This is a genomic window from Pseudomonas sp. SIMBA_067, assembly GCF_046534675.1.
GTDB lineage: Bacteria > Pseudomonadota > Gammaproteobacteria > Pseudomonadales > Pseudomonadaceae > Aquipseudomonas > Aquipseudomonas putida.
Genome location: NZ_JAWRYH010000001.1, coordinates 227,902 through 283,895 on the forward strand (window position 1 = coordinate 227,902; position 55,994 = coordinate 283,895).

Below are 55,994 nucleotides of genomic sequence, written 5' to 3' on the forward strand. Positions count from 1 at the left end.
GCCCGGTGTCTTTGCCTTATGATGCTCAAGATCACGACCAGTGCAGGTGAGGCTCCCCAGCGCGAGCGCGATCCACGGGCGCCGCCGCAGGTCCGGCCTGTTCTGGCTAGGGTTGATCCTCCGCAGGCAGGGTGGCGGCCGGTGCGGGATCGACTGGCGGCTCAATCGAAAACAATTGGCTCGCGCGACTTCCCAGCAGCGAACCGGCCTGAAAGTAGCCCATCACCGTGCTGACACTGCGGTGCTCGGTCATCGCCATACCTCGCCAAGCGGCACGCCCTGGCGTCCGGCCTCTGTGACGAAGCCCAAGCGAAGGCTGTGCGCCGCCCAGTCGCCGTCGAGGCCGGCCAGTGCCGCGCGACGTTTGACGATACGCGCGACCTGGTCAACGGACAGCCCAGCAGCCGCGACGCGGCCCCCTTTGTACCAGCGGCGAAACAGCGGGCCCTCGCAGGTCGGTGCTACAGCGAGCCAGGCGTTCGACGCCTGGGCCGCCGGTCCTTCCAGCGGCTTTCCCGCCGCACGCCGCTGCTGCCGGTTTTGCATACAGCCAGGTGTCGGCGTCCAGACGTCGCAGGTCTCCGATCTGCAAAGCCACGATTTCCGAGCGGCGCCGGCCACCGCCGCCCCAGGCCAGCAACAGCAGGGCGCGATCGCGCGTGCCACGGACGCCGTCAGTGCAGGTGGCGAGCATCGCCTGCAGCGGCTCCAACACCACCGCGGTTTTCTTCCGCACGGATACGCCTTGGCGCGCCTGGGCCTTACGTGCCTCGCGAAGAGGCGTCTTCACCGCAGGAACCTCACTTGGGTTATCCCAGCGTCGCAGTCGATGCCATTTAGCCAAAACTGCCAAGCGATGGCTAACTGTGCTAAACGACAGTGGCCCTTGGTTGCCCTTGATATTAGCCGCCACCAGCGCGGCGTCGACGGCCGGCGGCAGCAGATGTGTCCAGCCGCCACTGTTATCGGGCCTGGCCAGGTGGTCGACAATAAACTGCACGGCAACCTCGGGTGGCAGCGCGCCGTCGCCGAGCGATCGACGATAACGCAACCGCAGCCACGCGGACCAAGAGGTGAGGGCGCTCTGGTAACTGCGCGCGGTATTGGCTGCGGTGCCGGTCGTAATGAACGCCTCGGCCGCGGCGCGGGTGCTGTCGTCCAACTCCGCCAGCACCAACGGCTTGGCGGAGGGCAGCTGCACCGGCTCTGTCAATTTCGTCTCGCTCAACGCTGCAATAGGTTCGGATAACCTGTGGCTTATCAGACCTAATATAGCGAAGAGGTAGGCATGACGATATCCATGATCGTGAAGAGCAGCAATCGCCCCTTTGCGACCGCTGAGCGCTAACGGCTTTACCAAGTGCGACGGGCACTCTGTGGGGAGCGGGTTTTCCCGCTAAGCAGACGACGCGGTGGATGTCACCGGCTTTGCCGGTGTTGGCGGGTTAACTCGCTCCCACAAAGTCCGCTATCAGAGGCAAGGGCCGGCAAAGGCTCGCGCCCCACAGCGGGCCTCGGTCATTGATGATCGCGGTCGTAGCGGGTGCTTCAGGGCGATACAACGCGTTAACCCGGTCGCCTATGGCGTAGCCGAAGATCAACCCATTTTCGGAGTTCCTGATCATTCTGCCCGTGACGTCCCTAAATTCGATTTGTGGATGATCGCCGCGCGTTCACAGCGCCGACATTACCTTGGGAGCGTTGGGCGTGAGAGGCGCCGATGCAACGGACGCAGCGGACGCCGACGAAGACATTCAGGACGACGGTCAAGTCATTTACGCATGAGGAGAAAGGCAATGGACAACTACCACCTGAGCCTAACCGCTGATGGCTGGGAGCTGAAGAAAACCGGTGCGGAACGAGCCGCCAAGCGCGCCGCTACGAAGCAGGGGTTGGTTGGTTCGCTGTCTGACTTCTTTGATGGCAAAACAGCTTCGGTGAAAATTCATAAAGCTGACGGCACTATCGAAGAAGAGCGTACCTACCCACGTTCGGCTGACCCGAGGCGTTCGAAGGGGTGATACCAGTTACCGCTGCAGGCCTGGGTATCAGTGTCAGCGATTCGACCGGGCATGGGCTGTACAAGTGGCTGCTCGCGAGCTTCCTGATCGGGAAGAGGATTCGTTCCTCCTTCGCCGTGGAGGAGTACCGGAACTTGGTTGATCGGCATGGCCTGGATACGCCGGAGAAGTTGGCCCGCTGTTCCCATCGGGATCTCGTAAGACTCCTAGGCCAGGCAGGTTACGCGCGATACGACGAGTCCACGGCGAAGCGGCTTCATGCTTTGAGTGTTCGGGCCGCTAGCGAACTCGATGTTCAGTTGATCTCGCTGAAAAAGAACGAGTTGGACACCTCTGCCTTCCAGGCCTGGCTTTTGAGCTTCGAAGGGGTTGGCCCTAAAACTCTCGAGATTTTTATGCGTGAAGCAGCAGCCCTCCTTGAGCACCGCTCTACAGCGGGATCGTCACGCTGAAGCAGGTGCCGCTCTCTTCAGAGGATGACACGTCGATTTTCCCTCCATGACTGGCGACGATTTCAGCTGCGATGAAAAGGCCTAACCCCAGGCCTTGGGAAGCTTTGCTACCCGTCTCGGTATAACCAGAGTATCGACGACCAGGATCAAACAAGGATGGCATAGCGGCTGGAGAGATGGGCTCTCCGGCGTTTCTGACTTCGAAGGTCATTGTGTTGTGGCTGCCTTTGAGGGCGACCTGGATTGGCTGCTGCAGGTCACCATGCCTGACTGCATTACCAATCAGGTTGGTAAATACCTGAGCCATTCGCTCTGGATCAAAACCACCCACGACCGGATCGGTATCATTGAATATAATCGTCGCGTTTGGCTCCCCAGAACTCAGTTCCTTGATTGTCGTGCGGCAGATCAAATTCAGCTCGGTGGGACTTTTGACAACCGGAATACCGGTGCCAAGGTTGCATCGTGCGAGGTCGACCAAATCGTTGACCATACGATTGGCTCGGCGGGCGCTGACCCCAACCTGAGCAGCAATGTCTTTTTCTCGATCCGAGAGCGTTTGGCTTTTTCTCAGTAAGTCAGCGCCCATCAGTATCGCTGTCAGGGGGGCTCGCAAATCATGTCCCAGCACGCCTAAAACCATTTTTCGGGTCGTTTCGACAGCTTGACCGTAGGCGCTGATTGACTCCACCAGCGCCTGGTCAATGGCCTCGTTAAAACGCACCATGTCCTCGATTTGCGAAGGTGAGCTGAACGCTTCCTCTGCCAGCCACAGTCGTAACACGCTGGATCTCAAGGCGCGAAATTCCGACACCATTTGATCCATGGAGAACCCGTCTATAAGCCTGAGAATGGCGTGCGTTTGTGCTGCAGTTTCTTGGTCAATCTGCGGCGCCAGGCCTTGGGATTTTCTTATTTGCTGTCGTTGTGTTTGCGGAGTTCGCATGTCCAGGGCGGCAGCCTTGAGTAGCTGTTCTGCATGGTTTCTTAGCGCACTGGCCGCCAGATCCTGTCTAGGGACATCAATGTCTCTGGCAAAGCGCTCCCACGCTTGGAGGATCAGTTCAAGATTCGCTTCGATGAAGTCGGGGAGTCGCATCGTCTACCTCTTCTTTGGCTACTGCCACCCCAGGTCAGCCGTGAACTATAGCCGGTAAGCCAGCACTCCGCCCCGTGCGACAACGGCCAGAACGGAACCTCAAGCCTACTCTTTTGACCGTAGGAGTGGGCCACGTCTGTCGCCAAAAATGTTGTACATATTCTTGTTTTTGTACAAGCTTTAGTCGTGAAACTTTTTGAATTTAATGCAGTTACGTCGGCTCCATATCTTATCGACAGGAGCCTGAATCATATGTCTTCACTGAAACTTTACGTCATTGACTATCAGCTTCGCGGAGCGTCCAAGCAATTTGTCATCCGCTTGGAAAATATGTCCAATGCGGAGGCCTGGCATTGGGCGAGCTGTGACGCCGGGATTGGAGTGATCCCAAGGTTCGCACAGCAAAACATTCGCAAGGTGGGCCGTCTCATGGCGGAGCGTTACGGTCTTTCTGACGTTCGTTGGAGACTTTCAAGCAGCGTCTCGGCATGATTGTCGAAACGGCCAACGGCCTTGAGCGAACCGCTCCGCTGATCGCGGCACGCTCAGTCTTCTCATGGCGGTGGTTCAAATGAGGTTAGAAGCTGACGGACTATCGTTAAGCGGGCACCATGTGCTGATCGTGGAAGACGACGAAACCCTCAATATGGTGCTGGTCCAGATTCTCACTGAGCTGGGCGCTTGTGTAGCGAGTTTTGGCAACGCCGAGGATGCGCTGATTGGTCTTCTTGAAAATCACGGCGCTTGTTCATTGGTGATTGCCGATCACGGCGTTCCTGGAGCCCTCAAGGGCTTGGAATTTTTGCAGATGGTCGCTGAAAAATGGCCTCATATTCCCGCCATTCTCACTTCTGGGTATCAGTTGCAGCCCACCGGTGCACCTCCTGTGACATTCCTGTTCAAGCCGTGGTCGGTTGAGGAGTTACTATCCGCGATTGGCCAAGCAATGGCAGGGGACTCGATCATGGGTGTTCTGGATCAGTAAAACCATCAGAAAGGTGATGATCGTTGTGGAGGTGTTGATGATGAGCTGCCAGGTATCGTTGGAGTGAAACCATGGCCCCGAGGCTGCCCACATTCCAATCAGTACGATGGCGATGAGGAAAGTAGTTGGCCTGCCAGCATGGTTGGAAAGCCATTGGCAGAACTGCGCGAATTTCATGATGCTTTTCCTTTTGAACACGTTGCACATGTTCCATTGACCCTCAAACTGTTCAGAAATCTTTTTTTACATTTGCTCGGCCTGACTAACAGCCGCATGTTTGGGCTTCGAGCTTTGGAGTCAGTCATGTTGGGGGTGGAAGCCGGTGTGTTGTGTCCTGCGGGTACGACTCGACTGCCTCGTGCCTGGCCCACGGAACATAGTCAGTCCTCGAGCGCCACGGTTAATGCGGGTCTGCAGCGGCAAGCAGTTCGCTGATGGTGTCTCCGAGCGCATCAAGGGTGCACGGCTTGGTGATGTACCTGGCATTAACAGGGAGGCAGCCTGGAAGTAAAACCGTGCGCCCAGAAATGATGATGACGGGAAGGTCGCGGTTGGTTGACCAGAGCGTTTTGGCGAGCCCGAGCCCATCAGTGGTGCCTGGCATGTTCACGTCCGTAATGACGAGAGCAAACGGCTCGGCGTTTAACCTACGAAGGGCGTCGTCGGCGTTGCTGCACTCGACGACCTGGTAGCCGAAGTGTGTCACGGCGTCGGCCATCAGGCAGCGCAGGATGTCATCGTCTTCAACCAACAAAACCTTCTGTGCCATAGAGCTCGATCCTTGTTGTTGTACTCGTTAGTGGATCCTCCGAGCACAGCGTTGCTTGCTCCTGACCAATGGTGACCAACCCGCTAACAGATCTCGATTGAGTCGAAGTTCCGACGCCGCTGTCTTCGCTTTAGGTCATTCGTAGCCACAAGGCTGCCAAGGAGCGAGTGTGAGGATCGGTTGCTTGGGATGGGGATCACTGATTTGGATACCTGGGGAGCTTCGTCTGGCGGGAGACTGGCGAGCGGACGGCCCAGCACTCCCTATCGAATTTTCAAGGGTCGCTGATGGGGGGGAACTGGCGACAGCAATATGCCTTGGCGCCGCTACGGTCGATGTACTGTGGGCTCCCCTCATAACGAACTCACGCCAGGGATTACCTGAACAAGGTGCCCGCACAGATCCGTACCGCATACCGGCAGTTTTTTGCCGAGCGCCTCGGATGGTGATTCAGCCCGGCTGTGCTTTCGTTGAAGCACGGCCTAGCACTTCCTGTGAATGGTTTCTTCATCCTCGAGCAGGGGAATACAATGCGTAGATCTGGTTGGTTTCTTATGGTGCTTGGCAGTGCAGGGCTCGTCGGTACGCTGGTACTGCTGACTATCACGTTGATGGATTTTAGTAATGCCCCTCGCGCCTCGATGGTGGGGAGCCTGTTCATGATGGCAGCGTCAGCGCTTCTTCTCGTCATCGGCAGACGGCTTCGGGCAAGAGGAAGGCCGCTGCTGCCTATTTTGCTTTGATGCTGCGGTCGTCAGTAGGCCTACAGTCTGTTTCAAAGATGCCAGGGTGACGCTCACCCTGGCAAAGCTCATCAAGGCTTAGCGGCTTTCGCTGTTGCGGCCACCGCCATGGCTGTTCTGTCCACCTTTGGGGCCAGCCTCAGAGGCTCGCTCACGGTCATTGGCGAAGTTGCCGCTCGAGGATTGTCCGCCCTCGCGCCCGGCTTCGGACGCTTTCTCGCGGTCGTTGGCAAAATTGCCTGGGTTGTTCTGTGCGGTGCCGCCTTGATTGCCGCGATCACCTTGATTGTTAGCCATGATCTTTCACCTCATGTGTCACACAGGAAAGTCTGTGTTCAATTCGGAGGGGTAAAAGCCACTGTTTCGCACACCTGAATTTCGCTTTGCCCGACGGGTTGCGTTAAGAAAGCTGCTTCACGGACTGTGGCGAGCCAACTCTTAGCATCCCAGTAGAACAGCTCGAGACCTTGCCCATTCGGCTCTCACGCTGAACTGAAGTTCTTTTTGCCTCCTCGAATTTGGACATGGTCTCAGAGAGGATTCGGTGAATGGACGACACGGCCCTGGCATTCATGATCTTCGCGACGGAACACCCGGACGCGCTTGCCCAAGTCCAAGGCTTGAGTGAAGCGGAAGCGCTGGAGGCTGGCGAGCCGCTGTCGGCCCTGCGTGACACCATGGTTGTCCAGACCCTCACGGCTGAAGCCAGCAAGCAAGGCGTTTCCCTCGATGAGCTGGTTCAGACGCTTATCGGAAGGGACGACGTGGAGGAGGGCGATGCGACCATCCCAGGCTTGGAAAAATACAACCGGATGCGTGATTTCAACGCCTCACCGGAACCATCGGGAGCAGGGAAATCCGCTCGGCGTTCGAAGCGCGCAGCTGCTCATGCCTTGCAGTTTTGCGTTCAAAAGCACGATGCCACACGACTGCACTACGACTTCCGCCTGGAGCTCGACGGCACGCTCAAAAGCTGGGCGATACCCAAAGGCCCATGCCTGGATCCCAAGGTAAAGCGCCTCTCGGTGCATGTCGAAGATCACCCTCTCGATTACGCTTCATTTGAAGGCACGATACCGGAGGGTCACTACGGTGCCGGGGATGTGATCGTTTGGGATCGTGGAATATGGCTTCACCAGGGCGATCCGGCTGAGGCCTACAAGAAAGGTCGTATGAAGTTTGAGCTGCAGGGTGAAAAGCTCTCGGGCCTGTGGAACCTTGTCCGGACGAACATCGAGGGTAAGCAGGAGCAATGGTTTCTGATCAAGCATCAGGACGAGGCCGCTAAGCCGCTCGCTGATTTCGACGTTGTGGTCGAGATGCCTAACAGCGTGCTCAGCGACCGCACCATCATCCCCAAGAAACCCGGTCGGGCCAAGGCGGGGTCATCCAAGCCGAACCCTCCCGCCAGCGCCACCGGGCCGAGCACAGAGGGCGCCGTGGCTGCAGCGCTGCCAGAGAAGCTCTCTCCACAGCTAGCGACGCTGGTCGAATCCAGCCCTCGAAGCGAGGAGTGGCGCTACGAAATCAAGTTCGATGGCTATCGCATGCTGTGTCGCGTCGATGGGGATGACGTCCGGCTGTTTACCCGCAATGGTCATGATTGGACTGCGAAGTTGCCCAAGCAGGCGGCTGCAATCGCCTCGCTCGGGCTCGAAACGGCTTGGCTGGATGGCGAGATTGTCATCCCGGATGAAAACGGCGTGCCCGACTTCCAGCTGCTACAGAATGCATTCGACGCCGGCAAGAGCCACGGCATCGTCTACTACCTGTTCGACCTGCCGTATCTCAACGGCGCCGATCTTCGACAGGTGCCGGTTGAGAGCCGCCGTGGACTGCTAAAGCAGATTCTCTCTGACTCGACCGACCCGCTGCTGAGGTTCTCCGAAGACTTCACCGAAGACGTCGACGCATTGATGAACAGTGCCTGCCAGATGCGCATGGAAGGACTGATTGGCAAGCGATTGGGCAGTCCTTACGTATCCCGGCGCAGTGACACGTGGATCAAGCTCAAGTGCAAGCATCGCCAGGAGTTCGTCATCGTCGGCTACACCGACCCGAAAGGAGCGAGAACCGGTTTTGGCGCACTTGTCCTTGCGCTAACCGACCAGGATAGCGGCGATCTGAAGTACGCCGGCAAGGTCGGGACGGGCTTCACGGAATCGACACTCGCCACGATCCTGCAGACACTGCTGCCGTTGGAGCAGAAAAAGGTGCCGGTAGTGAATCCACCGAAAGGTGTTGATGGTAGAGGCATCCACTGGCTGCAGCCGACACTGCTGGCTGAGGTCAGCTTCGCGGAGATCACCTCGGACGGTGTAGTCAGGCACGCGGTGTTCCAAGGTATCCGGACGGACAAGCCTGTCCAGGACATAACGGAGGAGAAGCCGGCGCCTGCGCCGAAAGAGCGAAGGTCAGCCAAAGCGAAATCGGACGACAAGGCCGCCACGACCAAGGTACGGATTACCCACCCTGAACGTGTGATTGATCCCAGCAGTGGTCTTACCAAACGAGACCTGGCCGAATATTACGCGCAGGTCTCACCCTGGCTTCTGCCTCACCTGAAAGATCGACCCATCGCGCTGGTCAGGGCGCCCGAGGGGATTTCCGGTGAGCTGTTTTTCCAGAAGAACGCTGACCGCCTCGCCATCCCGAACATCACGATGGTGCCGAAAGCAGAAGCAGGCAAAGCGGGCATGGTCATCAACAGCGTCGAGGCTCTGGTCGGTGCCGTGCAGATGAGCACCATCGAGCTGCATTCCTGGAATGGCACGACCGAGCACATCGAGCAGCCAGACCGCTTCGTGTTGGATCTCGATCCTGATCCCGCGCTGCCCTGGAAGGCCATGGTCGAAGCCACTCAGCTGACCTTGGTGGTGCTCGATGAATTGGGGCTGCAGTCGTTTCTCAAAACCAGTGGGGGCAAGGGCATCCACATCATGGTACCGCTCACGCCTAAAGCTTCGTGGGAAGAAGTGAAGCACTTCAGTCAGTCCATCGTGAAGTACATCGCCAAGCTGATCCCGGATCGATTCTCTGCCGTGTTAGGCCCAAAGAATCGTATCGGTAAGATCTTCATCGACTACCTGCGCAACGGCAAAGGGGCCACCACTGCCAACGTCTTCTCGGCGCGGGCGAGGGAGGGACTGCCGGTATCGGTGCCGATTTTCAAGGAGGAGCTCGTCGAGCTACAATCGGCGGCCAAATGGAACATCAAGAATGTTCAGGAGCGTCTGGATGAACTGGGTGGCGATGACCCGTGGGATGCTATGCCGACCATTGAGCAATTGATCACCCTGGAAATGAAAACGCGGATCGGAATGAAGTAGCCGCTGATGCGATGCAGAGAAGGGGAAGGCGCTTGGCACATTTCGTCATGCCTGGATTCGCGGCGTCGAGCTTCACCAAGCCCTAATGCTGCAATCGCTGGCTTCACTCATTCCTTTGGAATTATCGAGATTTTTCCGTTCCGCTCCACAATCGCAAATTTGATTTGCTCCACCGATTCTATTCCCTGGCTATCTCGTGCTGATTCGAGAATGTCATCCTCGGTTAGACGAGATCGGCGCATTCGCTGATGCAAGAACTGTCCGTGCTCAACCACCAGGGTTGAGTGGCCATCGAGAAAGCGGGCCAGCGGTCGGGAGTTCAGCTTGGCAAGAGACAAGCCCACATCGACCACGATCAAGGTGGCGATCACCAGCACGGCGTTGGTAAACGAGAAATCCTCGCCCAGAAGAGCCTGCTGCGTGGCTTCCCCGATGATCAGCAGCAAGACGAAATCGAAGGTGGTCAGATCGGCCAGGGAACGCCGCCCGGCTACGCGGAACAGCAGCATAAGGGCGACATACATCCCAGCAGCTCGCAGGATCGAATCCATGACGCCCTCCTAGGGGTAGAGAAATGTGGAAAAGTGGACTTCGGTGTTCGAGCCCGACCTCACAACCCCTTCCAAGCTACCCACGTGCCCACTTCGCAGTGTCAGGTACAAGGTGGCCATACCACCCTTGCTGGTACCCAATTGCAGCCGCAGGGCTGGGCCATGGGAGATCGACACCAGGGGTTCGGGCTGCATAGTCTCGATACTGGCCTCGCGCAGTAGCGGCCCCTCAAGTTCAACCATCACTGGCTGACCAGGGCTCCCCTGAATTGTGATGAAAAGATTGTCGGTGGTGCCACTGCGACTGAGGCGTTGATATTCAACTTTTAATCGACCATCCTGGCTCACCACCTCGGCATCGCTTAGTGGGCCGTCGCCGAACAGCCCTGCCAAGGCTAGCAATACGATGATCACCAGCACATACCACCCCACACGTTCGAAGCGCCAAACGCGCTTCTGCATGGGCATGTTCTCCTGGATCGGGTGACTTCTGGATATCATCTCATCGTTCGGCATTTCATGTGCCCTCAGGCGCGTTCGCCGCGAAGCCAGCGTTGATGGTAATGAGCAAGGCGCGTCAGACCGAACAGCGCGCCTTGTTGCATCACCTCCGCTCTCTCGCCGAAGAAACGCTGAGTACATGTAAAAACCGCAGCAGGCTCGCCAGCAAAGGCCCAAGCAAAGCACATCGTCCCTGGAGGTACCCCAGATTCGTCGGTAGGCCCCGCTACTCCTGTTGTTGCGATTACCACATTGGCATCGCTGTCTCGCAATGCACCCAACGCCATTTCCCACGCCACAGGCTCGCTAGTGAGCCCGTAGCGCTCGATGGTCTCGGAACTGACCCCCAGCAAACGCTTTTTCGCACTCGGTGAATAGACGACATAACCACTCTCCAGTACCTCCCCAGTGCCAGGTACCGTCGCCAACAGCGCCACCATGCAGCCTGCAGTACAAGATTCGGCGGTGGAAAGAATCAACTGATTGTCCTTGAGGTAGCCGAGCGCGGCCAGTACAGGTTCGGTTGCCATGAGGGTATCGACTCGCTTGTTCTTTAGCGGTGGACGCAACCCTCGGGCAATTGGTTCAGCGCTTATTTAGCCGCCTGTCCCATGCCGAAAAAATCGTCTGAACTTTGTCCAGATTTCCACCTTCCCTTATGTATAGGGGCAGCAGACCTACCGTGTTATCGCTGCGGCTATCCAATTGGACATCGGGAGAAACGGAAATGGGTGATCTCGCAACGTACTTCTGGATTGCCGTGGCGGCCATCATTCTGCTGGTTGATCTCTGGGTAATGGTCAGCGTTTTTCGAAGCGACAAGTCAGATGCAGTCAAGGTGCTGTGGGCTTTGATACTGCTCGTGTTGCCGGTGGTTGGCTTGGCTATATGGGGCGTCGCAGGGCCACGGGGGATCAAGCGCGGCACTGGGCCGACATCTCCTGAACACAGCAAAGGGTAGGAGCGGCAGCATGACCAGAGAAGGGCATTATAAGGAACTAGACCTACGGAAATCGCACGGCGAGGAAGAGCGAGATAACGATGCTCATCGCCCGGATGGTGCTGTGGGCTCATCGCACGATTCTACCGCTCAGAAAGCGGCACCTAATCAGGGGCGTCACCAGCGGTGAAACTATCCTCGAAGGCTTGGGGATGAGGCTCGCCGTGAGGCGAGCTTTTTTTTGACTGGACTATGCTCGCACATTGGCTGAATAATGAAGACCCGACAATGTATTCAACGGTGCTGTATGCGGCAGGCGCTTAATCAGGGCGAATTGAGATGAGTGGTCGGGGACGAGCGCGTTTAGGATAGCGAGGGGCGCCTTATTTTCTAATCAAGGGCTGCTAGAGTTCGGCTCGTTTCGGCGTAAAAAGTTAGGCCATTCCGATTCTGGGCGGCTTTCACCGCAGGCGACGCATACGTAGTCTTCGCCAGGCAAACCAAGATAATAAGCCTTTCTTATATACTTGTGAGGGCACGGGTTCGCAATGTGTGGCTTGCCGCTTTTGATTTTCATTATTCTGCTCCAAGCGCTGCCACAGCAATGCTTTATCTATCTGCTAGCACTGGGCCAGTCCTGGCTTGTTTCACTCCATTTTTCTATTCCTTTTCGAAGTAACGTATCGATGCGTTATGTCCCTAGGCAGTGGTTGAGTGACGTCAAGAACTCAGGAAGTGTCGTTTAACTATCATGAATTCAATTATTCTCAAGTAAGTTCTCTTAGAAGAGCGAAAAATCCTGTAGCAATGCTGTCAGTTTTTTTCGATTCGCCGCCATATTCGTTCGTGAAAATAAAAAGCGATGGTGTTACAAGTGGGCTCAATAACCGCGATTAGCCCGCCTGTGAGAGCCGAGCCTGTAAGTAGATAGGCGACCGCAAAGGCAATACTGAAGTGGAGTATGCTAAAACTTAGGGTTTTGGGTAGGGGGCCTTTAGTTTTTGAGTGGCAGCAGTGTACGTCAGATGCGCTTTTCATTGTTGTCCCTTAGCTCGGATTGTTGTGAGCCGCACGTTGTGACATACGGCTCACAGAACTGATCACCGTTTTGCTTCTTCACCGGGAGCAGCCGACCGGCTCAAGAAAGCTCGAGTTATCTCGGGAAGGTGATCTTTCAGCCAATCGGCCATGGCGACCTCCTCTTTCAATATCGACCGGCAGGCCTCGGCAGTGAGTTCATCCCCTGCGAACGTCGCTGCTTCAATAAGTACCGTGTAGGAAGCAATTTCAAAATTTTCAAATACGTATCCAGACATCGCACCTTTAACCACTTCATCGCTCATCGCCATGCCACCCACTGCTTGGCCGAAGGCCATGAGCTTGCCTGCTAAGTCTTTCAAGGTCGAGGTGCTCCTTCCTAGGCGCTCTATGCATTCAACCAATTTCCGTTGTTGTCCTTCCGTTTCGGTGATGTGCTGCGTAATTCGCTCACGAAGATCGGGATAATGCTCCAACCGTTCCGCTTGCGCTTTAAGCATTTTTTCGGCTTGCTGCTCCATCGCGTGAGCATCGCGCAGCCAATCCAATAAATTTTCTGCAGGCTTAGTCATGAGTGCTCTCCATGTAGTGAATTTATTCAGAGCTGAATTCAATTCACTGCGTTCGGCTAGGTTGATGAACGGTTGAGTGCGCAACCTATTTGTCTGCAGTTATTTGGAAAATGATTTTGAACTTTCACATTGTGTCCATTCGTCTTGAGAGCTCTTTGGCGATTTGCACCATTGATCCCTCCGTTAACTCCCACAAAGGACACAGGACGTATTTGCGTGCTGGTTCAACCGTTGGGAGATTTAATATGTTTATCCATAACAAGCGTCTTCAATATACCGTGCGCGTCGCGCAGCCCAATCCCGGCCTTGCCAACTTGCTTTTGGAGCAGTTCGGCGGCGCTCAGGGTGAGCTGGCCGCTGCCAGTCGATACTTCACCCAGGCCCTGGCCGAGGATGACCCAGGCCGCAAAGACCTGCTGATGGACATCGCCACTGAAGAGCTGAGCCACCTGGAGATTGTAGGCTCGATCATCGTGATGCTTAACAAGGGCGCCAAGGGCCGACTTGCTGAGGGGGTCGAAGAGGAGGGAGAGCTGTACCGAGCAATCAATGGCGCCGGTAACGATTCCCACATTACCAGCATCCTCTACGGCGCCGGCGCTCCGCTTACCAACTCGGCAGGGGTGCCCTGGAGTGCGGCCTATGTGGACACCATCGGTGAACCGACAGCTGATTTTCGCTCCAACATCGCTGCCGAAGCGCGGGCGAAGATCGTGTACGAGCGCCTGATGAACGTGACGGACGACCCAGGCGTGAAAGAGGCGCTGGGTTTCTTGATGACGCGAGAAATCGCACACCAGCTTTCTTTCGAAAAAGCACTGCACGCCATCCAGCCTAACTTCCCTCAGGGCAAGCTCCCAGGCATGCCGGAGTTCACCAACAAATATTTCAACATGTCGGGTGAGCCGAATGTGCGCGGCCCTTGGAATGAAGGCGAGGAGTGGGAGTACGTCGAGAATCCATCGGCTGCCGTTGATGGCGGAGATGGCACCGCTTCGGTAGAACTGGCCGCTCCTGATCTGGCGGTATTGGAAGCCATGAAGCTGCGGACGATGTCCGATCCAGCCAGCAACCCGGTCACCGGCGCGGATCTTGGTTCAGGCTTGGTCAACGGTAAAGATGACTGAATTTCGGGAGGCCGCAATGAGCACTTTGAAAAGGAGGGATAAGGCTCAGGTCGGCATCGGCTTTGAGCATTTGATGAGCGCGGCGGTAGCAGAGTTTGAGGCCGACTCGCGCCTGGCTTGCCGAGCGATGCGAGTAAAGATGGCCACAAGCATGTTCGGCGTTGGCTCCCTGCTGCCCAACGATCTGCCCCCAAAGCTTCCCATTGAATCCTTACACGAGAGCTTGGTCAGCCACACCCTGCAGTGAAATCGATTTTCAAACCCAAGGAGAATGACGATGGTTGCTCGCAAAACAGTTGAAGACCTGTTCATCCATGAGCTTTCGGATGTGTACAGCGCTGAGAAGCAGATCACCAAAGCATTGCCGCGTCTGGCTAGGGCATCTACCAATCCGCTGCTGGCGGATGCGTTCACTTCACACCTAGCGGAAACCCAGGGGCAGATAGAGCGCATTGACCAGTTGGTAGAGTCCGCTGGATTGAAACTCAAGCGGATGAAGTGCGTAGCCATGGAGGGTTTGGTTGAGGAGAGTAAAGAGCTGATAGATGAAATCGAGAAGGGGGCGGTGCTCGATGCGGCGCTCATCGGGGCATGCCAGAAGGTTGAGCATTACGAGATCGCCAGCTACGGCACCCTAATTGCGATGGCCAAGCACCTCGGTATGGAAGAGGCGGCCTCGCTGTTGGCCGACACGCTTGCAGAAGAAAAAGCTGCAGACGAGAAGCTGTCAGCGATTGCCGAAGAAGGCGGCAACCAGGCCGCCACCCTCGAGAAGTAACGGGTCGGGCCCAGCCAAGTACGTGCTGGGCCTTCTAGGAATTTGTCATTTCCGCGATTTCTTTCTCGCAACGCGCGTCTTCTTATACAAAAAAAAATTCTTGTGGAGCATTTTGACCCGCCGGTCCGGTATCTCACCGGCGCGGTGGAAATCGGTCGCTATTCGGAGGTGATGCGCCCATGGTGGATAAATCCTTCAGCATAGACCTAGCGTCGTAGGAGAACGACATGCGCATTCGCGGTAAGGCTTTTTGGGCATGGGCTGACCCCACGCTCCACCACCAGATCCATGATGAATCCCTCGCCGATGGTACAACCATTGACGTGCAAAGCAGGCTCTCTCGAGCTGGAGGAACTCAACTGTTCATCGGCGTGTACGCGCCAAGCGGCCTGGTTCTTGATGAACAATTTTTCGATTCACGACCGGGCCAGTCGATGACAACGGCTCTTTCCTGGGGCGTAGATATGGCCCTCCAGAGGGCGCGCGAGGCTTCATCTTCACTTTCTCAAACGGCTGACGTGTCGGATCGGTCTAAGGAGAAAGTGGAAGACTATGTCCGTATCCAGTGAGTCAGAAATTCAAGTTCAGCAAGCGCTGCTGCCAGTGTTTTCCGCAGCCGAGCAACTGAGGCTAGACCCTGAGGTCCTACGGCTCGTGGCGATTGGTGGATTGACGCAGGACTCCCCTCCGGAATGGGTGACTCCGATTCTTCAACCAGAGGTCATTGAGTGGTTCCGCCGGCAAGCGAGATTTGCTGATCGGGACTGGCTCGAAGCTGCGCCTCGATGCCCTTGAGTTTTTGCATTTGCTGTTTCAGCTTTTCGACTTTAGTGCTGAGTAGCCACGACGCGGCATTACGACAGGCACTCATCGCGTCTGTTCCTCGATGGAGGACCGCCTGTTACTGCAGTGCTACTGGTTTTCAGGATGCCGGAGTTGCTCCATGCAGAAGCAGTGTAAGACCGATAAAGAGCGGCGACTCAAGCGCTGCGAGCATGAAGCAGTAGGCGAGAGGGGCAAATCCGATTGGAGCAAGATCCGGAGATGATGAAGGTTCGCCTGGTGGAGCACACCTTTGGAACGAACAGATTCTGGAAGGGAAGCAACCAGTTCGTGACCAAAACCCTGCCGAGGTTAAGCACCGAAATGAGCCTTCACGTGCTCGCCTCCACAAACGCATGGTGAGCATTTTCGGCATCGCAGGACTACTTGAGGCGATCAGGGCGTAACCCCGCCGTTTGCTGGCCCGTAAACAGCTACATGGGCCGCTGACGCGGCCCGTGTAGCACTACAAATGTCTATTTTTCTGGGTGAGGGTATTTACGCTCTCGCCTGATGATTCCGCAGGTAATCTGCTCGGTTCTCAGTTATCGATGCGATTACTGCGTTTTTCCACAGCCTGGATCGATAGCGGTCAGTCGTTAAGGGCTGCCAGCAGCCAGAAATGATCACACTGAGTCCTCTACCGAGCTTCCCGTACTCAGTTAACCCTCGTAATCGCTCTTCTGTCAGTTCTCCTGCGGCAACCGCTTCGGCTTCAAGCTGCACTCCATCGGTATCAGTGGCTATGAAGCGAGAGGGGTTAACCACGGGAATCAGCTGGATACAAGCCCTGACCACCGGTCACCAAACAGGGCGATTGCCAAGCCTCCGAGCATCACGATTACCCCGGCCAACTTGAAACCAGATACCGGCCTCTCGACTGCCCCGAGCAGTCCGAAGTGATCGATAACTAGGGACGAAATGATCTGCCCGGCGATGGCGAGGCCAAGCAGCGCTGAAAGGCCTATTTTTGGCGCGAGTACCACGTAGCTGAGCAACGCGCCGGCACCTAGCAGGCCACCTAGAAGGCTCCACAAAGGCTGGGCAGGGATAGCCGCGATTGAAGCCACTATCCCGCCACGCATCAACGAAAAGATGCCCAGGCATAGCGCACCGGCAGTAAAAGAAAACAGTGCCGCCGCTACGGAATCTCCACCCACACCTTTAGCGAGTTGGCCATTCAGCGTGGTCTGCAGGGTGATACCAAGCCCCGCGCAGATAGCCAGTAGGTAGTAGGCTGCATTCATTTAACGCCTCCTTACTTGGCTGACTCAAGCGGCAAGAATGCCTCGGCAAACATATCCGGCTGATAGCCAGCAGCAGCAAACAGATGCTCACGCGACTCGTCGATCGCCGCGCGCAGCTTTTCGCTATTCACACCCAGAACCTTGCCGCCCTGCTTGACGATACGCCCGCCGATCATGACAGTGTCGACATTGCTGCGCTCTGCCGCATGTACCACGGTGCCGAAGGCATTACCTGACGGATAAAGGTTGATGTCCTGCGCGTTGATAAGGATCAGGTCAGCCTGTTTGCCGGGAACCAGGCTGCCGATTTTGTCATGCAAGCCAGCGCAGGTGGCGCCGTCGACAGTCGCGGCTTTGAGCAGAACATGGGCGGGCAGGGTCACCACCGGATGATGGTCTTCGCTGCAGCAGCGCTGCTGATGCATGCCCAGGACGCGCTGCAGATAAAACGCTACCCGCATCTCCATGAACATGTCGCCGCTGTAGGACGTTTCGTTATCGACGCTCAGCCCAGGGCTGATGCCATGACGCTGAGCCGCCTGCATGGCGAACATTCCATCTTCAATGCCGTAGTGGGCATCTGAACGCGGGCATACGTTGACCCGCACGCCAGCCTCGCGAAGGATCTTCCACCCGGCGTCCGGCAGCGCGGTGCAGTGGTTGAAGATGTTGTCAGAGCGCAGCAGCCCCTCGCGATGCAAGCCTTCCAATTCAGCTGCCATGTCCCCACCAAAAAACTCGGTGATGATCGGTAATCCCAGGCGCCTGGCCTCAGCCCACAGCTCAGGTTCCAGCTGCGCCATCACTGCCAGTGAGAGCAGCGGGTTGTCACCGTTCTTGATGTATTTGTCCTGCAGACGCTCGAGGTTGCCCGGCCAGTGGGCTTTGTCCCACTCACCCGCCACCGGCGCTCCCGAAGCATGTACGGCGCGTATGCCTGCATCGAGCAGCGCCTCTACTGCGGCATCGGAGTGCGCACCGGTGCGGCTGTTATGCGAGTTGTCGACAAGGGTCGTGATACCAGCATCGATACAGCCCAATGCACTCAGCAGGTTGCCGATATACATGTCCGCCGGACGATAATATTTGGCGAACGAAAAGTGGGTGGCGTTGCAGTAATCCTCCAGGGTTGCGGCGTTCGGATTAATTCGCCGTAGTTGCCCCTCCCAGGAGTGACGGTGGGTATCGACCATGCCCGGCATGGCGATCATGCCGGATGCCTCAATCACAAGAGCGTCGCCGGCTTCGAGATTTTCATCGATGGCCGAGATGGTGCTGCCTTCTATGAGGATATCGCCACGCGCCAGATTGCCGATGTCGCCGTCCATGCTCAGCACAGTTGCGCCGCGGATAAGTGTGCGTCCGGCCGGAGCGGCTGGAGCCTGCACTATGCTGCGGGTGTATTCACCCATTTCAGTACCCCTCTTCAAATTTCGTTGGAAGCAATGTACGCAATTCGATACTGCGGGAAAAAGATGGTAGAACTGTTTTTATTATTCAATTTATGCGAATAATAATGCCTCCTTTCACCGCTCCAAGGCTGTTACCCGTCATGGACCGTATTCAAGCAATGCAGGTTTTCGTCCGTGTGGCTGAGGCAGGAAGCTTTAGCCAGGCGGCGCAGACGCTCTCTCTACCGGCCTCAACGGTGACCAGCAGCGTTAAAAATCTTGAGAAGTACCTGCAGGTGCGCCTGCTGAACAGAACAACGCGGCGGGTTAGCCTGACGCCTGAAGGCGCCCAATATCTGGCGCAATGCAGGGAAATATTGGGACTGATCGAACGCACGGAGACCAGCCTGACGGATTCCGTGAAACGGCCGCAGGGGCGTTTGCGCGTCGATATGCCGGGCGGCATTGCCCACTTCATCGTCATTCCAAACCTGCAAGACTTTTACCGGCGCTACCCGGATATTTACCTGATGATAGGCGTCAACGATCGGCAGGTTGACCTGCTTCAGGAGGGAGTCGACTGCGTCATTCGTACAGGCGAGCTGGATGACTCAACGCTCGTTGCGCGACCACTAGGCCGTTTTCGCTGGGTGACCTGTGCATCTGCTGCCTATCTCGAAGAGAACGGTACTCCGCAGACTCCGCGAGATTTGTCTCGTCACCGGGCCATCCATTACTTCTCGGGCCGTGCAAGGCAAGCAGGTGAGATGCGCTTCGCCCGTGGCGACGAGAAAATCTCAGTACCGGTCAAGGGCACAGCAGCCGTCAACGAGACTGGGCTCTACATCAAAATGTGCCTTGAAGGCTTTGGGCTCGTGCAACTCGCCGAGAATGTTGTTTCCGAACATCTACGAGAAGGGCGGCTGGTCGAAGTGCTTGCTGACTGGCAGCCTGACCGGGTTCCTGTGCACTTGTTATATCCACATCAGCGCTTTCTATCACCAGCTGTGCAGGCGTTCGCTGACTGGATCGCTGGGCTAGTTCACGACGGCGGTTCGCCTGCTGGCTGATCAGGAGATGAAAGCTTCTCCGGACTAAAATGCCAATCACTATTGGCGTTTATAGGATGGTTGAATGGTGCGCCTGGCTTGGCCCAGCAGTAGTGGACCGTGGCTGCAATTAAAAAATCGACGCATTCCGCTGCTCCTGAAAGTGAGCGGTGTCGTCAGCTTCATTTGCACGCAAACCGATGAACGTCAGGCCGAGCATTATGCTGGCGCCCGAGCCGAAGCGCAGGAAGGAGGCCCTCAACATGGCGTAGCCTGGCGCGTAAATGATCCTAATGAGGAGTTAGGTAATTTTGCCCGTCCATTTTGGCTCGGAAGCGGCTCATTCTATGACCGTGCCATGCGGGCGCGTATACCCTTGCCGTGCTGCGCAGACTGCGCGTAGCGCAGCCCGGCCAGCAATACCCGCCGACGTATGCTGCTAGCCCCTTTATGACTTGGCCTCCGTGACTACCCCTGATCTGCAATAGCCTTATCTGCGCAAGGTTTCAAATAGAAATGCCCTGAACCATTGATTGCCGGCATCAGCGTCGTAGGCACCATGCCAATGAACGGTAGACTCGACCCCCGGCATCTCCACTGGCAGCGGGTAAATCACGAAATCATTCGAATGATTCAGCGCATGTGCGACGCCTTCAGGTAGGGTGACCATCCACCCTGTATGCCTGAGTATCTGCGGCACAACTGTAAAGTGGGGTACCCTCAAAGCGATGTGTCGATTCAGGCCACGTGAGGCCAGAGTGTCCTCGATGGCTAAGTGGCTGCTGTCAGTGGAGGTGACACTGACATGGGAGAGGGCAAGAAAATCCTCCACGCTGATTTTCCCGGCCGGAAGTCCGTCACGCTTGCGAGTCATGCAGGCGTATTGTTCTCGGAACAGGGATTGGTACCGGGTGGTTGTTTTCAGTGTGGGCAGGTTACCAATTGCGAAGTCCAGTTGCCCCATACGCATCCGCTCGACCACCATGGCGACGGGTACCAGCTCTGATGAGAGCTTAATGGCCGGCGCAAGCGTTTGAAGCCGTTCACAAAGCGACGGCAGGAACACCTGTTCGCCGATGTCTGACATACACAAACGGAACTCCCGGTCGCTAGTACCAGGATCGAAGGGTTCGGTTTCATTCAGAGCATCGCGTATTGCCGTGAGTGCCCGTCCGATCGGTAGGGCAATCCGCTCGGCGGTCTGGGTCGGCATCATGCCTTCCGGCGTGCGTACGAATAGCGCATCATCAAAAAGCTTGCGAAGTCGACCCAAGGCGTAACTTACAGCAGGTTGTGTAATCGCCAGGCGTCCAGCCGCGAGTGTCAAGCTGCGTTCCTCCATTATGGCCTGAAAAACCCTAAGCAAATTTAGATCGACATCATTCAAGTTGCGCATTCGTATAAATACCGTTTATCAATTGTATAATTGCCATGAATTTGACTTATAGAGTACAGGTTCATAGACTTCGGAACAACAGCGAGGCGATACAACAATCTGAGGCTTTGAGTGATGGACACAGGTTTTTGCAAACAACAAGCAGTTGGCGGGGCATTAACACTTCCGGTGCTGCTGTCGAAACGTATTGAACGCAGCCCTGAAACGGCGCTTTTTTCCGACCGAAGCTGCACTTGGACTGCTGCGCAACTTGTCGACGTGATAGGACGGCGTGCCACAACACTAGCGGAATATGGGATAAAGCGTGGAGATCGGGTTGGATTGATGTGCGCCAACCGCGCCGAGTTCCTTGAAGTGCTGTTGGCATGTGGTTGGCTGGGCGCGGTTGCGGTGCCTATTAATACCGCCTGTCGGGGCATGCAGTTGAATCATGTGCTGGCTAATAGTGGGGCGCGCTTGTTGGTCAGTGACGAGGTCAATCTGGATGTGCTCGCGGCACTTGATTACTCTGCGCTTGCTGTCGAAGCCCTGTGGGTCCTTTCGCCGCAAGGCGATGTCAACGCGGTTTGGCAGGAGCGGTTAAGGGTGCGGTCGATGCCCCCTCGCAGTGCGTCCATGGCCCCACCTGCAGTGCTCGAGGATGGCGACCCGCTGGTTATCCTTTACACCTCCGGGACTTCCGGGTTGTCCAAGGGCGTGATCTGCCCGCACGCCCAATTCTTTTGGTGGGGGCTGAATACCGGTGGCGACCTACAGGTGCGCCCCGGGGATGTGCTGTATACATGCCTGCCGTTGTTCCATACCAATGCATTGAACGCCTTTTTCCAGGCCTTGCTGCACGACGCACAGCTGGTGGTAGACAAACGTTTTTCCGCTAGCGGCTTCTACCAGGCGCTGGCGGAAACCGGGGCCACAGTGACGTATCTGCTGGGAGCCATGGTGCCTATCCTTCTCAGCCGTCCGCACAATGAGCTCGAGCGCGCGCATAACGTGCGTGTCGCGCTAGCCCCAGGCGTCCCTGAACAGTTCCACGCCCCGTTTATTCAACGCACAGGCATCGGCCTCATCGATGGTTATGGGGCTACCGAAACCAATGCCGTGATTGGAGGGACTCTGGAGAATCAGCGGCCTGGTTTTATGGGCCGATTGGCCAAAGGCTTCAGTGCCCGGGTGGTAGACAGCCAGGATCAGCCGGTAGCGGATGGCGAACCAGGAGAGCTTGTATTGCGCGCTGAGCAGCCCTTCGCTTTCGCCTGCGGCTACTTTGGTATGCCGGAAAAGACTGTCGAAGCCTGGCGCAACCTGTGGTATCACACCGGCGACCGGGTTGTGCGCGATAGCGACGGCTATTTCCGCTTTGTTGACCGCTTGAAGGACACAATCCGTCGCCGTGGAGAGAACATCTCGTCTTTTGAGGTGGAGCAGGTTCTGTCGAGCCACCCCGCGGTGGAGCTCGTGGCGGTATATGCGGTGAAATCTGAACTGGCGGAAGATGAAGTCATGGCATCTATCGTCATCAAGGAGGGGACTAAGCTCGATCCATTGGAGCTGACGCAATATTGTGAGTCACGGTTGGCGTATTTCGCCGTGCCGCGTTACTTAGATTTTGTTATCGAGTTGCCGAAAACCGAAAACGGCAAAGTTCAGAAATATAAATTGAGAGAACTCGGCGTTACCGCCAGTACATGGGACCTAGAGTGCTCCGGCTACAGGCTTAAACGCGCCTAATCATTTAGCTTTGACTGCCGTGCAATAAAAAACGATGCAATAACAATAAAAATAGCGTTCATAAATATTCAGTCATTGACGGAGACGGCCATGACGGGCACGCATTCGCTTGAACTATCAGATAACCAGTCGGAGCACAGTCATGTTTCCGCTGCAGTTGATAACCGAGTACCGATCGACAGCAAGACCTTTCGCAAGATCGTCTTGGCTTCTGTCACTGGCACGGCGTTGGAATGGTACGACTTCTTTCTCTACAGCACAGCGGCGGCGCTCATATTCGGGGAATTGTTTTTCCCCAAGGGCACCGATCCACTGGTGGGTACGATCGCGGCACTGGCCGGGTTTGCGTTGGGTTTTCTCGCGCGGCCTTTCGGTGGGGTGATATTCGGCCATATCGGGGACAAGTACGGTCGCAAAAAAGCCTTGGTATGGACGCTCTCTATCATGGGCGGGGCAACTTTCTTGATCGGATTGTTGCCCACCTACGCTCAAGCGGGCATGTGGGCGCCCGCGTTGCTACTGCTGTTACGTATCTTGCAGGGCATCGCAGCAGGAGGCGAGTGGGGCGGTGGCGTGCTGATGATCAGCGAGTCGGCGCCACCTGAGCGCCGCGGCTTCTACGCTTCGATTAGTCAGATCGGAGTGGGCGGTGGGTTCGTCTTGTCCGCAGCGGTGTTCTATCTAGTCCAGTTGTTGCCGGAGCGGGATTTCCACAGCTGGGGTTGGCGCATTCCGTTCCTTATCTCGATCGTCATATTCGTCCTGGGCGTCTACATTCGCCGGACATTGCCAGAGAGTCAGGATTTCCAGCGAGCTGAGGCAACGGGCAAGACGGCGCATATGCCCGTGCTGGATGTGTTGCGCAGATATCCGCGGGAAGTGCTGATGGCCATGGGGTTGCGAGTGGCTGAAAACGGCGGCTCCTACATCATGCTGGCGTTCGCTCTTGTCTACGGCAAGTTTCTTGGCGTGCCCAATAGTGTGATGCTTGCGGGAGTCACGTTCTCCACGTGCGTGGAGTTGGTGGCCATGCTGTTCTGGGGGCGTTTGTCGGACCGCATAGGTCGCAAGCCGGTATATATGGTGGGTGCCTTAGGGATGGTGCTAATGGCATTCCCATTCTTCTGGTTACTCGAGACCCGAGAGCCTGCCTGGATCTGGCTCGCCTTCCTCATTGGCAATGCCATCTGCCACGGGGCCATGATCGGTACGCAGCCTAGTCTTATGGGCGAACTGTTCAGCACTGAGGTCCGCTATTCCGGAATGGCTCTCGGGCACGAAGTCGCCTCGGTATTCTCCGGTGGCCTGACGCCGATGATCGCTACCGCCTTGCTGGCGCATTACCAGGCTAGTTGGCCAGTTTCTCTGATGATGATGGCGCTGGGGCTGATCACAGTCATCTCTCTTTGTTTCACCAAGGAGACCCGCGTGCGGGCCAAAGGAGGGCGGTCATGAACCGGTCAGCAAGCAATGACGCCGTGGCGCTGATCGCCGGGGCCCTGGAAGTACCTTACAACCGGCGCGGCACGGGTGAGTCGACGTCGCAACTGCTCGGCAGGGCGGTGCAGCAATTGCTGCGCCAGGCAGGCGTGGCAGCGCATGAGGTCGACGGCCTGGGCGTGGCATCCTTCACCCACCGGCCGGACAACGCCATCGATCTGGCGTGGCGCCTCGGGCTGACCCTGACCTGGTGCATGGATGACCGCAATGGCGGGGCTAGCGCGATCAATATGCTGCAGCATGCCGTGCGTGCCATCCAGCACGGTGATGCCAACGTGATCGTACTGGTGGCCGGTGATACGTTCACCCCGGAGGATTTCAAGACTCTGGTCGACCATTACAACCGGACCACCGAGGAGTACCTCAAGCCGCTTCAGCACGGCGGGCCCAATGGGGTGTTCGCGATGCTCACCCAGCGTCATGCGCAACGCACCGGCCTTGGCCGCGAAGACTATGCAGAGCTGTGCATTGCCCAGCGAGCCTGGGCGCAGCGCAACCCGCTGGCGGTCTACCGCGAGCCGCTGACCATCGAGCAGTACCTTGAGGCGCCCATGGTGGCCGACCCGCTGTGCCGGTTTGACTGCGTACCGGTAGTCAATGGCGCCAACGCCATCCTGCTGACCCGCGCCGACCTCGCCCGCAACACGGTCAACGTGGCGGTGCGTGCAGTAAAGGCGCTGCACAACGATGACCACCAGGCTGGCGATGGCCTGCAGACGCCGCTGGCAAAGATTGCCGACACGCTGTGGGACCGCGCCAATACCGGGCCTGATGCCATGGACCTGGCGTGCGTGTATGACGACTATCCGGTCATGGCCCTGATCCAGCTCGCCGACCTGGGCTTCGTCCCCGACGACGATTACCGGCGAGCGCTGCGGCGGATAGGCCGTTTCGAACTGCCGGTGAATACCTCGGGCGGGCAGCTCTCGGCCGGCCAGGCGGGCGCGGCGGGGGGTATGCATGGGTTGGTCGAAGCCATTACCCAGCTGCTTGGCGACGCCGGTCAACGCCAGGTCAGCGATGCGCGCCTGGCGGTGGTGACCGGCTATGGCATGGTCCAGTATCGCTACGGCATGTGCGCCAACGCGGTGGTGCTCGAACGGTGGCAAGGGGGTGTGGCATGGCGTTCATGATCCAGCAATGTGTCGGTTGCGGCCAGGCCAGTTTCCCGCCGCGTTACAGCTGCCCGCGCTGCGGTGAGGCGCAGTGGCAGGAAGTCTCTGCCGGGGTCGCCCGGATTGCTCAGGCTACCGTGGTGCGCGCGCGGATCGGGATCGCTGCCGCAGAGCTCCTGCACCTGGCTAGTGTCGAGCTGAGCGATGGGCCAGTGGTAATTGCCCAGACAGCAGAGCCTTTGCCTCCTGGCACCTTGGTAGAGCTCGCCATAGATGAATATCGGCGAATCGTAGCCCACCCGGCCGACCGCGACTTGTAATCAACAACTGTTCGAGCCGACCTCGATCGCCGAAGCGTGCGTCGTCGGCCGACCCCCCAGCTAGTCATTCCCTGACCATGCATGGCCTCAAGGCCTTGCGCGTGGTGCACGTGAGTACCCAGGAGTGTGGTTATGCCTGCAGTGATCGATTACCGACTAGTGTCTGGCTTAGGGCTGGCGCTGGCTTGCCAACAGGCCTTGGCAGATGAACTATGGGCCGATGCTTCAACATATTTTCAGCAGGGAAGCTTGTCCGGTTTAACCCGGAACTTTTATCTCAACCGCGACTTCCGCAACGGTGGTGCCAACCGCCGATCAGGCACCGTTAACGGTTATCGCGCGGAGTTGGCCCAAGGCTTAACTCTGGACTACATCTCCCCGTTCACGACTGGTGTTGTCGGCTTGGGATTCGACGCGCATCTGTATGCGGGATTGAAGCTTGACAGTGGTCGTGGCAAGACCGGCACCAACCTGCTTCACGTCAACAACGACGGTGATGTGGCGAATGAGTACAGCGTGGGCGGCGGTGCGCTCAAGCTCAAGTACCGTGAAACGGTGCTCAAATACGGCTCCATGGAATTGCGCACCTCTCCGGTGTTCCTCACCGATGGTGGCTCCGGGCGCCTGTTGCCGCAAACGGTGACAGCATGGCAGCTCATCAGTCGCGATCTGCAGCCGCTAACCTTCGATGCCGCCCACATCACCGCCGGCAAGGCGCCTTCGGAGAACCGCAACGACAGCACGCTACGTTCCCTGTATGGCGCTACGGAGACGGATACGGTCGATTATCTCAGCCTGAATTATGAGCAGGGCGCAGTCAAAGGCTACCTCAGCACTCAACGTGCCGAAGATCTTTGGCGCCAGGATTACCTGGGGTTTCGCTACTTGCCTGCCCTCGTCGAGGGGCTGACCCCAACCTTGAATTTCAGCATGTACCGAACGGTCGACATCGGTGCCGCCCATGGCGGGCCCATCGACAACTTAACCTGGTCCTTTGCTCCGGGCGTCAAGTTCGGTGCCCACTCCCTCATGCTTGCATACCAGAAGGTGCAGGGCGACACGCCCTTCGATTATATGGCGTTCCGAGACGGGCAAACCACCGTGGCACAGCTGGCTAACAATGTACAGCTCAGTGACTTCAACGCGCCCAACGATCGGTCCTGGCAGGTTCGTTACGACTATGACTTCAGTGCGCGTGGCGTGCCTGGCCTGAGGTTCATGATTCGCTACATGCAGGGACAGGGTGGCAAAGGCTCCGATATCGAACCGGACAGTTCCTACTATCCCCTCGGCTTTCGAGATGGGGGGCGCCACTGGGAACGCAATATCGAGATGCAATATGTCGTGCAAGACGGGCCGGCAAAAAACCTCAGCTTGAGAGCGCGGTACGGCGTGCACCGCGGTAATTCGGCTGAGCCACGCGGTGACATGGATGAGATTCGCCTGATCACCGAATTCCCTTTCAAGCTGCTGTAGATGGCGCCGTTGGCAATGCTTCATCAAAGCTGCTTCGCCAAGAATTCATGTAGAGCAATGTCTGTCCGCTTACCGTAGAAGGAGTAATGAGATGAGCAAATACATCGATATTCAGGCACGAGACCAGGCTGGAAGTTTCAAGGGATATCTGGCGCTGCCGCCTGAAGGCAAGGGGCCAGGCATCGTGTTGGGCCAAGAAATATTTGGCGTGAACGCCAACATGCGCGAGGTGGCGCAGATGTATGCCGAGGAAGGTTATGTGGTTCTGGTGCCCGACTTGTTCTGGCGTCTACAGCCGGGTATCGACCTGGGCTACACCCCCGCAGATTTCGATAAGGCTTTGAGCCTCTACACCGCACTGGACCTGGACAAGGCCGTAGACGACATCGCCGCCGCCTTCGACACGCTGCGGGATCTGGCCGAGGTCACCGAGCCCGCCCTGGGCTTCGTGGGCTATTGCCTGGGAGGCAAACTGGCCTACCTCACCGCCACCCGTACTGATGTCGCGGTTGCGGTGGGCTACTACGGCATGGGTATTGAGCAATACCTGGATGAAGCCGATGGCCTGAGCGGTGGGCTGGTGCTGCATCACGGCGAACTGGACGGGCTGTGTGACGCCACGACCCGTGCGCGTATCGCCGAGGTGCTGCGTGGCCGCCCAGGCGTAGAGCTGTATACCTACGAGGGTGCTGACCATGCCTTTGCCCGCCTGGGCAGCGATCACTTTCACAAACCCTCGGCCCTCATGGCTCATGGGCGCACCATTGGCGCATTGAAGAAGTACATCGGGCCGGCCTACAACCTTTCAGACCTGTGGGACGAGCACATCCACCATGAGTTCGTTACCCGAGACGTGCCGGCCACCCTGAAGACCATGGTCGCCGAGCCTTACGTGAACCACATTCCGACGCTGACCGGCGGGGTGGGCAGCAAGCAACTCGGACGCTTCTATCAGCATCACTTTGTCCACGCCAACCCCGAGGACACCAAGATGATTCCGGTTTCTCGCACGGTCGGCGCCTACCAGGTCGTCGATGAATTCATCATGTCTTTCACCCACACCTGCGAAATGGACTACATGCTGCCTGGGATAGCACCTACCGGCAAATACGTGGAAGTACCCATGGTGGCGGTGGTCAACTTCCGCGGCAACAAGCTATACCACGAGCATATCTACTGGGACCAGGCCTCTGTGCTGGTACAGATCGGCCTGCTCGATCCAGAAGGGCTACCGGTGGCGGGCATCGAAACGGCCAAGAAATTGCTCGATGAATCGCTGCCTTCGAACACGCTGATGGCCCGCTGGGCCAAAAGTGAGCACCTGTGAGCGCCATCACGACTGTGGGCAAGGAGGTCCTGATCACCGGCGCCAACGGAGGGTTGGGCCTTGCCTTGATCGAAGCGTTTTTGGCTGCGGGGGCAAGTCGTGTCTACGCCGCTTGCCGTAACCCTGAGCGTCTGCTGTTCGATCATCCGCAGGTGGAGGCGGTGGATCTGGACGTCACCGACCAGCAGCAAGTCGCGCAGGTGGCGAGCAGGGTACGGGTCGATATCCTGGTGAACAATGCTGGCCTCAATAGGCAGCAGAGGTTGCTGGGCACCGAGGACCCCGAAGCCGCTGCCCAGGAAATGGCCGTCAACTACTTCGCCACGCTCGCGATGATGCGTGCCTTTGCGCCGACGCTTGTCGAGCGAACTGGCGCCATCGTCAACGTGCTGTCGATTCTGGCGCGGGTGGCGTTGCCAGCCATGGGGTCGTTGTGTGCGTCCAAGGCGGCCGCGTTGCGCCTGACCGAGGCCGCCCGGGCGGAGCTGGCCGGCCAGGTGCAGGTGATGGCAGTGCTCCCCGGTGCGATCGATACCGCGATGAGCCGTGGCGTTGCGGGTGCCAAGGCCAGTCCTCGGGACGTGGCCGACGCGATCGTAGCGGGGTTGGCCAGCGGTGCCACCGAGGTCTATCCCGACCCCATGGCACTGGACGTTGCGCACAAGCTCGCGGCCAACCGGGCAAGTACGCAGGCCTACTTCGCCCGGTACCTTTAAAAGGGCCGCAGCGGGAGTGCTGCTCAAGCGTGCAGCACCACCGCAAGCGATGCTGCACGCTCGGGCTGACTGCAACGCGCTGGCCTGCTGGCTGAGATGAAAAGTCGCGGCGGCTTGAGCATCACCTGCAGGCTTACAAGCAAAATCCGAAGATGTTTGGTGCCGCAATTAAGTTGCGGGCATCGTTAACATGAAAGTTGCAGTGAATTACTAAAGCGCATTCACATCCATAGCTTTGCCTGAAATTCATGTATTCCGAGTTCTAATACATGAAGACGATATTTCGATTATTAATTTATATATGACCTCACTAGACTCATTGAAAACATCCTGCTCAGGAGGGCGCTGTGTCCAAACATTTGCTACGTCACTATATCGCTGGGACTTTCGTCGAGAGCAGCCGCAGGTTCGACAACATCTCTCCTGTCAATGGGAGCCTATTGGGCCAGGTATGTGAGGCTGGTGAAGATGAAGTGAATGCTGCCGTCGAAGCGGCGGCAGGCGCTCAGTCGGGGCCGTGGGCTGGATTCAGCACTGCCCAGAGGGCTGATCTGCTAGAGCGGATCGCCGATGGCATCGAGCGTCGATTTGAAGACTTCGTGGCTGCCGAAGTCGCTGATACTGGTCGGCCCGTGCATCAGGCGCGCAGCCTGGATGTTGCACGGGGCGTGCAGAACTTTCGTACCTTCGCTGATTTAGTGCGACAAGGCGGTAGCGAGCTTTTTGAAATGCGCACCGGCGATGGCACGGATGTGTTCAGTTATACCGTGCGTAAGCCGCACGGCGTCGTGGCCATCATCTCGCCGTGGAACCTACCGCTGTTGCTGCTTACCTGGAAAGTCGCGCCAGCGTTGGCCTGTGGTAATTCTGTGGTTGTCAAACCGTCGGAAGATACGCCTTCCAGTGCCACGCTGTTGGCCGAGGTCATGCACGAGGCCGGTGTGCCCGCCGGTGTATTCAATCTTGTGCATGGCTTTGGCCCTGATTCTGCCGGTGAGTTTCTTACTCGCCACCCTGGCGTCAATGCCATCACCTTTACCGGTGAGTCGCGCACCGGCTCGACCATCATGCGCGCTGCTGCCGAGGGCGTACGTGAGGTGTCTTTCGAACTGGGTGGCAAGAATGCCGCAGTCGTTTTTGCAGATTGCGATTTTGATGCGGCAGTTGCCGGTGTGCTGCGTTCCAGTTTCACCAATTCTGGCCAGGTCTGCCTATGCACGGAGCGGGTCTACGTCGAGCGGTCGATCTACGAGCGCTTTGTCGCGGCGCTCAAAGCAGGCGCCGAGAAGCTGAAGATCGGCTATCCCGACGAAGACGGCGTGAACATGGGGTCGCTGATTTCCCATAAACACCGCGACAAGGTGTTGGGCTACTTCCAATTGGCTGTGACAGAGGGCGCGACAGTGGTCAGTGGCGGCGGTGTGCCGACATTTGGCGACGAGCGCGACCAGGGCGCTTTTATCCAGCCGACTATCTGGACCGACCTTGCCGATGACGCTCGCTGCATTCGCGAAGAAGTGTTCGGTCCGGTCTGTCATATCGCGCCCTTCGATGGCGACGAGGAAGTGCTGCAACGCGTTAATGATTCGGCCTACGGCCTGGCTGCTTCTCTGTGGACTCGCGATCTGAAGCGGGCCCACCGTCTCTCTCGACGTATCCATGTCGGCATGGTGTGGGTCAATACCTGGTTCCTGCGCGATCTGCGTACGCCTTTTGGTGGCGCACGCTTGTCTGGGCTTGGCCGCGAAGGAGGGCGCCACTCGCTGGATTTCTATTCCGAGCTCACCACCATTTGTGTCAATCCGTAAGGACAGGAGAACTCCATGCATCCAGCAATCGCTGAAGCAGCAGCGTGTCTGCGCCAGGCTCGTGAACAGGGCAGGCCCTGTGCGCCAGTACGCGATCTCATCGAGCGTGCGGCTGCCGAGCAAGATGAACCCGCGCTAAAGCAGGCCTACGCCGTGCAACAGCACAACAACGCCGCCGACATTGCCGCAGGCTGGAACCCGGTAGGTCACAAGATCGGTTTGACCTCCAGTGTTGTCCAGCGCCAGTTGGGGGTTGACCAACCGGACTTTGGTCGGCTGTTTGCCCAGATGGCCCGAGGTGACGGCCAGCTTATCAGCTGGAGTGAATGCCAGCAGCCCAAGGTAGAAGCAGAGATCGCCCTGGTTCTGGAGCGCGATCTGTGCAATGAGCGCCACACCCTGGCCGACATTATCCGTGCCACTGCTTTCGCCCTGCCGGCCATCGAAATCGTCGGCAGTCGAATCGCCAACTGGGACATCAGTTTGCTCGACACGGTCGCCGACAATGCTTCGTCCGGGCTGTTTGTCCTGGGCAGTCAGCCGGTATCCCTGGGGCAATTGGACCTGGTCAATTGTGGCATGCGCCTGACTTCACGCGGCGAACCGGTATCGGTCGGAGCCGGCGCAGCCTGCCTGGAAAACCCACTGAATGCGGCGGTGTGGCTGGCCAATACCATGGTCCGTCTCGGCGAGCCATTGCGTGCCGGTGACGTGGTGTTGACCGGTGCCTTGGGACCTATGGTGCCGGTGAGCCCGGGCGATGTGTTTACCGCTGAGATCCAGGGCTTGGGCCGCGTCACTGCGTCCTTTGCTCAAGCCGAGTAAGGGGGCCCTAAATGAGCCAGAAACGCAAAGTAGCCATCATCGGTTCCGGCAACATCGGCACCGACCTGATGATCAAGATCCTGCGCAACGCCAAGCACCTAGAGATGGCAGCGATGGTCGGCATCGACCCGGCCTCCGACGGCCTGGCCCGCGCCGCCCGCCTGGGCGTGACCACCACCCACGAAGGCGTGCAGGGCCTGACCCGCCTGCCGGTGTTCAGGGACATCGATTTCGTCTTCGACGCCACCAGCGCTGGTGCCCATGTGAAGAACGACGCCTTCCTGCGCCAGCACAAGGCCGACCTGCGCATCATCGACCTGACCCCGGCGGCCATCGGCCCGTACTGCGTGCCGGTGGTAAACCTCGAGCAGCACCTGCAGGCGACCAACGTCAACATGGTCACCTGCGGTGGCCAGGCGACCATCCCAATGGTCGCGGCGGTATCGCGGGTGGCCAAGGTGCACTACGCCGAGATCGTTGCTTCGATTGCCAGCAAGTCCGCCGGCCCCGGCACTCGCGCCAATATCGACGAATTCACCGAGACCACCAGCAAGGCCATCGAAGTGATAGGCGGCGCGACCAAGGGCAAGGCGATCATCATCATGAACCCCGCGGAACCGCCGCTGATGATGCGCGACACGGTGTACGTGCTGAGCGAGACCGCCGACCAACAGCACATCGCGGCGAGCATCGAGGAAATGGCTCGCGCAGTGCAGGCCTACGTGCCGGGCTACCGCCTCAAACAGCAGGTGCAGTTCGAACCCGTGTGCGGCCTGAGGTTGCCTGGGCAGGGCACCTTCACCGGTCTCAAGACGTCGGTGTTCCTTGAAGTGGAAGGCGCCGCCCATTACCTGCCGGCTTACGCCGGCAATCTCGACATTATGACCTCCGCCGCGCTGGCCACCGCCGAGCGCATGGCACAAGCAATGGGGGCGTCGGCATGAACGGCAAGAAGCTCTATATCAGTGACGTAACCCTGCGCGACGGCATGCACGCCATCCGTCACCAGTATTCGCTGGATGACGTGCGTGCCATCGCCACGGCGCTGGATCGCGCCAAGGTCGACTCCATCGAAGTCGCCCATGGCGATGGCCTACAGGGTTCCAGCTTCAACTACGGTTTCGGTGCCCACACCGACCTCGAATGGATCGAAGCAGCGGCCGACGCGGTCAACCACGCCAAGATCGCCACGCTGCTGCTGCCAGGGATTGGCACCCTCCATGACCTGAAGAGCGCCTATGACGCCGGTGCTCGCATTGTTCGCGTGGCCACCCACTGCACCGAGGCAGATGTTTCGCGCCAGCACATCGAATATGCCCGTGAACTGGGCATGGACACCGTTGGCTTCCTGATGATGAGCCATATGCACACACCTGAAGGGCTCGCGCAGCAGGCCAAATTAATGGAGGGCTACGGCGCCACTTGCATCTATGTGGTGGATTCGGGCGGGGCGATGAACATGGACGACATCCGTGCGCGCTTCCGTGCGGTCAAGGCTGTGCTCGACCCAGCGACGTCGACCGGTATCCATGCCCACCACAACCTCAGTCTGGGCGTGGCCAACTCCATCGCCGCCGTGGAGGAGGGCTGCGACCGCATCGACGCCAGCCTCGCCGGCATGGGCGCCGGCGCCGGCAACGCACCGCTGGAAGTGTTCATCGCCGCTGCCGACAAGCTTGGCTGGCAGCACGGTACCGACCTGTACGCGCTGATGGATGCCGCCGACGACCTGGTGCGCCCGCTACAGGACCGCCCGGTACGGGTGGACCGTGAAACGCTGGCCCTGGGTTACGCCGGGGTCTATTCGAGCTTCCTGCGCCATGCCGAAGTGGCCGCTGCCCGCTATGGCATCAAGGCCGTGGACATCCTCGTCGAGCTGGGCAAGCGGCGGATGGTCGGTGGCCAGGAAGACATGATCGTTGACGTCGCACTCGACCTATTGAAGCCATCGCTGGAGAAGCGTGCATGAATACCGATATTGCTCGTATCGCCGAAGCCCTTGACCGGGCGGCGCGAAGCGCCGAACCACTGGCACAGTTCAGTGGCAGCACCGCCTTTTCCCTGGATGACGCCTACCGGATCCAGCGCGCCTCCATGCAGCGTCGTTATGCCGATGGTGAGCACAGCATCGGCATCAAGCTGGGCTTCACCAGCCGCGCGAAGATGATGCAAATGGGGGTGGATAGCCTGATCTGGGGGTGGCTCAGCAACACCATGGTGGAAGAGGACGGCGGCCTGATCGACTTGGCGCGCTACATTCATCCGCGTGTCGAGCCGGAGGTCTGCTTTCTAACGCGCCGTGCGATCGATCGCCCGCTGACCCTGCTGGAAGTGAGCAACCATGTCGAGGCCGTGGCGCCGGCGCTGGAGATCATCGATTCACGCTACCAGGCGTTCAAGTTCAGCCTGGAGGATGTGGTGGCGGACAACTGCTCCTCGGCCGGCCTCACCATTGGCCCTTGGTCGAGCAACTTCTCTGGGCTGGACAACGCCGGCGTAGTGATGCGCCTGGATGGGCGTGTGGCTCAGGCCGGCTCCACGGCTGCAATCCTCGGCAATCCGCTGCGCAGCCTGGTGCACGCCTCACGCCTGCTGCACGCCGCCGAACTCGAATTGCCCGCGGGTAGCCTGGTGATGGCAGGCGCCGCCTGCGCTGCGGTGGCGTTGTACCCAGGCGTGCATGTCAGTGTCGATGTCCATGGCGTTGGGCAGAGCAGCTTCAGCGTCCGCGGTGACCACGGAGGCGTCAGCCATGAGTGACCTCAACGCCACTGTCGTTGCTGGCAAGGCCACACCGCGTGGGCGCTTTCCGCATATCAAGCGTGCGGGTGACTTCCTGTTCGTATCCGGTACCAGCTCACGGCGCCCGGACAACAGTTTTGTCGGCGTAGAGGTGGATGCCATGGGCACCACCCAGCTAGACATTCGGGCGCAGACCCGCGCAGTGATCGAGAACATGCGCGACATCCTCGCCTCTGCAGGTGCAAGCCTTGCAGACGTGGTGGAGATCAGCAGCTTCCTCGTCGATATGAACGACTTCGGCGGATACAACGACGTCTACGCCGAATACTTTGACGAAAGCGGCCCGACCCGCACCACCGTAGCCGTACACCAATTGCCACACCCCCATCTACGTATCGAGATTAAGGCCATAGCGTACGCGCCGCGTCGTCGCTGAACCGTAGGGAGAAAACAACCATGGACAAGCATCACTTCAGCGCCCCTTTCAACTTCAACCGCTGGATCGACGAGCACGCGCACCTTCTCAAGCCGCCGGTGAACAATCAGCAGATATGGCAGGACAGCGATTACATGGTCACCGTGGTGGGTGGGCCTAATCAGCGCACCGACTTCCATGACGATCCGGTGGAGGAGTTTTTCTACCAGTTCAAGGGCAATGCCTACTTGAACGTCTGGGACCGAGGTCGCTACGAGCGCGTCGACCTTAAGGAAGGCGACATCTACCTGATGGCCCCCCACGTTATCCATTCGCCGCAGCGTCCTGAGCCCGGCAGTCTGTGTCTGGTGGTGGAGCATCGCCGCCCGGAAGGGCAGTCCGACGCCTTGCAGTGGTCCTGTGCGCACTGCGGCACCGTGGTCCGGCGCTATGAGTTGAGGCTCAAGAGCATCGTTGCCGATCTTCCACCGGTATACGACCAGTTCTATACCACCACCGATGATGAGCGTCGTTGCCCTGGTTGCGGCGAAATCCACCCAGGCCGCGATTGGCAGACCTGGCACAAGACGCTGCGTGAGGTCCACGGCTTATGAAAATCGATATCCATTCGCACTTTTTTCCCCGCATTACTCAAGCCGAGGCCGCCCGCCTGAGTCCTCAGCGTGGCCCTTGGCTGCATACCGAGGGGCGTCAGGGGCAGATCATGCTGGGAGATAAACCGTTCCGTCCGGTACATGATGTGCTGTGGGATCCGCAGCGCCGCATCGAACACCTGGATGAGCAGGGCTTGGACGTGCAAGTGATGTGCGCAACGCCGGTGATGTTCGGCTACGACCAACCTATCGCGCAGGCGCTGCCGTGGGCACAGATGATGAACGATCGGGCCCTGGAGATGACGGCCCTGATACCCGATCGTCTCAAGGTGCTGGCCCAGGTACCCCTGCAAGATATCGAGGCGGCCTGCCTTGAGGCCAGCCGGGCAAAGGCCTGTGGCCATGTCGGCGTGCAAATCGGCAATCACGTGGGCCACCACGATCTGGACGAAGCGGGCCTGATCACCTTCCTGCACCACTGTGCGGTGGAAAATATCCCGTTGCTGGTGCACCCGTGGGACATGATGGGCGGCGAGCGCATGAAGAAATGGATGTTGCCTTGGCTGGTCGCGATGCCGGCGGAAACACAGCTGGGTATCCTGTCGCTGATCCTGTCTGGCGCTTTCGAACGCTTGCCGGCGTCCCTGCGCATCTGTTTCGCCCATGGCGGCGGCGGCTTCGCCTTCCTCCTGGGACGGGTAGATAACGCCTGGCGCCATAGAGATATTGTCCGAGAGGATTGCCCGGAACTGCCGTCTAGCTATGTCAAACGTTTCTTCGTCGACTCGGCGGTCTTCGACCCTCGTGCGCTGCGTTTGCTGGTGGACGTGATGGGGGCAGACCGCGTCATGCTCGGCTCCGACTCTCCCTTCCCGCTAGGCGAACAGGCAATTGGCGCTGGTGTACTGGAGCATCCGCAGTTGAGCAAGCAGGACAAGTCGCGTATCTGCGCCGAGAACGCCCGGGGATTCTTCGGCATCTGATTGGCCATCGCGAACGAGCGGCAACCTGATCGGAAAAAAGTCGTGGTTGCCGAGGAGCGTCATGAAATCAAGCGTACTCACGGTTTCGCGCAAGCTGAAGTTCTACCAACTGGTGGTATTTGACCAGGTCGTGCAGAGCGGCTCACTACTGCGTGCCGCTCAGATATTGAACATGACTCAACCTGCCGTCACCAAAGTTATCCATGAGATAGAGTCGTACTTCACCGCGCCGTTGCTGGTACGTAGCAATCGCGGCGTGCGCCTGACGGAGCTGGGCGAGGTAGTGCTGCGCAGAGCCCGTGCAATGCTGGCAGAGCTTAGGGCGCTAACTGATGAAGTGCAGGCTCATCACGAGGGGGGGGCAGGCCATGTGGTTGTAGGCACGCTAATTTCAGCTTCGGCATCGTTGTTGCCGCTCGCGCTACGGCTGCTCAAGGAGCGCGCCCCGCAGGTGCTGGTGTCGGTGCGGATCGGGCAATTCGATCAACTCTTCCCCGCCTTGATAGTGGGTGAGGTGGACCTGGTGATCGGGAGGATCCCTGACGACTGGCGGGGGCGGGAGGAGAGCCGGACGTTGGGCGTTGACTCGCTTTACGTGGAGTCTTTGTCGATCGTTGCCGGAAGCCGACACCCGCTACACGATCAGGCCGTGTCGAGCTTGGCCGATTTGCAGGCCTATCCGTGGATTTTGCCGCCACCCGGCTCGTCACTACGTCGTACCGTCAATGGGCTTTTTGCCGAGGCTGATTTACCGCTGCCAGCCAATGTAATCGAGTCGCTGTCGGTGCTTACCAACGTAGCGTTGATGCAGGACCAGAAGACTGTGGGTTTGCTGCCGATGGAGACGGCTCGGCAATTGTCTGGTCAGGGCGGGATTCGAAGCTTCACCTTCGGCACGCCCTTACGTTTCGGCGGGATCGGCTGTTTTTATCCCCATAACCGTGACCCCGGGCCTGCCGCCAAGCTTTTTAGGGAATGCACCCGACTTGCCTGCGAGCGGCATGTCATCAGCGACTGACAGTCGCCCCCCGGTAGAACCAGTGATGGTTATTCCGCCAAAAGGCGAGAGCGGCCAGTCAGGGCTGACCGCTATCGGTTCAACGCCAGCGCGGGATATTCAAACGCATCAAGACGTGGGCCGCGAGCCGGATCCAGCTTTAGCTCGTTCGTCGCTGGCGCCTCGGGCCATGCTGGAGAAAACACCGTCTCTTAGTACCCAGGCATGCATCAATGCGGCGCCCAGATGTCCCAGGATGATCGCGAACAGCAGCCACGCCAGAGCGCCATGTGCCAGCCGAAGCCATGCGTAGAGCACCGGGTTTTCCGGAACCAGCGCAGGCAAGCTCCAGTCGCCCAGAAGGATGACGGGCCAGTTGCCTGCCGAACGCACCGCCCAGCCGAGCACTGGCAACCCCACCATCAATAGGTAGAGCAAGCCGTGCAACAGGTGGGCGGCTACGGCTTGCCAGCGGGGAATACTTGCGGGCAGTGCCGGCACAGGCCGGCAGAAGCGATTGGCCAGGCGCACCAGTGCGAGGCAAAGGATGGCGATGCCCAACGGCTGATGCACGTCGATCAACACGGGACGGAGGGCTAATGAGCTCATCATGGCTACCCCGATGAACAGCATGGCCATGATGGCGATCGCCATTGCCCAGTGCAGTAGCCTGGCGGTCAGGTTGAAGTGCCGGGGACTGCGCGTACGGGTAGTTGGTACGTCTTGCATCACTTGTGCTCCTGCTGGCCAATGGCGTCGGTTGCCCTGCCGAACGCGATTTCGCGCAGACGTGCATTGTAAGAGTGCGAGTAAATACCCGCGCGCGCTGCTAGCACAGGATCGTTCGACAGCGCGATACCGGATGGCACCAAGGTGGGGTCGAAGTTGATATCGCGACAGCCCCCTTCGCGCTGATCGCGAACGCTGGTCACTTCCAGCGTGCCGGCGACCACTTGCTGTCGCTCGGCGGGCCAGGGTTGTGACGGATCATCGACCGGATCTCCCGCCTGCGCCAATTGCAGTACCAGATCCCAGCGAACGGGCGCTTGTGCCACCCGCTTCTTGATATCGTCGAACAGGAAATCACGGCTGGATCGCGCCCGCTCTTCCGGGGAGAGGCCATGGAAGGGAGCGTGGGGCCGCATGAACCAGCGCACGGGCTGGCGTGTGCCATCTGCCGCAAGCAGGATAAATGCGTTGATGACGTTGTACTGGGCCTGCGCAAAGCTGCTCGGCCAAGGCGCAGTCGCCTTGTACTCCACCGCCTTGCGAGCCTCTGGGTACTTTTCGAAGAACGCCCCGACTCGCGCGGGGTCAGGCTGTCCGGTGGTCGGGTCGGGCTCGAATGCGTGCCTTTGTGCCAGGAACCCCTCGGCATCACGCGTAGGGAAGTAGGGGGCATTGTTCAGCTTCATCCGCCATTGAGATCTGTCGTCTGCACTCAACAACAAGGCCATGCTCACCGTGGCGGTAGAGGCGTCCGGCGCATGGGGGTCGGCGGACCCGATCGAGAAACGTCCGATTGCCGGGACTTCATCCTGGGCGAACACTCGAGCGGTCGAGAGCGACGCCGCTGCATTGCTGCTGCGAAAAACTCCTGCGAAACAGATGCCCTTACCATGCGCTCGACGATAGCCCGGTTCGAAGTGCTGCAGCGAGTCACCGAGAAACGTTCGAGTGGTGGTTCGGCCCCCGACCAGCCCGGCGGCCCAGGCGAATGACAGTGCCAGTGCGCCGACGATGGCTGCGATGACCAGCACGGGCATCCAGCGTTTGTTGAATGTGGGACGTTGCAAAGCGCTCACCCTGACCTTGACCGATGATTGGCACGCACTATAAGTTTGCTACCCCACCCTAAGGAAGTACGCACCTTTTGGTTAGTACCATGACTGACTCTCGCTTGGACACCGGCAACCCCCAGGACTCATCCGCGCTTGACGAGCACACGCTGACCGCCAAGCTCAGGCGCGGCGACCTATTCACGGGCAAATGCAAGGCCAGGGAAGTGCTGTCTCACGTCACGAGTCTGTGGGGAATGCTATGCCTGATTGCGCTAATTGACGGCACGCTGCGTTACAGTGAGCTGCGTCGCAAAGTGAACGGCGTCAGCGAAAAGATGTTGTCGCAGACCCTTCAGCGGCTGGAAGGCGATGGTTTCGTGCGCCGGACCTCATATCCCATTGTCCCTCCGTGGGTCGAATATGATCTGACCCCTTTTGGTCAGGAAGCCGCCGCGCATGTTGCGGCACTTGGCGACTGGTTGGAGATGAATCTCCATAAAGTCCCTAAAGCCTAGCGGGGTCATGACGACTCATAGCTTCCATTGCCGGATTTATACAACGGCCACTGTGTAAAAACTAGTTTTTGATAGCTTCGGCCCCTCGGATTCGCGAGCGGAGTGTTAGCGCAAAGAAGAGAAGTACTGGGTAGGTGACTTACCTACGGCTTTCTTGAACATCGTAATGAAGGCATTAACGGAGTCATATCCAAGAATGCCCGCCACACGTTGCACGGATACCCCCTCTGCCAAATGGCTGAGTGCGATCATCAAATGCAGCTGCTGGCGCCACCGCCCGAAGCTGAGCCCGGTCTTGCTTTCAACTAGCCTGGCCAGCGTTCGTTCACTAGTCGCAAGCCGAGTGGCCCATTCGCGCAGGGTGGTGCGGTCGCCGGGAGTAGCAAAGAGCGTATCCGCGATGTGTTTGATCTTCGGATGGTCTGATATTGGCAAGTGCAGCTCTTTCACCGACGCATCGGAAAGCTGCTCGAGTAGCACTGCAACCAACCGCGCGGCCTTGCCCTCTGAAAGACAAGAGCGGTCCTGCTCAACAAGGTGCAGGATCAACTCCCGGACAAGCGGCGTAATAGCAAGTGTACAGCACCCATCAGGCATGACAGCTGCGCTGGGCTCGACGAACAGAAAGCAGGTACTGGCATTCGCGGTTACACGACAACTGTGTGGCGTGCCGCCGGGGATCCATACCGCGTGCTGGGGTGGCACCAGCCAGATTGCGTTCTGCACCTCACAGCTCACCGCCCCCCGCAAAGACAAGATCAGTTGGCCTTTACGATGATCATGTGTGCCGGTGCCGGAATGATTAGGTTCCGGCACAACCTTGAGTGCAATCGCCGCCTGGAAAAAAAGGTCTGAATCGAAATCTTCTGGTGAGGAAACGACATTTTTTGAGAATGGCATGATTTAGGTATCATATGGCTTGATATCTATATTCTATAACTCTCAAGCTCTCTACAGTTGCCTTTTTTTTAGAGGACAGCTAGAGAATATGTCAGATACAAAAAACAAGTGGCAGGCCACCATGCTCGTCGCGGGCATCCTGCTTATTGCCGTTAATCTGCGCGCTCCCTTCACGGGCATCGCGCCCATTCAGCCGCTAATCCAGAAGGATTTTGGCTTGAGTGCATCAGCACTGGGCCTGCTCACTTCACTGCCACTCCTTGCTTTTGCGGGGTTCTCCCCGCTCAGCGCTGCGGTCGCACGAAGGTCCGGTACTGAGCGCACCCTTTTCGGTGCTCTGTTGGTGATTTCAGTGGGCATCCTACTCCGCTCCGCAGGTAGCGCGTGGGCGTTATACGCTGGTTCGATACTGATAGGCACCGGAATCGCCCTTGGCAATGTGTTGCTTCCCAGCCTGATTAAACGCGACTTCTCATCGAAAATGGCGTCTATGATCGGCGCTTACTCCATCACGATGGGCGCAGCAGGTGCTGTTGCGTCAGCCGCTATCGTTCCTCTGACCCAATCATGGGGATGGTCGATAGCCCTGAGTTTGGTGGTGGCAGCCCCGCTGTTGGCGATGTTGGTGTGGCTACCGCAGTTGAAAGTTAAAGAACACCTGAGCCTGCCCAGCCCGAACCAAGCGGCATCTGTGGCGGTATGGCGTTCGACGCTTGCCTGGCAAGTCACCCTGTTCATGGGGCTCAACGCGATGCCTTTTTATGTCACAGTGAGCTGGCTTCCTACTATTCTGATGAACCATGGGATATCCCCCGAACAAGCAGGAACAATACACGGCACGCTTCAACTGACTACAGCGATTCCCGGCTTGATCCTGGCGGCCACGCTTCGCCGTCTCACAGACCAAAGACTGGCGGCCGCTACCGTCAGTCTGCTAACAGCCTTATCACTTATCGGACTTATTTATGCGCCAGGCCACGCTATGTGGTGGGCCGCATTCCTAGGCTTTGGTTCTGGCGCCAGCATGATGCTCGGCCTGACGTTCATCGGTTTGCGCACAAAGAACTCCGTTGACGCGGCTGCACTTTCAGGAATGGCGCAATGTGTAGGCTATTTGATGGCAGCAGCAGGCCCGATATTGCTGGGGCAACTGCACGACTCAACCGGTGGTTGGACGGCACCGCTGCTGACCACCGCCGCCATCTCTATCGCAGGTGCATTCACCGGCATTTTGGCAGGACGCAACGTCCAACTCGAACCCTCTTCTCGCTGCGCAGAATTTACTGGTTCTGAGTAAGGGGAGGCAGTGCTTGCCAGATCGGCTTGCGGCTGAGTTAACGTCCCGAAGCCCGCTGCCATCCGATCGACAGCATTGGTAGCTTAAGGCACGGTAATACATGCGCACATCCCAGGCTCTAGGATCAGGGCCTACATTAGTCACTGCTTGGGAGAATATGGCATGCGTCTGCTGGTGAGTTTCGCCACCCAGCCTGCGACTCAAGACCAACCTTGATCAATCAATCGAAGGCCCGAGCGTCGAAGAACTGAATGGTAGTGTTTAAGGCTTCTAGATTGGTTTTATGAGTGATCGTACTATCTTGCTCGCAGATGAAGCTGTGACCAACATCGGGATACACAGTAAGTTGGTGCGGAACGTTAGCTGCAGCTAACGCATGCGCTAATTGAATACTTTGTAAGTAAGGGACTTTTTCATCTTTTCTCCCTACCAAAATCAAGGTGGGCGCTGTTTCGTTGCTAACTTCTAACGCCGGACTGGCCCCTTTAGGAACATCCGAGGAGTCGGGTAAGTAACGCAGTAATTGCGACTCTGGAGCGAGCTCGTGCTGCGGAAGAGACAACCCGAGGAGTTGGGCTTGATAAGGGAGGGTTTGGAAGCAGAACACGCCGTACCATACCGCTACGGCTTGAATTGTGACAGCACGGCCTCCAGGTTCGGCCGCGGGAGAGTTACCATCGGTCCACGGGTTGCCCAAACTTGCAGCGATCTGCGCGCCAGCGGATACTCCCCAGACGTAGGTATTGGTAGTGTCAATTTGAAGATCTTCAGCGATTTCTGCCAGATAATTCAGGGCGGCTTTGGCATCCTCGAGCTGTCCAGGCCACCTCGCTTCCGCGCTCAGTCGGTAGTTGATCGACGCCACGGCATATCCGCGGGCGGCTATCTCTGCCAGCAGCCGCGGGAAATCGCTGAACACTCCTGACCGATGACTGTCGCCTCGTCGCCATCCGCCGCCATGTATATAAATCAGCAACGGGGAAGGAGAGGACCGACGCGGGCTGGGCGGTAGGTAAAGGTCCAGTGTCAGAGGACGATATCCCTCGATCCGTGCGTAGGGCATTGCTCCATTAAGGGTTACGCCATTGTCAAACTCAACAATCCAGGGCGGCATTGCGTCTTTGTACACCATCGAAGCGCTGGTCTTTGCGTCAATCCAACTGTCCATTCTATTGGGATGCTCTTTTGCTGATTCGCGAACGATCTGAAGAACCGAACTTGCCAAAAAATTGATTGATGGCACTAACGATTACCCTGTAACTGTTTGTTTTCACAGATCGGGACCAGTGAAGCCCATCAGATTATATGAGGCCTCGTCTCCAGTATCGACCTCAACGGGGTGCGCTGACGTCGGTTTGCCCGCTGGCAAGTAATGCACCCCGGATGAAGCCCTCGGCCAATCGTCGTTCGACGAAGTCTCTAACATAGGCTGCTCCAGCATCACGGCCTCGTGGCACTGCGACTGCTTGGCGGATAGCGGTGAAGGCTCCCTGCATCACCCGATAATTCTGATTCTTGGCTGCGATTTGTTCCAGCGGTTGTCTGACCCCGGCGGCAGCATCCAGGTCTTGGTCAATGAATAGGTCTACTGCACCTGCAGACGTTTCAGCTCGGTGTAGCTCTGCATGCTGCAACGTACGTGACAGGTACAGGTCGTAAGCAGCGCCGTTGCCTACCGCAAGCCGAAGTCCAGGTTGATCCAGGTCCTCGGTTTTGGAATAGGGCGACTCGGCCTTTACCAGATAGGTCCCTTCGATAAGTACGTAGGGTTCACTGAAGCTGATCTGGGCGGCGCGGACAGGCTCGATAGCCAGGAAGGCCAACGTCCACGCGTTTTCTTCAAGTGCAGCGAATACCTTCCCGGCCGCGTCGTATGTGCGCAATTCGAGAACTACGCCCAGCTCTTCGGCCAGCGATTTAGCAAGTGCAACAGAAACACCATGCGGTTCTCCGTCAGCGCCTGGCTGAGCCAGCACTGGGTTACCGAAGTTGATCGCCGCATGCAGAATGCCGTTGGGCGCCAGGTCCTTGAGGACCTGCTGGGCAATAGGGCTCATACCTTCTCCAGGGTTAGAATATTGGGAATGTGTAGGACACGATCAGGCGGTTTTCATCCGCGCCACGTGCAAAGCTCGATCGATAGCTCGCGTTACGCCACCGGACCGATACGTTCCTCAGGGCACCGGATTGCACCACGTACTGCAGTTCGGTGTTGCGCTCCCATTCATGGCCCTCACCGGTGATAGTCGCTGCGTCGGCCTGATCGCCTCGCAGGTAGCGGGTCATGAAGGTCAAGCCAGGAATGCCGAGAGCCGCGAAGTTGTAGTCGTAGCGCAGCTGCCAAGAACGTTCACCGGGCTCGGCGAAGTCGTTGAGCTGGACGAAGTTGACCAGGTAAGGATCGGTTCCATCGAGATAGGGCATGGAGGTGGAACCGTTCATCTTTTGCAGTCCCAGACCCAGCGCATGTCCGCCCAAGCTGTAGGTGAACATGCCGGAAATTGCTCTGCTATCGATACGTCCGCCCAAAGCGCGACCGTCATCGTCGCTTTCCATGTAGCGAAGATCAGCTTTGATCTTCCCGCGGCCCACTGGAATCGAATAGTTCGCCCCCACGAAGTGCTGGTGGTAGACGTGTTCCAGCTCTGCATATTGATAGATCAGCAGCAGGTCTTTTGTGAGCTGGTAATCCAAGCCGCCCAGCCAGAAGGCGTCACCTTCGGCATTGCCTGTGAAACGACGGTTTTTGTTGTTTAGTGTGATCGGTACGCGGTCTGTCGAGTCGCGATCGGTTTGGCGCTCGAAGCGGGCACCGATGAAGGACAGCGAATCGAATTCTTTGCTGGTGAGCAGGCCGCCCTCAAAGGTCTGGGGGAGGAGGCGGCCAGTGTTGGCCTGAACCGTGGGCAGCTTGGGGATCAGAGTGCCGTATTTAAGCTCTGTCTCGGACAGGCGCATCTTGCCAGTCAGGCCCAGGCGGCTGAACTCGTCGGCTGCGCGACCATCATCATGGGTCGGCAGCAGGCCGGTACCGGTTCGATCGGGACTTGAGTCCAGCTTCAGGCCGAGCATGCCCAGAGCATCGACCCCAAAACCGACTGGCCCTGGTGTGTATCCGGACTTCGCATCGAGAATGAAACCATGGGCCCATTCTTCGCGCTTTGACTGGCCGGCGCCGTCACGGAAATCGCGGTTGATGTAGAAGTTCGTCGTTTGCAAGGTGACCTTGCTGTCGTCTATAAAGCCATCCCCATAAGCCGTCGCTGCGGCCAGGCAAGGAGTTACGGCAAGAAGCTTGCAACCAGTTTTGTTTTTGTTATGCATTTGCTGCTCCATCAATTGGAACGTGGGGTGTAGGCGTGCCTCCCGGGACGCCAGGATCAGGAAAAAAAGAGGTTCAGGCGGTGCGGAAAATCATGCAGACCGGGCTGCCGGTCTGGATCTGATGCTCCAGCAAAGCCAGTTCGCCTTTCGGGCTAATGGAGAAAGTCTTGATGTTGTCGCTGTCTTCGTTAGCGACGAACAAGAAGCGACCGTTAGGGGACGCAGTCATGAACCGAGGCTTCTTGCCCTGGCTAGGTACGTTGCCGATCGGGTTGATCTTCCCGGTAGGCTGATCCACCGAATAAATGGTCACGCTGTCATGCCCGCGATTGGAGGAGAACAAATGTACTCCATCCGGTGCCATGACCAGCGCTGCTGCACGGCTGTCCCCTACAAAGTCCTGAGGGAGGGCTGGGGCCACCTGGAATGGAACCAGGGAGCCGTCATTCTGGTTGTAGCGGTAGCTGGTGATCGTGCTGTCCAGTTCGTTCACAACGTAAGCAAATGACCCGGTCGGAGAGAACACCACATGTCGAGGCCCGGCCCCCTCGCGTGTCTTGATTTCATGCGCCAGTTCAGGCTTCAGTGCGGTCCCGTTCTGCTTCAAATCAAACACAAAGACTTTATCCAGTCCTTTGTCCGGGACCACCAGGAAGCGGCCCGATGGATCGCGTGGGATCATGTGCGGGTGGGAGCTCGCCTGCTCGATCTTGTGCGGGCCAGGGTTGCCCGGAAGGTCGTATTTGCTGATGACGGGTTGCAGGTGGCCGGTCTTATCGAACGGCAGAATGACAATGCTGCCGGTGGCATAGTTGGCCACAGCGAGGAATTTGTTGCTCTTGTCCACGGTAAGGTGGACGGGGTTGTTCCCTTCGCAACTAACCGAGCTTACCTTGGTGAGCGTTCCGCTGGCTGGCTCAATTTGGAATGAGCTGACAGTGGACTGGTCGCCATGTACGCAGAACAGCAGGCTCTGGGTTTGGTCGAGGCACAGGAAGGATGGATTGGTCAGATCGCCGACGGTTTGAACCAATTCGGATCGACCTGTTTGCGTGTCATGTCGATAAACCGTGATGCCTGCACCGCGGGCGTTTCGCTCGCGAGTGGTTCTGGAGCCCACATAGAAAATTTGGGTTTTGTTCGAGTTGGCAGGCTGCATAGAGTTCTTCTCAGGTCCTGATTTGGCATCTGCCGCTCCCGCTCCGAGGCCCAGAATGGTTGCCGCAGCGACGATGGAAGTAGAAGAGAGCAGCGTGCGTCGAGTAATGGCGGGTAAAAGCGGTGATGGGCACATAGCAAAATCTCATCGTTGTTTTTGTTGTGATGAGTGCCGCCGACCTTCGAAGGTCGGCGGTAGCTGAGCCATCAGTACTTCGACGGTACGAGCACCCAGCCTTCCATCAGGCGGCGGGCGCTTCGGCTCATGACGGCCTTGTCTACAATCCAGTTGCCATCGACTTGGGTGGTCTGCGCGCCTACGGCAACGGTGCCGGCGGTGTGGCCCATATTGACTTGGCGTTCACCGATATCGCCGACGATACGGTTGACCAGCGTGCCTTCCAGAGCGGCCGCCACGGCAACGGCTACAGCGCCAGTGCCGGTGATTGCGTGGTGCAATTTGCCCATGGAAAGGATGCGGGCGATCACATCGATCTCGCCGGCTTCGACTGTCTTGCCACCGGCAGCGCCGTAGGTTTGCGGCGCAGCTACCAGGCAGAGCTTCGGCGTGTGAGGGCGAAGGCGTGTTGCTTCCTCAGCGGTAGCCGCCAGACCCATGGCTACGGTGCAGTGTGCGCGGATGGTTTCCAGCGACTGCAGCAGTTCGGCGTTGCCATTCACCTGGTCTTGGGTCTCGGTTCCGGTCAGGCCAACGCGCTGAGCGTCGACGAAGATCGTCGGGTTGCCTGCGTTGAGCAGCGTTGCCGGCAAGCTTGGGAAGCCAGGGATATCCAGTTCATCCACGACATTACCGGTTGGAAGAATGCTGCCGCCCGAACCGCCAGGCTGAAGGAATTCCACGACGATTTCGGCAGCAGGGAAGGCGACGCCATCCAGCACGAAATCACCTTCTTCAACGACCTCGCCATCCTTCATCGGGACATGGGCGATGATGCGCTTCTGAATATTGGCCTGCCAAATTCGGATGGTGGCGATGCCGTCACGAGGAGCATCGACTAGCCCTTGGCGAATGGCGAATGGGCCAACGGCTGCGCTCAGGTTGCCGCAGTTACCGGACCAGTCGACCACCGGGTTTTCGATTGCCGGGGCACCGAACAGGTAATCAACATCGCAATCGGTACGACCCGATTTACCGATGATGACGACCTTGCTGGAGCTGGAGGTGGCAGCACCCATGCCGTCGATCTGCTTGCCATAAGGATCCGGGCTGCCGATGACGCGAAGCATCAGTGCATCACGCTCGGGGCCTGCAGCCGGAACATCTTGCTCCAGGAAAAAGACGCCTTTACTGGTGCCACCGCGCATGAATACGGCAGGGATTCGAACTTGAGTCATTACACTGCTCCTTCCAGTTGCTTCGCTTGTGCAGCCTTGTCCATGCTCTCCACCAGCAGCTGCGGCAGCAGGCCGCCGCGGCGGAAGTAGCGCACGTCTTCATGCGTATCCAGGCGGCTGGTGACGGTTACGTTTTCAGTGGTGCCATCTGCACGCTCAATGACGAGTTGCAGCTTGTCGCCAGGCGCGAAGGTGTCGTTTATGCCTTCCACCGAGAACTTCTCGTGACCGGTCAGGCCCAGCGTCTTGCGAGTTACACCTTCTGGGAACTGCAGCGGGAGGATGCCCAGGCCAGCCAGGTTGGTGCGGTGGATGCGCTCGAAGCTCTCGGCCACGACAACGCGCACGCCCAGCAGGCGAGGGCCTTTGGCTGCCCAGTCACGCGACGAACCGCTGCCGTACTCCTTGCCTGCCACTACGATCAGAGGCTGCTTGCGATCGGCGTAGGCTTGGGCGGCTTCGAACACGGTGCTCACGCGGTTTTCCGGCAGCAGCAGCGTCCAAGGGCCTTCGCGGCCGTCACTCATCAGCTCGTTCTTCAGGCGGGGGCTTGCGAAGGTGGCGCGCTGCGCGGCTTCGTGGTTGCCGCGACGAGTGCCGTAGGAGTTGAAGTCATCAACACCAATGCCGTGGCCTTTGAGGTACGAACCGGCGTCGCTGTCCGGCAGGATGGCGCCCGACGGCGAGATGTGGTCGGTAGTAATGTTGTCCGACAGCATCACCAGAACGCGCATGTCTTTCAGGTCGCGTTGAGGGTCGGTAGCAGTCAGCTCATCGCTCCAGTACGGCGGCTTGCGGATGTAAGTGCTGCTCTGGTCCCAGGCGTACTGATCGGTGACGCCGGCGCGCAGGTCAGAGGCGATGACGCCCGCTTCGCGAGGTACCGAGCTGTAGGCCTTGTCGAACAGGTCGGCCGACAGTGCTTTCTTCTCGATCTCGTCCAGCTCTTGATCCGAAGGCCACAGCTCGCTGAGGTAAACCGGCTTGCCTTCGGCGTCGGTGCCGAGCGCATCCACTTGCGGGTCGATGCGGTAGGTGCCAGCGATCGCGTACGCCACGATCAGGGGAGGGGACATGATGAACACTTCACGAGCCAGCGGGTGTACGCGACCTTCGAAGTTGCGGTTACCGGAGGTCGCTGCAACGGTTTCCAGCTTGCGAGTGCGAATTTCGTCCTCGATCTCTTTGCTGAGCAGAGGGCCGGACATGCCGTTGCAGGTCGTGCAGCCGTAACCAACAACGTTGAAGCCCATGTTGTCGAGGTCCACGTTCAGACCTGCACGGTCCAGGTAGTCGGCGACCACCTTGGAGCCGGGTGCGAAGGAAGTCTTGACCCATGGAGCACGACGCAGACCGCGCTTGAGTGCATTGCGGGCGACCAGGGCCGCAGCGATCACGCCACGGGGGTTGGAGGTGTTGGTGCAGCTGGTGATGGCGGCAATCACGACCGAGCCGTTATCCAGGCCGGTAGGGACGTCTTTTGCTGCTTCGCCTTTACCCAGCAGGATGCGCTGGTGAGGTTGTTTCGGGCCGGCAATCGCACGACCAACGGTGCTCAGGTCGAGGGTGACGACACGGTCGTATTCGACCGATTCCAGGCTGTCATGCCACAGACCTTGATGTTTGGCATAAGCCTCGGTCAGCTCGGCAATCTCACCGCCGCGACCGCTGAGTCGCAGGTAGTGCAGGGTGCGATCGTCGATCGCGAACATTGCTGCGGTAGCGCCGAACTCAGGAGCCATGTTGGACAGGGTGCCACGGTCCGCCAAGGACAGGGCGGCAACGCCTGGTCCATGGAATTCCAACACGCTGCCGATTACGCCGGCTTTGCGCAGGCTTTCGGTCAAGGCAAGCGCGATGTCGGTAGCAACGTAGCCCGATGGCGGGACGCCTTCCAGTCGGACGCCGACGATTTCTGGAACCCGCATCATCAGGGCTTTGCCCAGCATTGCGGCTTCTGCCTCGATACCACCAACACCCCAGCCCAGCACGCCGATGCCATTGATCATGGTGGTGTGGCTGTCAGTGCCGACTAGCGTATCTGGGAAGGCCCACAGATCACCTTCGGATTCGCGCGTACCGATGACGGTGGTCAGGCGCTCCAGGTTGATCTGGTGAAGGATGCCGTTACCGGAAGGCACGATCGACAGGTTGTTGAAGGCCTTGTTGCACCAGCCCAGGAAGGCAAAGCGCTCGGCATTGCGCTCGCGCTCGATAGCTTCGTTATCGGCCAATGCGCTGGCATCACCCCAACGCTCTACGTTCAGCGAGTGGTCCACGACGAGGTGAGTAGGGGTGACCGGGTTTACCTGACGTGGATCACCGCCTGCTTTTGCTACTGCGTCACGCAGGCCGGCCAGGTCGACCAAGGCAGGGGTGCCGAGCAGGTCCTGAAGTACTACGCGAGCGGGGCGGAAGGGGATGTCGCTGTTTTTAGAGCGAGTGCAAATTACTTTCAGCGCCTCGTTCGGCTCTGCCTCGGTACGCAGGACGTTCTCAGCGAGGATCCGGAGGCTCATTGGCAGGCGGGCGAAGTCGCCGCCTATCGCTTTTACGGCTTCAGATACGTTGCAGACGCGGTAGTTGTGACCGTTTACGGCCAGGGTTTGGCCAATGTGCTTGCTCATGCCGGGGACCTCACAGGCGTGTTTTTTGTGAGGTGATATTGCGCTTTGTCTAAACTTGAGTCAATTTACTTCCAGCAGAAAAACTTCGGTCGAGCGCCGAATGGTCACCTTGAAGCCTGAAGACCGGCCATTGATCTGCCTGCCAGCCTTTCCCGCACAAAGACAAAAACGAGGAAATTCAAGATGAAATGCAATCAGACCTACCGTAAATCCGTCCGGCCTCAGTCCGCTCCTTCCGCTTCGTACCGCTAAAAGCCTGGCTTCGCGGCACTAATAAAATAAGGAGAGAGCCATGCTGCTGACCGTGCTCGGTTTTTCGATGGTCACCTGTTTCATGTACCTGATCATGACCAAGCGGCTGACTGCCCTGGTCGCCCTGATTGTGGTACCGATCGTGTTTGCCCTGATTGGCGGTTTCTATGCCGGCCTGGGCACGATGATGCTCGACGGCATCAAGACTCTGGCGCCGACTGGCGTCATGCTGACCTTCTCGATTCTTTACTTCGGCATCATGATCGACGCGGGACTGTTCGATTCATTGGTGCGCTGCATCCTGAAGATCGTGAAGGGTGACCCGCTGAAGGTCTTGGTCGGAACCACGATCTTGACCATGCTTGTATCCCTGGATGGCGACAGTTCCACTACTTACATGATCGTGGTCGCCGCATTCCTGCCGCTTTATCAGCGCCTGGGAATGAGCGTTCTGGGCCTGACCTGCGTGGTCAACATCGCAAACGGCATCATGAACATTTCCCCGTGGGGTGGTCCTACTGCCCGTGCTGCGGCTGCGCTGCATGTCGATGCAATGGACATCTTCCTGCCGATGGTGCCGTCGATGCTGCTGGGCTGCGCCTGCTTGCTCTTCATCGCAATTCTGCTGGGTCGACGTGAGCGTGCTCGCCTGGGCGTGGTTGCCGTGGATGATTTCCACAACGGCTCTATCGCGTTGGGTAATGGTTCGCATGAGGAGTGCGATCGCAATCGCCGTCCGCACATGTTCTGGCCCAACCTGTTACTCACTGCAACGATGATTGGCGTGTTGATGGCAGGTATCGTGCCGATTCAAGTGCTGTTCATGGTCTGCTTCGCCATCGCGGTGATGATCAACTACCCACATCTGGAGCAGCAGAAAGAGCGTATCTCCGCTCACGCGGGCAACGTTCTCGCGGTGACTTCGGTCATTTTCGCCGCAGGCATCTTCACCGGCATCCTTTCGGGTACCGGCATGGTCGATGCGATGGCGAAGGGGCTGTTGGCAGTCATTCCTGATGCGTTTGGCCCATACCTGGCGGTGTTCACTGCCTTGGTCAGCATTCCGTTCACCTTCTTCATGTCGAACGATGCCTTCTACTTCGGCATCTTGCCAGTGATCGCCCAGACCGCCGCTACGTACGGAATCTCGCATCTGGAGATCGCCCGGGCATCGGTGGTTGGTCAGCCTGTTCACTTGCTCAGCCCATTGGTGCCTTCGCTATATCTGCTGGTGGCGTTGGCAAAAGTCGACCTGGGTGACCACCAGCGCTTTGCGTTGAAATGGGCGCTCCTGGTGAGCATGGCCATGTTGGTAGGTGGCGTGATGTTCGGAGCATTCCCGGTCTATCACTCAGCTTCGTAAGTTGATGGCTGGCCGTCGGCTCTGCTGGCGGTTGGCTGTTGGCTGGGTTTCTGTTCTTCGGCAAGCCTGAAGACATGCGGTGGCTGTGCAGCCAAGAGAGCAAAACTATCTTGGATTCGCGTTCCGGTGGCGGCAAAAAGGGGGTACTGCAGCCTCTGCGCAAGGCTGCAACGTCTACACCCAGCATCCCCTCCTGACCTGGCTGCCGAGCTACCTTCAGCAAGAGCGGCATCTATTGCTGGAGAAATCGGTCTAGTGACTGCCATCCTGTATGCTGCTGCAGTCGTGCTATACATGGGGCTGGGCAACCTCATCGGCTGGTATCTGACTCGCGGTGGCGGGTTTAACTCAGGCAAGCGCCGTAACGTGATTGCGATCTCGATGCTGATTGATAACTGCATTTTTTCTTGTGCCGTTTGCTGAATCTACTGCATCGCTGGTTTTGATTACGTCGCTCACTTTGGCTGGCATCGCGTCGACTACTTCGCTGAACTTCTCTTTGCTCAAGGACCTGCTGCCAAGTACCGGTGACGTTGTCGGGCAGTTGCGTTCATTGTCGTTGGCGGAAACCTTTTCGGTGTGGCCGCTCCGAGCGCCACTGGGACGTTGTTCAAGCCACGAGTTCGTACAACTGGTCCTCATGATCGCAGGCATCCTCCTGGTGGCTGGTGCGTTTATTGCACTGCTATGACCCGTAAGCCAATGGTCTCGACATCTGTTAACGCCGAACTCCATTTGGAAATGAACCCGCAAAAGGCATAATGTGGGAGCTGTGGGGTTCGTCTGATGGGAGGAGCCCCACAATCCAACGCCCCAACTCGGAAAAGATATGAATTTGACGCCTCTTCAAGCCCGCGTGGCTCGCGATATCGTTGCCTATGTTCGCCAAGAGCAACTGGCTGCGGGGCATCATGTCTCGGAGCTAGGACTGGCTAAGGCTTTGAAGACGTCACGAACTCCTATCAAGATTGCTCTCAACTACCTTGCCGAGCGAGGATTGCTGAGTCAGGACCGCAATCGCGGTTTTTTCCTGGCCAAGCCCTATGATGATCTGGCTGAAATTGCCCAAGATTTGTCGGTCTCCATCGACGACCCGGTCTATCAGCAGATCGCGGTGATGCGACTGAACGGCCAGATTCCTGAGCAGTTTGCTGAAACGGACCTGATGCGTTTATTCAACATTTCACGCTATATGCTGCGAGGGGTTTTGAGCCGCATTCAACAAGAAGGCTGGATTGAGCAGCGTGCCGGCCAAGGCTGGCAATTCCTGCCGATGATCGACTCGGTCGAAGCCTACGAAGAAAGCTATTCCTTCCGAGCGATCATCGAGCCGGCGGGACTGCTTGCCCCAACGTTTATGATCGATACCGAAGCTTTGGCTCGCTGTAAAAAGCAGCAGCAATTCATTGCAGATGGCGGCTACCTGACCATGACTCCGCAGGAACTGTTCGAATCAAATGCTCAGTTTCACGAGACGCTTGCCAGCTTTTCCGGCAACAGATTTCACGTCCAGACGGTTCGTCGTCTCGACCAGCTTCGCCGTCTTGTGGAATACCGTCAGGCTAGCAAGCGCGCTCCTCGGCGAGGGCAGGCGGTTGAGCATCTCGCTATCCTTGCTTGTCTTGAAAAAGGTGATCGGCTTGCAGCAGCTGATCACATGCGTAAGCACCTGGAACAAGCTCGCCGGCATAAAGTTGCAGCTGAGTTATTCGAGGCAGGTGAGCTGCCAATCAAAGTTGCTTTTGAGTCGGATTGAGCTGGCAGTCTGGACCGCTTATTCTATTCAGTTGTCTTTCCGGTTTAAATTGCGCAGTGCTGGTTTTCATGTTCCAGCGTACGTTCATCCGGTCCATGTTGGTGATGTCTGGTAGAGGTGGTTATAGCGGAGTCGTTTGTTGGCGCCCGCTCAGCGATAATTTCTGGATGTTGCATCAGATAGGCCTCGAACGCACGAGCGATCTTGTAGCTATTGTAAGGGGCCCCTATCCATAAGCCAGCTAAAACAAACAATTGGAGGCCGGTATGCTAGCGATAGATTTACTAGGCCCTTGCTCATCAGCAGGTCCGAGTTGCTGGAGTAGTCAGTTCCGTTATTTCTGTGCGAATGGATCAGGTTCGCGGTCTAGCGGCATTCGTTTTGGGTAACCATCAATTGGCGGCTAACTGGCTCATCGAACCGGCCCTTGGCTTGGGGGGGGGCGCCCCCTGCAGTCTTCTTATGGATAACGAAGGGTATCGCCAAGTCTGCGAGTGCCTTGTGAGAATGGATTATGGTGTTTATTGATGCGCTGAGGACGTGAATGTGAGTTCCGGCGTTTGGATAGTAGGGTCCCGCTGCGGTGGCGGAGTGCTATGTAGGTTTGAACGGATGGATGAGGTGCACGAGAAGTGGAAAAACATGCGATACAGACTCGATTGTTTTGATCGTGGAGCAACATGATTTTCGTCATCCAGCTTTGACTCGTGCGGCCTGACGGCCTTCGCTGAGCGGATTGGGTCGTCCCATTCGCAGCAGATCTGTGACAGACAGAATCTGATGAGTAACAGTTTAGGGTGGCTGAAGAATTTCCGCTTCCTTTGTCCGGTCTGACCAGAAATATGCACAACGAAGCACATCATAGATGCGCAGGTTCATAGTATTTACTAATAAAAATCTTATCTTCATTAATCATTACTATTAATGGCAGCAATGGTAGTAGCTCACTACCTCTCGTCGCAGGATCGACCATTCTCAATCGAAAGGTCGTCTTATGAACTGGTCAGACCGCTGCGCTTAACGATTTGTATTTCACTTCTGGGTGCAAATAAAGTCAATTCAGCTGCAAATTCAAGCTCACAACGCTATTTACTCGAGGAGTGTGACCTGACCGGTCTAACCTGTTACGCCTGCTCGTGTAGTTGAGGGGCGTGCGAAGCTAGACCGGGCTGTCGTCCTATCAGTCTGGGTATAGGAAGTTAACCGTCGGTTGAATGTGATGGCGGCTTACAATTGCGCATTGCTCGCAGGCGAAGCGGGTGCGGGCGAACGTCATCCAAACGCATTACCTTCGGCTCCATCAGTCGGAGTGAGAGCAGCTTCTGAAGTCTCACATCGGCCCCTTTTCTGAGTCGCGGCTTCATTCTGCATTGTCACTCATTCATCACTCCCGGTCGGGGCGAGGGCATGCACTTGGCGAGCATGAAGGGCAGTGCATCGCGGGACGATTGAGCGTGTCGAAAAGGCACGTGAATTCTGCAAGCAGAGTAGCCTGCGGTCAGTACAACATCATGAATGTGTCAAGATTTATGCACTCTAGAGAAAACAAACCATGGTAAGTTAAAGTCAACGATGATTTAGAATCAGCGTCAAACTAAAAGACATCGTTAACGAAATGCTTTAGGATGTCCGACTGTTTTCATTAAATTTGAGGATCTCATATGTCCCGCCTGGCAGAATTCCGTCAGCTTGAGCAAAAATTGGCCGCCCAGCTGGCCGAGCTGGAAGAAATGAAAAGCTCTTCTGAGCTGCAGAAAGAAATCGAATTTGAGACCAAGCTGCGCGATTTGCTGAGCAAATACGGTTACAGCCTTCGCGACATTATCAACATTCTGGATCCGCAGGCGAACCGTCGTTCAGTCGCTCCTTCAGCGGCAGAAAAGTCCCCGCGCCGCGCCCGTCAGGTGAAGCAGTACAAGAACCCGCACAATGGCGAGATCATCGAAACCAAGGGCGGCAATCACAAGCTGCTTAAGGAATGGAAAGCCGAGTACGGATCCGAGGAAGTGGAAAGCTGGCTGCTCGCTAGAATCATCTTCCGAACGCAGACAAACCGCCTTCAAGGGCGGTTTTTTTATACATCCCAACCGCTGGCATTGAATCAAATTTCTACGTTTTCAATGGCTACACCCGATTGGACCGGGACGTCATGAGATGTAAGTGTGCTGAGATGGCAATCTGTCTCGATCATGCCTATCCAGAAACTCCAGCCAGCAGCGGTCAACGCAATCCTACCTCTGTTGGCAATCAGAGCGCGCCAGAAATCACCCCTCAAGCTTCCGCACGAGT

At 57.7% G+C, this 55,994-nt stretch carries 57 protein-coding genes and 3 pseudogenes (1 of these 60 running past the window's edge); 34 read left to right on the forward strand and 26 right to left on the reverse strand.

Going from position 1 to position 55,994, the window contains the following annotated elements:
* Positions 1-106 precede the first annotated feature (106 nt).
* The 3 genes from SB765_RS01060 to SB765_RS01070 all read right to left on the reverse strand — a co-directional run bounded on the left by SB765_RS01060 (position 107) and on the right by SB765_RS01070 (position 1,625).
* Entirely contained in the window at positions 107-253 is a 147-nt protein-coding gene (locus SB765_RS01060; RefSeq protein ID WP_371105086.1) for a hypothetical protein, read from the reverse strand.
* A 132-nt stretch (positions 254-385) separates the two neighbouring features.
* Positions 386-1,213, reverse strand: a complete 828-nt coding sequence (locus SB765_RS01065) for an integrase (RefSeq protein WP_410930797.1) — start codon at positions 1,211-1,213, stop codon at positions 386-388.
* 232 nt (positions 1,214-1,445) lie between these two features.
* Complete coding sequence (locus SB765_RS01070; RefSeq protein WP_371105090.1) at positions 1,446-1,625, reverse strand: DUF3592 domain-containing protein; 180 nt, start codon at positions 1,623-1,625, stop codon at positions 1,446-1,448.
* Between the two features lie 171 nt (positions 1,626-1,796).
* Here SB765_RS01070 and SB765_RS01075 point away from each other — a divergent pair, with 171 nt between their 5' ends.
* Positions 1,797-2,021 carry a DUF2188 domain-containing protein gene (locus SB765_RS01075; RefSeq protein WP_027609189.1) on the forward strand — a complete coding sequence of 75 codons (225 nt, stop codon included), beginning with the start codon at positions 1,797-1,799 and terminating at the stop codon, positions 2,019-2,021.
* Between the two features lie 429 nt (positions 2,022-2,450).
* Here SB765_RS01075 and SB765_RS01080 read toward each other — a convergent pair whose 3' ends face one another.
* Entirely contained in the window at positions 2,451-3,572 is a 1,122-nt protein-coding gene (locus SB765_RS01080; RefSeq protein WP_027609191.1) for a sensor histidine kinase, read from the reverse strand.
* Positions 3,573-3,824: 252 nt separating this feature from the next.
* Between SB765_RS01080 and SB765_RS01085 the strand changes: the two genes are divergently transcribed.
* Complete coding sequence (locus SB765_RS01085) at positions 3,825-4,064, forward strand: DUF6555 family protein (protein ID WP_027609192.1); 240 nt, start codon at positions 3,825-3,827, stop codon at positions 4,062-4,064.
* Positions 4,065-4,194: 130 nt separating this feature from the next.
* Positions 4,195-4,557, forward strand: coding sequence for a response regulator (locus tag SB765_RS01090; RefSeq protein ID WP_410930798.1), 363 nt, complete (start codon positions 4,195-4,197; stop codon positions 4,555-4,557).
* Here SB765_RS01090 and SB765_RS01095 read toward each other — a convergent pair.
* The 3 genes and pseudogenes from SB765_RS01095 to SB765_RS01105 all read right to left on the reverse strand — a co-directional run.
* Positions 4,531-4,734, reverse strand: a pseudogene (locus SB765_RS01095) (low affinity iron permease family protein); the annotation flags it as partial. The gene SB765_RS01090 and the pseudogene SB765_RS01095 overlap by 27 nt on opposite strands.
* A 223-nt stretch (positions 4,735-4,957) precedes the next feature.
* Positions 4,958-5,326 carry a response regulator gene (locus SB765_RS01100; RefSeq protein ID WP_027609194.1) on the reverse strand — a complete coding sequence of 123 codons (369 nt, stop codon included), beginning with the start codon at positions 5,324-5,326 and terminating at the stop codon, positions 4,958-4,960.
* 821 nt (positions 5,327-6,147) lie between these two features.
* A complete protein-coding gene (locus tag SB765_RS01105) occupies positions 6,148-6,366 on the reverse strand; it encodes a general stress protein (RefSeq protein WP_027609196.1) in 219 nt (72 codons plus the stop codon).
* 251 nt (positions 6,367-6,617) lie between these two features.
* Between SB765_RS01105 and ligD the strand changes: the two genes are divergently transcribed.
* On the forward strand, positions 6,618-9,398 hold the full coding sequence (gene ligD, locus SB765_RS01110; protein WP_256208020.1) for a DNA ligase D: 2,781 nt from the start codon (positions 6,618-6,620) through the stop codon (positions 9,396-9,398).
* A gap of 107 nt (positions 9,399-9,505) precedes the next feature.
* Here ligD and SB765_RS01115 read toward each other — a convergent pair whose 3' ends face one another.
* The 3 genes from SB765_RS01115 to SB765_RS01125 form a co-directional block, all read right to left on the reverse strand.
* The gene (locus SB765_RS01115) at positions 9,506-9,949 is read right to left on the reverse strand and encodes a DUF421 domain-containing protein (RefSeq protein ID WP_027609198.1); all 444 of its coding nucleotides are present in this window, start codon (positions 9,947-9,949) and stop codon (positions 9,506-9,508) included.
* A 9-nt stretch (positions 9,950-9,958) separates the two neighbouring features.
* Positions 9,959-10,411: a hypothetical protein gene (locus tag SB765_RS01120; protein ID WP_081717266.1), complete on the reverse strand. Its 453-nt coding sequence runs from the start codon at positions 10,409-10,411 to the stop codon at positions 9,959-9,961.
* 65 nt (positions 10,412-10,476) lie between these two features.
* Positions 10,477-10,980: a CinA family protein gene (locus tag SB765_RS01125; protein WP_027609200.1), complete on the reverse strand. Its 504-nt coding sequence runs from the start codon at positions 10,978-10,980 to the stop codon at positions 10,477-10,479.
* A 197-nt stretch (positions 10,981-11,177) separates the two neighbouring features.
* Between SB765_RS01125 and SB765_RS01130 the strand changes: the two genes are divergently transcribed.
* Complete coding sequence (locus SB765_RS01130) at positions 11,178-11,411, forward strand: PLD nuclease N-terminal domain-containing protein (RefSeq protein ID WP_027609201.1); 234 nt, start codon at positions 11,178-11,180, stop codon at positions 11,409-11,411.
* A gap of 792 nt (positions 11,412-12,203) precedes the next feature.
* Here the strand turns inward: SB765_RS01130 and SB765_RS01135 are convergent.
* The gene (locus tag SB765_RS01135) at positions 12,204-12,428 is read right to left on the reverse strand and encodes a DUF2061 domain-containing protein (RefSeq protein ID WP_081717257.1); all 225 of its coding nucleotides are present in this window, start codon (positions 12,426-12,428) and stop codon (positions 12,204-12,206) included.
* A gap of 62 nt (positions 12,429-12,490) precedes the next feature.
* A complete protein-coding gene (locus SB765_RS01140; protein WP_027609202.1) occupies positions 12,491-13,000 on the reverse strand; it encodes a ferritin-like domain-containing protein in 510 nt (169 codons plus the stop codon).
* A gap of 245 nt (positions 13,001-13,245) precedes the next feature.
* Between SB765_RS01140 and SB765_RS01145 the strand changes: the two genes are divergently transcribed.
* The 4 genes from SB765_RS01145 (at position 13,246) to SB765_RS01160 (ending at position 15,474) form a co-directional block, all read left to right on the forward strand.
* Complete coding sequence (locus SB765_RS01145; RefSeq protein ID WP_027609203.1) at positions 13,246-14,127, forward strand: manganese catalase family protein; 882 nt, start codon at positions 13,246-13,248, stop codon at positions 14,125-14,127.
* A gap of 16 nt (positions 14,128-14,143) precedes the next feature.
* The gene (locus tag SB765_RS01150; RefSeq protein ID WP_027609204.1) at positions 14,144-14,374 is read left to right on the forward strand and encodes a hypothetical protein; all 231 of its coding nucleotides are present in this window, start codon (positions 14,144-14,146) and stop codon (positions 14,372-14,374) included.
* Positions 14,375-14,404: 30 nt separating this feature from the next.
* Entirely contained in the window at positions 14,405-14,905 is a 501-nt protein-coding gene (locus SB765_RS01155) for a ferritin-like domain-containing protein (RefSeq protein WP_027609205.1), read from the forward strand.
* Positions 14,906-15,132: 227 nt separating this feature from the next.
* Positions 15,133-15,474, forward strand: a complete 342-nt coding sequence (locus SB765_RS01160; RefSeq protein ID WP_027609206.1) for a hypothetical protein — start codon at positions 15,133-15,135, stop codon at positions 15,472-15,474.
* A gap of 152 nt (positions 15,475-15,626) precedes the next feature.
* On the opposite strand, the gene SB765_RS01165 is transcribed toward SB765_RS01160, so the two are convergent.
* Positions 15,627-15,776 (reverse strand): hypothetical protein, encoded by a 150-nt coding sequence (locus SB765_RS01165; protein WP_155738207.1) that lies wholly within the window; start codon positions 15,774-15,776, stop codon positions 15,627-15,629.
* A gap of 9 nt (positions 15,777-15,785) precedes the next feature.
* Between SB765_RS01165 and SB765_RS01170 the strand changes: the two are divergent.
* A pseudogene (locus SB765_RS01170) lies at positions 15,786-16,134 on the forward strand (IS5/IS1182 family transposase); the annotation flags it as partial.
* 366 nt (positions 16,135-16,500) lie between these two features.
* On the opposite strand, the gene SB765_RS01175 reads toward SB765_RS01170, so the two are convergent.
* Together SB765_RS01175 and SB765_RS01180 are read right to left on the reverse strand one after the other, a co-directional pair.
* Positions 16,501-16,974, reverse strand: a complete 474-nt coding sequence (locus SB765_RS01175; protein ID WP_027609207.1) for a DMT family transporter — start codon at positions 16,972-16,974, stop codon at positions 16,501-16,503.
* Between the two features lie 11 nt (positions 16,975-16,985).
* Complete coding sequence (locus SB765_RS01180) at positions 16,986-18,386, reverse strand: amidohydrolase family protein (RefSeq protein ID WP_027609208.1); 1,401 nt, start codon at positions 18,384-18,386, stop codon at positions 16,986-16,988.
* A gap of 140 nt (positions 18,387-18,526) precedes the next feature.
* On the opposite strand from SB765_RS01180, the gene SB765_RS01185 reads away from it, so the two are divergent.
* Positions 18,527-19,435, forward strand: coding sequence for a LysR family transcriptional regulator (locus tag SB765_RS01185; protein WP_027609209.1), 909 nt, complete (start codon positions 18,527-18,529; stop codon positions 19,433-19,435).
* Positions 19,436-19,904: 469 nt separating this feature from the next.
* On the opposite strand, the gene SB765_RS01190 is transcribed toward SB765_RS01185, so the two are convergent.
* Entirely contained in the window at positions 19,905-20,801 is an 897-nt protein-coding gene (locus SB765_RS01190; RefSeq protein WP_261871733.1) for a LysR family transcriptional regulator, read from the reverse strand.
* 123 nt (positions 20,802-20,924) lie between these two features.
* Between SB765_RS01190 and SB765_RS01195 the strand changes: the two genes are divergently transcribed.
* The 16 genes from SB765_RS01195 (at position 20,925) to SB765_RS01270 (ending at position 37,397) form a co-directional block, all read left to right on the forward strand.
* Positions 20,925-22,538, forward strand: coding sequence for an ATP-dependent acyl-CoA ligase (locus SB765_RS01195; protein ID WP_033693252.1), 1,614 nt, complete (start codon positions 20,925-20,927; stop codon positions 22,536-22,538).
* 90 nt (positions 22,539-22,628) lie between these two features.
* Entirely contained in the window at positions 22,629-23,993 is a 1,365-nt protein-coding gene (locus tag SB765_RS01200; protein WP_025754668.1) for an MFS transporter, read from the forward strand.
* Positions 23,990-25,171 (forward strand): thiolase family protein, encoded by a 1,182-nt coding sequence (locus tag SB765_RS01205; RefSeq protein WP_027917336.1) that lies wholly within the window; start codon positions 23,990-23,992, stop codon positions 25,169-25,171. The genes SB765_RS01200 and SB765_RS01205 overlap by 4 nt, the downstream gene beginning before the upstream one ends.
* Positions 25,159-25,473, forward strand: coding sequence for a Zn-ribbon domain-containing OB-fold protein (locus tag SB765_RS01210; protein ID WP_025754666.1), 315 nt, complete (start codon positions 25,159-25,161; stop codon positions 25,471-25,473). The genes SB765_RS01205 and SB765_RS01210 overlap by 13 nt, the downstream gene beginning before the upstream one ends.
* Before the next feature lie 132 nt (positions 25,474-25,605).
* The gene (locus SB765_RS01215; RefSeq protein ID WP_027609213.1) at positions 25,606-26,949 is read left to right on the forward strand and encodes an OprD family outer membrane porin; all 1,344 of its coding nucleotides are present in this window, start codon (positions 25,606-25,608) and stop codon (positions 26,947-26,949) included.
* A gap of 91 nt (positions 26,950-27,040) precedes the next feature.
* Positions 27,041-28,276, forward strand: coding sequence for a dienelactone hydrolase family protein (locus SB765_RS01220; protein ID WP_025754664.1), 1,236 nt, complete (start codon positions 27,041-27,043; stop codon positions 28,274-28,276).
* Between the two features lie 14 nt (positions 28,277-28,290).
* Positions 28,291-28,992, forward strand: a complete 702-nt coding sequence (locus SB765_RS01225) for an SDR family NAD(P)-dependent oxidoreductase (RefSeq protein ID WP_218186970.1) — start codon at positions 28,291-28,293, stop codon at positions 28,990-28,992.
* Between the two features lie 347 nt (positions 28,993-29,339).
* Positions 29,340-30,800 carry a 2-hydroxymuconic semialdehyde dehydrogenase gene (locus tag SB765_RS01230; protein WP_027609215.1) on the forward strand — a complete coding sequence of 487 codons (1,461 nt, stop codon included), beginning with the start codon at positions 29,340-29,342 and terminating at the stop codon, positions 30,798-30,800.
* Positions 30,801-30,815: 15 nt separating this feature from the next.
* On the forward strand, positions 30,816-31,625 hold the full coding sequence (locus tag SB765_RS01235; protein WP_027609216.1) for a 2-keto-4-pentenoate hydratase: 810 nt from the start codon (positions 30,816-30,818) through the stop codon (positions 31,623-31,625).
* Positions 31,626-31,636: 11 nt separating this feature from the next.
* Positions 31,637-32,569, forward strand: coding sequence for an acetaldehyde dehydrogenase (acetylating) (locus tag SB765_RS01240; RefSeq protein ID WP_027609217.1), 933 nt, complete (start codon positions 31,637-31,639; stop codon positions 32,567-32,569).
* Complete coding sequence (gene mhpE / locus SB765_RS01245; RefSeq protein ID WP_027609218.1) at positions 32,566-33,594, forward strand: 4-hydroxy-2-oxovalerate aldolase; 1,029 nt, start codon at positions 32,566-32,568, stop codon at positions 33,592-33,594. The genes SB765_RS01240 and mhpE overlap by 4 nt, the downstream gene beginning before the upstream one ends.
* Positions 33,591-34,385 carry a 2-keto-4-pentenoate hydratase gene (locus tag SB765_RS01250; RefSeq protein WP_027609219.1) on the forward strand — a complete coding sequence of 265 codons (795 nt, stop codon included), beginning with the start codon at positions 33,591-33,593 and terminating at the stop codon, positions 34,383-34,385. The genes mhpE and SB765_RS01250 overlap by 4 nt, the downstream gene beginning before the upstream one ends.
* On the forward strand, positions 34,378-34,803 hold the full coding sequence (locus tag SB765_RS01255) for a RidA family protein (RefSeq protein WP_025754657.1): 426 nt from the start codon (positions 34,378-34,380) through the stop codon (positions 34,801-34,803). Before SB765_RS01250 ends, SB765_RS01255 begins: the two co-directional genes overlap by 8 nt.
* Positions 34,804-34,823: 20 nt before the next feature.
* Positions 34,824-35,396 (forward strand): 3-hydroxyanthranilate 3,4-dioxygenase, encoded by a 573-nt coding sequence (locus SB765_RS01260; RefSeq protein ID WP_025754656.1) that lies wholly within the window; start codon positions 34,824-34,826, stop codon positions 35,394-35,396.
* The gene (locus SB765_RS01265; RefSeq protein ID WP_025754655.1) at positions 35,393-36,379 is read left to right on the forward strand and encodes an amidohydrolase family protein; all 987 of its coding nucleotides are present in this window, start codon (positions 35,393-35,395) and stop codon (positions 36,377-36,379) included. Before SB765_RS01260 ends, SB765_RS01265 begins: the two co-directional genes overlap by 4 nt.
* A gap of 61 nt (positions 36,380-36,440) precedes the next feature.
* The gene (locus tag SB765_RS01270; RefSeq protein WP_025754654.1) at positions 36,441-37,397 is read left to right on the forward strand and encodes a LysR family transcriptional regulator; all 957 of its coding nucleotides are present in this window, start codon (positions 36,441-36,443) and stop codon (positions 37,395-37,397) included.
* A gap of 108 nt (positions 37,398-37,505) precedes the next feature.
* On the opposite strand, the gene SB765_RS01275 is transcribed toward SB765_RS01270, so the two are convergent.
* Entirely contained in the window at positions 37,506-38,105 is a 600-nt protein-coding gene (locus tag SB765_RS01275; RefSeq protein WP_025754653.1) for a cytochrome b, read from the reverse strand.
* Positions 38,105-39,181 carry a catalase family peroxidase gene (locus SB765_RS01280; protein ID WP_027609220.1) on the reverse strand — a complete coding sequence of 359 codons (1,077 nt, stop codon included), beginning with the start codon at positions 39,179-39,181 and terminating at the stop codon, positions 38,105-38,107. Before SB765_RS01280 ends, SB765_RS01275 begins: the two co-directional genes overlap by 1 nt.
* A gap of 95 nt (positions 39,182-39,276) precedes the next feature.
* Here SB765_RS01280 and SB765_RS01285 point away from each other — a divergent pair, with 95 nt between their 5' ends.
* Complete coding sequence (locus tag SB765_RS01285) at positions 39,277-39,672, forward strand: winged helix-turn-helix transcriptional regulator (RefSeq protein WP_243744014.1); 396 nt, start codon at positions 39,277-39,279, stop codon at positions 39,670-39,672.
* 105 nt (positions 39,673-39,777) lie between these two features.
* Here SB765_RS01285 and SB765_RS01290 read toward each other — a convergent pair whose 3' ends face one another.
* Positions 39,778-40,572, reverse strand: a complete 795-nt coding sequence (locus SB765_RS01290) for an AraC family transcriptional regulator (protein WP_027609222.1) — start codon at positions 40,570-40,572, stop codon at positions 39,778-39,780.
* A gap of 88 nt (positions 40,573-40,660) precedes the next feature.
* On the opposite strand from SB765_RS01290, the gene SB765_RS01295 reads away from it, so the two are divergent.
* The gene (locus tag SB765_RS01295; RefSeq protein WP_027609223.1) at positions 40,661-41,869 is read left to right on the forward strand and encodes an MFS transporter; all 1,209 of its coding nucleotides are present in this window, start codon (positions 40,661-40,663) and stop codon (positions 41,867-41,869) included.
* A gap of 220 nt (positions 41,870-42,089) precedes the next feature.
* Here the strand turns inward: SB765_RS01295 and SB765_RS01300 are convergent, their stop codons facing one another.
* The 6 genes from SB765_RS01300 to acnA form a co-directional block, all read right to left on the reverse strand.
* Positions 42,090-43,112, reverse strand: coding sequence for an alpha/beta hydrolase (locus SB765_RS01300; RefSeq protein WP_256208022.1), 1,023 nt, complete (start codon positions 43,110-43,112; stop codon positions 42,090-42,092).
* An 88-nt stretch (positions 43,113-43,200) separates the two neighbouring features.
* Positions 43,201-43,926 (reverse strand): transporter substrate-binding domain-containing protein, encoded by a 726-nt coding sequence (locus tag SB765_RS01305; protein ID WP_027609225.1) that lies wholly within the window; start codon positions 43,924-43,926, stop codon positions 43,201-43,203.
* A 13-nt stretch (positions 43,927-43,939) separates the two neighbouring features.
* Positions 43,940-45,193, reverse strand: coding sequence for an OprD family porin (locus tag SB765_RS01310; RefSeq protein WP_027609226.1), 1,254 nt, complete (start codon positions 45,191-45,193; stop codon positions 43,940-43,942).
* A 73-nt stretch (positions 45,194-45,266) separates the two neighbouring features.
* Positions 45,267-46,352, reverse strand: coding sequence for a lactonase family protein (locus tag SB765_RS01315; RefSeq protein WP_050437172.1), 1,086 nt, complete (start codon positions 46,350-46,352; stop codon positions 45,267-45,269).
* 206 nt (positions 46,353-46,558) lie between these two features.
* Complete coding sequence (gene prpF / locus SB765_RS01320) at positions 46,559-47,707, reverse strand: 2-methylaconitate cis-trans isomerase PrpF (RefSeq protein ID WP_027609228.1); 1,149 nt, start codon at positions 47,705-47,707, stop codon at positions 46,559-46,561.
* Entirely contained in the window at positions 47,707-50,334 is a 2,628-nt protein-coding gene (gene acnA, locus SB765_RS01325; protein ID WP_027609229.1) for an aconitate hydratase AcnA, read from the reverse strand. Before acnA ends, prpF begins: the two co-directional genes overlap by 1 nt.
* A 295-nt stretch (positions 50,335-50,629) precedes the next feature.
* Here acnA and SB765_RS01330 point away from each other — a divergent pair, with 295 nt between their 5' ends.
* The 5 genes and pseudogenes from SB765_RS01330 to SB765_RS01350 all read left to right on the forward strand — a co-directional run.
* Positions 50,630-51,949: a CitMHS family transporter gene (locus SB765_RS01330; protein ID WP_027609230.1), complete on the forward strand. Its 1,320-nt coding sequence runs from the start codon at positions 50,630-50,632 to the stop codon at positions 51,947-51,949.
* Positions 51,950-52,204: 255 nt separating this feature from the next.
* Positions 52,205-52,372, forward strand: coding sequence for a hypothetical protein (locus SB765_RS01335; RefSeq protein ID WP_155951524.1), 168 nt, complete (start codon positions 52,205-52,207; stop codon positions 52,370-52,372).
* Positions 52,373-52,778: 406 nt separating this feature from the next.
* Complete coding sequence (locus SB765_RS01340) at positions 52,779-53,705, forward strand: GntR family transcriptional regulator (protein WP_027609231.1); 927 nt, start codon at positions 52,779-52,781, stop codon at positions 53,703-53,705.
* Between the two features lie 348 nt (positions 53,706-54,053).
* Entirely contained in the window at positions 54,054-54,233 is a 180-nt protein-coding gene (locus SB765_RS01345) for an antitoxin Xre/MbcA/ParS toxin-binding domain-containing protein (RefSeq protein WP_050580661.1), read from the forward strand.
* A gap of 1,133 nt (positions 54,234-55,366) precedes the next feature.
* Positions 55,367-55,726: pseudogene (locus SB765_RS01350) on the forward strand (histone-like nucleoid-structuring protein, MvaT/MvaU family); the annotation flags it as partial.
* 243 nt (positions 55,727-55,969) lie between these two features.
* Here the strand turns inward: SB765_RS01350 and SB765_RS01355 are convergent.
* Positions 55,970-55,994 carry the 3' portion of a tyrosine-type recombinase/integrase gene (locus SB765_RS01355; protein ID WP_027609232.1) on the reverse strand. The gene runs 917 nt beyond the window's last position, so 25 of the gene's 942 nt are visible here — the last part of the coding sequence; its start codon lies beyond the right edge, outside the window; its stop codon occupies positions 55,970-55,972.

Excerpts from the sequence above, each read along its gene's own strand:
- SB765_RS01145 (WP_027609203.1), top strand. The coding sequence starts at position 13,246 with ATGTTTATCCATAACAAGCGTCTTCAATATACCGTGCGCGTCGCGCAG.
- SB765_RS01305 (WP_027609225.1), bottom strand. The coding sequence starts at position 43,926 with ATGAGCCCTATTGCCCAGCAGGTCCTCAAGGACCTGGCGCCCAACGGC.
- SB765_RS01295 (WP_027609223.1), top strand. The coding sequence starts at position 40,661 with ATGTCAGATACAAAAAACAAGTGGCAGGCCACCATGCTCGTCGCGGGC.
- SB765_RS01265 (WP_025754655.1), top strand. The coding sequence starts at position 35,393 with ATGAAAATCGATATCCATTCGCACTTTTTTCCCCGCATTACTCAAGCC.
- SB765_RS01240 (WP_027609217.1), top strand. The coding sequence starts at position 31,637 with ATGAGCCAGAAACGCAAAGTAGCCATCATCGGTTCCGGCAACATCGGC.
- SB765_RS01070 (WP_371105090.1), bottom strand. The coding sequence starts at position 1,625 with ATGATCAGGAACTCCGAAAATGGGTTGATCTTCGGCTACGCCATAGGC.
- SB765_RS01340 (WP_027609231.1), top strand. The coding sequence starts at position 52,779 with ATGAATTTGACGCCTCTTCAAGCCCGCGTGGCTCGCGATATCGTTGCC.
- acnA (WP_027609229.1), bottom strand. The coding sequence starts at position 50,334 with ATGAGCAAGCACATTGGCCAAACCCTGGCCGTAAACGGTCACAACTAC.
- SB765_RS01250 (WP_027609219.1), top strand. The coding sequence starts at position 33,591 with ATGAATACCGATATTGCTCGTATCGCCGAAGCCCTTGACCGGGCGGCG.
- SB765_RS01075 (WP_027609189.1), top strand. The coding sequence starts at position 1,797 with ATGGACAACTACCACCTGAGCCTAACCGCTGATGGCTGGGAGCTGAAG.
- prpF (WP_027609228.1), bottom strand. The coding sequence starts at position 47,707 with ATGACTCAAGTTCGAATCCCTGCCGTATTCATGCGCGGTGGCACCAGT.
- SB765_RS01180 (WP_027609208.1), bottom strand. The coding sequence starts at position 18,386 with ATGGGTGAATACACCCGCAGCATAGTGCAGGCTCCAGCCGCTCCGGCC.
- SB765_RS01140 (WP_027609202.1), bottom strand. The coding sequence starts at position 13,000 with ATGACTAAGCCTGCAGAAAATTTATTGGATTGGCTGCGCGATGCTCAC.
- mhpE (WP_027609218.1), top strand. The coding sequence starts at position 32,566 with ATGAACGGCAAGAAGCTCTATATCAGTGACGTAACCCTGCGCGACGGC.
- SB765_RS01310 (WP_027609226.1), bottom strand. The coding sequence starts at position 45,193 with ATGCATAACAAAAACAAAACTGGTTGCAAGCTTCTTGCCGTAACTCCT.
- SB765_RS01235 (WP_027609216.1), top strand. The coding sequence starts at position 30,816 with ATGCATCCAGCAATCGCTGAAGCAGCAGCGTGTCTGCGCCAGGCTCGT.
- SB765_RS01200 (WP_025754668.1), top strand. The coding sequence starts at position 22,629 with ATGACGGGCACGCATTCGCTTGAACTATCAGATAACCAGTCGGAGCAC.
- SB765_RS01115 (WP_027609198.1), bottom strand. The coding sequence starts at position 9,949 with ATGGATTCGATCCTGCGAGCTGCTGGGATGTATGTCGCCCTTATGCTG.
- SB765_RS01150 (WP_027609204.1), top strand. The coding sequence starts at position 14,144 with ATGAGCACTTTGAAAAGGAGGGATAAGGCTCAGGTCGGCATCGGCTTT.
- SB765_RS01270 (WP_025754654.1), top strand. The coding sequence starts at position 36,441 with ATGAAATCAAGCGTACTCACGGTTTCGCGCAAGCTGAAGTTCTACCAA.
- SB765_RS01165 (WP_155738207.1), bottom strand. The coding sequence starts at position 15,776 with ATGAGTGCCTGTCGTAATGCCGCGTCGTGGCTACTCAGCACTAAAGTC.
- SB765_RS01215 (WP_027609213.1), top strand. The coding sequence starts at position 25,606 with ATGCCTGCAGTGATCGATTACCGACTAGTGTCTGGCTTAGGGCTGGCG.
- SB765_RS01100 (WP_027609194.1), bottom strand. The coding sequence starts at position 5,326 with ATGGCACAGAAGGTTTTGTTGGTTGAAGACGATGACATCCTGCGCTGC.
- SB765_RS01290 (WP_027609222.1), bottom strand. The coding sequence starts at position 40,572 with ATGCCATTCTCAAAAAATGTCGTTTCCTCACCAGAAGATTTCGATTCA.
- SB765_RS01060 (WP_371105086.1), bottom strand. The coding sequence starts at position 253 with ATGACCGAGCACCGCAGTGTCAGCACGGTGATGGGCTACTTTCAGGCC.
- SB765_RS01315 (WP_050437172.1), bottom strand. The coding sequence starts at position 46,352 with ATGCAGCCTGCCAACTCGAACAAAACCCAAATTTTCTATGTGGGCTCC.
- SB765_RS01255 (WP_025754657.1), top strand. The coding sequence starts at position 34,378 with ATGAGTGACCTCAACGCCACTGTCGTTGCTGGCAAGGCCACACCGCGT.
- SB765_RS01220 (WP_025754664.1), top strand. The coding sequence starts at position 27,041 with ATGAGCAAATACATCGATATTCAGGCACGAGACCAGGCTGGAAGTTTC.
- SB765_RS01185 (WP_027609209.1), top strand. The coding sequence starts at position 18,527 with ATGGACCGTATTCAAGCAATGCAGGTTTTCGTCCGTGTGGCTGAGGCA.
- SB765_RS01160 (WP_027609206.1), top strand. The coding sequence starts at position 15,133 with ATGCGCATTCGCGGTAAGGCTTTTTGGGCATGGGCTGACCCCACGCTC.
- SB765_RS01260 (WP_025754656.1), top strand. The coding sequence starts at position 34,824 with ATGGACAAGCATCACTTCAGCGCCCCTTTCAACTTCAACCGCTGGATC.
- SB765_RS01130 (WP_027609201.1), top strand. The coding sequence starts at position 11,178 with ATGGGTGATCTCGCAACGTACTTCTGGATTGCCGTGGCGGCCATCATT.
- SB765_RS01135 (WP_081717257.1), bottom strand. The coding sequence starts at position 12,428 with ATGAAAAGCGCATCTGACGTACACTGCTGCCACTCAAAAACTAAAGGC.
- SB765_RS01275 (WP_025754653.1), bottom strand. The coding sequence starts at position 38,105 with ATGCAAGACGTACCAACTACCCGTACGCGCAGTCCCCGGCACTTCAAC.
- SB765_RS01210 (WP_025754666.1), top strand. The coding sequence starts at position 25,159 with ATGGCGTTCATGATCCAGCAATGTGTCGGTTGCGGCCAGGCCAGTTTC.
- SB765_RS01125 (WP_027609200.1), bottom strand. The coding sequence starts at position 10,980 with ATGGCAACCGAACCTGTACTGGCCGCGCTCGGCTACCTCAAGGACAAT.
- SB765_RS01345 (WP_050580661.1), top strand. The coding sequence starts at position 54,054 with ATGGATCAGGTTCGCGGTCTAGCGGCATTCGTTTTGGGTAACCATCAA.
- SB765_RS01175 (WP_027609207.1), bottom strand. The coding sequence starts at position 16,974 with ATGAATGCAGCCTACTACCTACTGGCTATCTGCGCGGGGCTTGGTATC.
- ligD (WP_256208020.1), top strand. The coding sequence starts at position 6,618 with ATGGACGACACGGCCCTGGCATTCATGATCTTCGCGACGGAACACCCG.
- SB765_RS01205 (WP_027917336.1), top strand. The coding sequence starts at position 23,990 with ATGAACCGGTCAGCAAGCAATGACGCCGTGGCGCTGATCGCCGGGGCC.
- SB765_RS01195 (WP_033693252.1), top strand. The coding sequence starts at position 20,925 with ATGGACACAGGTTTTTGCAAACAACAAGCAGTTGGCGGGGCATTAACA.
- SB765_RS01085 (WP_027609192.1), top strand. The coding sequence starts at position 3,825 with ATGTCTTCACTGAAACTTTACGTCATTGACTATCAGCTTCGCGGAGCG.
- SB765_RS01155 (WP_027609205.1), top strand. The coding sequence starts at position 14,405 with ATGGTTGCTCGCAAAACAGTTGAAGACCTGTTCATCCATGAGCTTTCG.
- SB765_RS01080 (WP_027609191.1), bottom strand. The coding sequence starts at position 3,572 with ATGCGACTCCCCGACTTCATCGAAGCGAATCTTGAACTGATCCTCCAA.
- SB765_RS01120 (WP_081717266.1), bottom strand. The coding sequence starts at position 10,411 with ATGCAGAAGCGCGTTTGGCGCTTCGAACGTGTGGGGTGGTATGTGCTG.
- SB765_RS01105 (WP_027609196.1), bottom strand. The coding sequence starts at position 6,366 with ATGGCTAACAATCAAGGTGATCGCGGCAATCAAGGCGGCACCGCACAG.